Source organism: Microbacterium sp. ABRD28 (genome assembly GCF_003850245.1).
Taxonomy (GTDB): Bacteria; Actinomycetota; Actinomycetes; order Actinomycetales; family Microbacteriaceae; genus Microbacterium.
On the sequence record NZ_CP031015.1, the window covers coordinates 1,239,542 to 1,297,212 of the forward strand.

Genomic DNA, 57,671 nt, shown 5'->3' on the forward strand with positions numbered 1-57,671 from the left:
CAGGAGGGGCGCCTGTACATCTTGCAGGCGCGCCCGGAGACGGTCGTGTCGCGGGAGGATGCCGTGACCCTCGACCGCTTCGTGCTGCGCGAGCACGGCGACCTTCTCATCTCGGGTCGCGCGATCGGTCGCCGCATCGGTGTGGGGCGCGTGCGGGTGATGTCGTCGGCAGAACACATGGAACGGGTGCAGGACGGCGATGTGATCGTGGCCGACATGACCGACCCCGACTGGGAGCCGGTGATGAAGAAGGCCGCCGCGATCATCACCGACCGCGGCGGTCGCACCTGTCACGCCGCGATCGTCGCGCGCGAGCTCGGCATCCCCGCCGTCGTCGGCACGGTCACCGCCACCCGCGAGCTGACCGACGGGACGCTCGTCACGGTCAGCTGCAGCGACGGCGACGAGGGGCACGTGTTCGCCGGACGTGCGGACTTCTCAGAGGAGCACACGCGAATCGATCGGATGCCGCCCATTCCGGTCGAGCTGATGATGAACGTGGGCGCACCCGATCAGGCATTCGCCTTCGCCGCGCTCCCCAACGCCGGGGTGGGGCTCGCCCGACTGGAGTTCATCATCAATGAACTCATCGGCATCCACCCGCAGGCGCTGCTGGACGTCGCGGCGCTGGACGAACCGCTGCGCGCGGAGATCATGCTCCGCACGAGCCCCTACGGCGGGCCGCGGGAGTTCTTCGTCCGGCGCCTCGCCGAGGGCGTCTCGACCATCGCGGCCGCGTTCGCACCCAAACCGGTGATCGTCCGCACGAGCGACTTCAAGACCAACGAGTACGCGCATCTGCTCGGAGGCGAGCGATACGAGCCGCAGGAGGAGAACCCGATGCTCGGGTGGCGGGGAGCGTCGCGCTACGTCACCGACCGGTTCGCCGACTGCTTCGCCATGGAATGCGACGCGCTGCGCCACGTCCGTGACGCCATGGGTCTGACGAACGTGAAGATCATGGTCCCGTTCGTCCGCACGGTCGATGAGGCCGCAGCCGTCGAGCGGGTGCTCGCCGAGAATGGCCTGCGCCGCGGTGAGAACGGCCTCGAGGTCCTGATGATGTGCGAGATCCCGTCGAACGCCCTGCTCGCCGATCGCTTCCTCGACCACTTCGACGGCTTCTCCATCGGGTCCAACGACATGACCCAGCTCGTCCTCGGCGTCGATCGGGATTCCGATCTCGTCGCGGCGGCCTTCGACGAGCGGAACCCCGCCGTGCTCAGCGTGCTCCAGATGGCGATCGAGGCGTGCAGTCGGCGAGGGAAGTACGTCGGCATCTGCGGACAGGGCCCGTCGGATCATCCTGATCTCGCTGACTGGCTCGTCAGCCACGACATCGGATCGATCTCCCTCAACCCCGACAGCATCATCGAGACGTGGTTGTCGTTGGCGAAGCGCGAAGCCCGATGATCAGCGACCCGATGGCACGACGATGATGGGAACCTCGAGACGGCCGATGAGGTCTTGCCCGACCGAACCGAAGAACCCCCCGGCCAGCACTCCCCGCCCGTGGGTGCCCAGCACCATCAGCGAGCTGTCACTCGCGGCGATGCTCAGGGCGGACGCGGCGTTGTCGTGGATGAGCACACGATCGACCGCGAGGTCGGGAGCAACCCCCTGAACTCGCTCGACGGCCCGGTCCATGAGCTGCATATGCTGCGTTCGCACGTCGCGCTGGGAGGATACGGTCGTTGCGGGGATCGGGCCCAACCATGCGTGGACGATACGAAGGCTCTCACCCGCGGCGGCCGACTCGGATGCGGCGAAGGTCAGCGCCGCATCGCTCGACGGGTCCGACGCGAGGCCCACCGTGATCGGTCCGCTCTTCTCGGACCATCCTGAAGGGACGATGCAGGTGGGCACGGTCGCCGTCGCACTCACGCGAAGCGACATCCATCCGTGCAGTGCTTCGCGGATGGAGCTGTCGGTATCGACGCCGATCACCAGGAGGTCCGCGTCTGCCGCGGCGTCGGTCAGGGCGCGCGGCATCAGGCCGTCGATGCGCTCCGTCTCGATCGGGAGTGTGGGGTTCGCCGCGCGGAGACGGTGCTCGGCGCGGGCGAGGTCGTCCTCGGCCCGCGGCTGATCCTGGAGAAACGGGTTGGTCACGATGACGACCTCCACGCGCGCCCGACGGCTCAGTGCGCGATCGGTGACCCAGTCGAGCGCAGCGTCTGCTCCGTCGCTGGCGTCGTAACCCAGAAGAATGCGTTCCATGGTGACCGTCCGTTCCGGTGAGGGTGTCATCGCACGACCACCGTCGCGGTGGCGAGCCGGAGGAGGACCTGCTGGCTGGTGGATCCGAGGAGGAAACGCGCGAGCCGGCTGCGGCCGTGCGAACCGATGACGGTGAGCCGGGCGCCGGAGGCGAGCCGATTGATCACCGTCTCGGGTCTGTCGCTGCTCTCCACGACACGGCGCACCTCCAGGTCGGGATACTGCTGCGAGATCCCGGACATCGATATGCCGAGCGCCTCTTCGGTCAGCGACTGCATGTTCCGCAGATAGCCGTCGGGATACGACCGGACAGACAGGGGAATGGCGATGGGGGACCAGCTCATCACCGCCGTCAGCGCCTCGCCCGATCGGTCCGCTTCGGCGGCGGCGAAGACGATCGCGGCCTCGGATGCTTCTGAGCCGTCGACCCCGACGATGACGCCGGACCGGCCGGTGAGGTCGAGATCGGGAACCACCGCGACCGGGCAGTGCGCGCCGGCCGTGATGCGGATCCCGTGCGGACCCCGCGCCGGTTGCGACTCGGTTCCGCGGTAGTCGCTGCCGATGACCAGCAGGGACGCGTCCTTCGACGCGTCGATCAATCGTTCGATCGGCTTGCCGCGTTCGAGGCGTATCTCCACGGGTACTCCGCGTGCGCGGACGCGCTCGGCTTCGTTCCTGAGCACGTCTTCTTTCCACTCCTGCGCCCAGCCGACCACGTCGCCTTCGTCGCCGACGCCGACGGCCCCGTCGACGATCGACAGCAGCTCGAGCCGATCTCCCCGCGCGGCTGCTCTGTCTACCGCCCAGTCCACGGCACGACGCGACACCGCCGCATCCGTGACCCCGACCACCACCTTCTGCTGCACCTCGCCACCGTCTTCCTCGATCGAATCCCGGTTTCCGTTGATTCGACCATTCCGGCAAGCGGACCGCGCGGGTGGGTCGGAAGTCCCGGCGTGAGGTGGACGCGACGGCGGGAGTCGAACCCGCAACGCTGCCGGATATGAGCCGGAGCCCGGGACCGCCCGGATCGCCGCGATGCCCTCGACGTTACGTGAGGGCGGCGACAGCGGCCAGGAATGTGAAGGAGAGTGTCAGGGTGTGACGGCGTGTGTCGTCGGGCGATCTTCAACGCCCTGCGGAATCCCGCCTGTCAACGCCGACAGCCGCGCGACGCCGATCGGCTCGTCGGGCAGCAGCGGGACGATCGCGATGCGATCGGTCAGTTCCTGAATGCGGTCGATCTGCGCGACTTCGTTGCGGGCTCGCGTCCGCAGGAACGGCGAGCGGGGGTGCGTCGCGGCGATCGAGTTGTTCGCCACCCACGCCCAGGGGTGGATGCCGGCACGTTCCAGGTCGTCCTGCAGCCCCGTCGCTTCCAGCACAGGCGTCGTCTCGGCGAGCGTCACCAGAAGGATCTTCGTCTGTGCGGGGTTTTGAAGTCGCATCAACGGCGTCGAATAGGCCATGTTCACGGCTCCCATCTGGCGGGCGATCTCGCGATGGTACGAGCCGGCGGTGTCGAGGAGCAGCAGGGTGTGTCCGGTCGGTGCGGTGTCCATCACGACGAACTTCCGTCGGGAGTCGTGTATCGCCCGAGAGAACTGGTGGAAGACCGCGACCTCCGCGGTGCACGGCGACATCAGGTCCTCGGCCAACGCCGCGCGTCCCGATTCGTCCAACTCCTTCCCCTTCGTCGCCATGACGTGCGCACGGTACTGCTCGAGTGCGATGTCGGGGTCGATCCGTGTCACGGTGAGGCCGTCGACCGCTGCGCCGAGCGTGTCGTCGAGGTGGGCGGCCGGATCGGTGGTGGTCAGGAGCACCTCGTGACCGCGGTTGGCCAGGGCGAGGGCGACGGCAGCGGCGACGGTCGTCTTGCCGACACCGCCCTTGCCCATGCACATCACCAGACCACGCCCGTCGCGCTCGATCTCATCCACGAGGGCGACCAGGGGCGCGTCCGGCAGAACGGCGGTCTCGGCGGCATCCCCCACCGCCTCATCGGCGAGTTCGGGGTCGAAGAACGTGCGGACCGCTTCGAGGCCGACGACGTCGCGGGCCTTGAGCTCCAGAACATCACGGGGCAGATCGGCGATCGCCGCCGGAACGGCCGACAGCGCGGCGGCCTCCCGACGACGCAGCGCCACCGCGATCGGCTCGTCGCCGGCTCTCTCGGGGAGGACGCCGTTGATCACGACGAACGCGTTCGTCATGCCGATCGCGGTCAGCTCGGCGAACGTGCGGTCGATCTCCTTGAGCGCGGACGGTTGCGGGCGGGTGACCAGGATCAGCCGGGTGCGGTCGGGATCGGTGAGCGCAGACACCGCCGCTGCGTACGTTGCCCGGTGCTTGTCCAGTCCGGCGAGGGGACCAAGGCACGACGCGTTTCCGCCGGTCGAGAGGAACCGCGTCCACGATCCGGGCAACTGCAGGAGTCGGATGGTGTGGCCGGTAGGAGCGGTGTCGAAGAGGATGTGGTCGTATCGCCCGTATGCGGCGTCGTCCGTCAGAAGCTGCGTGAACTCATCAAAGGATGCGACCTCGGTGGTGCACGAACCCGAGAGCCCTTCGATGACCCCGGCGATCTCCGATTCGGGCAGCAGCCCTCGGAGGGGCCCGATGATGCGCTCCCGATAGGCGTCGGCCGCTTGCGCGGGATCGATCTCCAGCGCATCGAGGCCGGGAACCGACGCGATCCCCGTGACGGCGTTGCCGATCGCGATGCCGAACACCTGGCCGAGGTTGGACGCGGGATCAGTGCTCACGAGCAGGACGCGCTGCCCCACGGTCGCGAGGTGGACGGCCGTGGCGCACGCGACCGACGTCTTGCCGACGCCGCCCTTGCCGGTGAAGAACAAGAACCGTGGTGCGTTCGCGAGGAATCTCATGGCACCACTCATCTTCCTCCGCCTACCTCGACGATGCGGGCCGGAGGTCCTTCGAGCCGGAGCCTCGTCTTCGTTTGCGCTCACCGACCGGGAGCGCGAGCGGGCGGGGGAGGAGCGTCGAGGGCGCGCAGCATCCGCTCGAGCACCTCGCGCAGCTCGGAGCGCGACGGCTCGGCGAGGTCGGTCGTGTAGTCCACCCCCGCCGGGATCCACGACAGGCCGTACATGGTCTCGCGGAAGTCGGCGCCACCGACGGGCCACCGCGTGTGCGCAGCATCCTCTTCGGTGGCGCCCTGCCCCCAGATGCCGAAGTGCTCCTTCATCACCTCGAACGGCAGGTCGATGACGGCGTCGGCCTCGACGGGCTGCCGCGTCCACGCCCGGGCGACGAGGATGAAGTCCTCCACCTCGTCGGGGGTCAACGGCCGCGGCTCGAAGAGCACCCGGGTGTGCTCGACCCGCGCGAGCCGATCGACGCGGAAGGTGCGCCAGTCGTCGCGCTCGAGGTCCCAGCAGAGCAGGTACCAGTGCCGGTCGGCGGGGGCGAGGGCATGCGGTTCGACCCGGCGGCGGGTCTCGGCGCCGGTCATCGAGGTGTAGTCGAATCGCACGCGCTCGTGGTCGCGGATCGCCAGCGCCAGTTCGCCGAGCACCTCGCTCGACACCGCCGCGCCCGACTGGATCCCCGCCGGCTGCACCGCGTCGGCCAATGCCGTCACCCGGCGGCGGAGCGGGGCAGGCAGCACCTGCTCGAGCTTCGCCAGAGCCGTGAGGGTCGTCTCGGGGCCGCTGACCAGTCGCTGCGATGCGGCGACGCGCAGCCCGATCGCCATCGCCACGGCCTCCTCGTCGGTGAGGAGGAGCGGCGGCACCGCGCTCCCGGCCTCGAGGCGGTAGCCGCCGGTGATGCCGGGCGTCGACTCGATGCGGTAGCCGAGGTCGCGGAGCCGCTCGACGTCTCTGCGCACGGTCCGCTCGGTCACGCCGAGCCGCGCGGCGAGTTCGGTGCCGGGCCAGTGCCGATGCGTCTGCAGGAGATTCAGCAGTGCGAGCGCGCGGGTGGTCGTGTCGGACATGCATTGATTCTGCCCGTAATTGCGGACAGAATCTGTCCGGGTGCGCTTCTACCTTCGACTCATGGCGAATCAACCGATCATCGAAGCGCAGGGGCTCACCAAGCGCTTCACCGTCAAGAAGAAGACCGTGGCGGCGGTCACCGACCTGACGTTCGAGGTGCAGCGCGGCGAGCTCGTCGCGTTCCTCGGACCCAACGGCGCGGGCAAGTCCACGAGCCTGCGCATGCTCACCACCCTGCTCCCGCCGACGTCCGGCACCGCGCGGGTCGTCGGTCATGACATCCTGCGAGACCCTGCGGGCGTTCGCGCCCGCATCGGGTACGTCGGTCAGCTCACCAGCGGCAGCTTCGCCCAGCGCGCCCGTGACGAGCTGCTGAGTCAAGGTGCCTTCTACGGGATGGGCCGTGCCGCGGCATCCGCTCGGGCAGACGAGCTCATCGAATCGCTCGATCTCTCGGGGTTCGCGACCCGCACCGTGCAGCAGCTCAGCGGCGGACAGAAGCGGCGGCTCGACGTCGCGCTGGGACTCATGCACGCCCCGCCGCTGATCTTCCTCGACGAGCCGTCGACGGGACTCGACCCGCAGAGCCGGGCGAACCTGTGGCAGCACATCCTCGACCTCCGGAGGCGATTCGGCACGACCGTCTTCCTCACCACGCACTACCTCGAGGAGGCCGATCGCTACGCCGAACGCGTCATGGTGATGGACAGGGGCCGCGTCATCGCCGATGACACCGCCGCGCGGCTGAAGGCCGAGCTGGCCGGAGATGTGCTGACGCTCGGGTTCGCTGCACCGGATGCTGCTGACCGCGCACTTCCGCTGCTGTCGGCGTTGAGCGCGCGCGAGGTGCGGCGCGACGGCGCCGTCGACCTGGTGGTGACGGCGCCGGACGGCGATGCGCTTCTTCCGCGCGCGGTGCGCGCGCTCGACGCCGCGGGCATCGAGGTGGTGCGCGCGACCGGCGTCCCGCCGACCCTCGACGATGTCTTCCTCAGCCTCACGGGGCGGACGCTCCGCGACGCCGAGCACCCGATCGACGACGAGACCGACGGGGACGCCGCCGTCCCCGAGACCGAGACCGCGAAAACCCAGACCGAAGGAGCAGTGCGATGAGCGCGCCCGTACGCCAGTCCCCGGCATCCGATCGCCCCGACACCGCGGTGCGACCGAACCCCGCCCGCGACACCTGGAACGTGCTCACCCGGGAGCTGCGTCCGACGATGCGCGACCCGTTCACGCTCATCTTCAGCCTCGTGCAACCGCTGGTCTTCCTGGGGCTCTTCGCTCCCCTGCTCGTCGGGCAGTCGGGAGAACCCGTGGGCGAGACCTTGAGCTGGTTCGTGCCGGGTGTGCTGGTGATGATCGTGCTCTTCGGCACCGGTGCGACCGGGTCGAACCTGCAGTACGAGATGATGACAGGCTCGCACGAGCGAACCCTCGTCGCGCCCATCTCGCGCGGGTCGCTGCTCGTCGGGCGGGCGCTGAAGGAGGTGGCGCCCATCGTCATCCAGGCGATCATCATCGTGTTGATCGCGCTGCCGTTCGGCTTCGCGGTGAATGTGCCGGGGCTCGTGGTCGGCCTCGGGCTGCTGGCGGTGTTCGGTGTCGGTCTGGGGTCGCTGTCGTACGCGCTGGCGCTGAAGACGAAAGACCGGGAATGGCTGTTCTGGGGGGTCCAGCAGACCCTGATCTTCCCGCTGCTGATCCTCTCCGGCGTGCTCCTGCCCCTGGACGACGGGCCCGCATGGATGCGCGCGATCGCAAGCGTCAACCCCGTCAACTGGGTCGTCCAGGCCGAGCGGGCGCTCCTCTCGGGCGACCTCGCGGCTCCGGTCGTGCTGTGGGGCTGGCTCGCGGCGCTGCTGCTGGCTGCGGTGGGGCTCGCGGTCGGGGTGCGGGGGATGCGCAAGAGCGGCTGAGCCGGGGCGTGTCCCCAACTCCTGCAGAATCGGTGGGCGGGCGCCCCGGCGGGGCTGTTCGCGCTCCTCAGCGCCGATTTTGCAGGAGTTAGGGCGGCGCCGCCGGGACGGGTGTTCCCCGCGGTCAGTGGCGCGCGGAGTCCCGCATCAGGGAGGACTGCGCTCGGGTCGCTACCGGCACGGCCGTGCCGCGCGGCCACGCCCAGGCCGTGCGAAGGATGAACGCCAGGATCAGCAGCTCGACCCCGATCGAGATGGCGTAGAACGCCGCCCACTCCCAGGTCGAGCCGGCCGCGTTGAAGATCGAGTAGGGGATGAGGAGCGCGGCGGCGACGAGGTTCAGCGTGCGGTTGACGCGGGCCGGCAGGGTCATCGAGAGGATCACCATCACGGCGGGGATCGACACCGATACCAGGAAGATCGTCAGCAGTGTCGAGCTGATGTCGAAGCGCCAGATGAATCCATCGGTGATCCCGTCGATCACGCCCGGCTTGTAGAAGTTCAAGATGTCGACGTAGACGTACAGGAACACGAAGCTCGTCCAGGCGGCGGTGAGCTTCGCGCGGACGGGCATCGGGGCGCTGTCGAGCAGCGGCCGGGGTGAGGTCGAGGTGGTCATGGTGTCTTCTCTCTCTGCGAGGATCCGGGCCCCACGGCCCGTGGGTGAGCGACGGCGGTGAGTCGTACACCGTACGTCGTACACTGTACTGTGACCCGTACGCTGTACGGTTGTCAAGACGGCGGAGGGAGAGCGGTGTCAGTCGACGAGGAGGGCGGTGCCGCGGCATCCGCGGGTCTGAGCACGGGTCGAGTGGTCCTCGAGGCGATCCGGCTGGCCGACGCCGAGGGTGTCCACGGGCTGAGCATGCGCCGGCTCGCGACCGTTCTGAATGCGGGGGCGATGACGCTCTACCACTACGTCGCGAACAAGGAGGAGCTGCTCGACGCGATGGTCGACGTCGTGTTCGACGAGATCGCGTTGCCGCGCGAAGACGTCGAGTGGCGGCAAGCGATCCGCGAGCGGGCGCTGTCGGCTCGGGGGGTGCTCGCTCGTCATCGCTGGGCGATCGGGTTGCTCGATACGCGGACCGCGCCGGGGCCGGCGAACCTCCGTCATCACGAGGCCGTGACGGCGTGCCTGCGGAAGGCCGGTTTCTCGGTCGCGATGGCCACGCACGCCAACTGGGTGCTCGACAGCTACCTGTACGGTCACGCGCTGCAGGCGGGGGGACTGTCGCTGGACACCCCGGATGACTTCGCCGAGGCGATCGACGACGTCTACCTGCCGCAGCTTCCGGCAGAGCAGTTCCCCTACCTCAGCGAATCCGCCACGACGTTGGCCGCCGCGGGTTACGACCCGTCGGAGGAGTTCCTGTTCGGACTCGACCTCATCCTCGACGGGCTGGAGGCGCGGCGCGGTGGCGGAGAGAGCGGGCGCCCCCTCGGTCACACGGGGCGCGGGCGATAGCGCAGCAGCATCACGCCGTTGCCGAAGCGACGCTCGCCGAGCAGCTCGAGGTCGAGTCGGATGCCGGTGGGCAGGCCCGACTTCCCTCCGCCGACCGAGACCGGCGCGACGTAGAGCTGCACCTCGTCGACGAGGCCTGCGCGCAGCGCCTGCCCCGCGAGGTCGGCGCCGCCGATGAGGAGGTCGCGGTCAGCGGCATCCTTCCTTTCGCGGATCGCCGCCGCATCGAAGTCGCGCTCGATTCGGGTGCGCGCCGTCGGCGTCTCGACCAGGGCCGATGAATACACGACTTTGTCGGTGTCGGTGAACGCCGCCGCGAACGCGGCGAGAGCGGGTGACTGTGCGGCGAAGGACGGATCGATCTCCCAGACCGCCATCTTCTCGTAGAGGCGCCGGCCGTAGACGAGCGTGCCGATCGACTGCATCAGCTCCGTGTGCGCGGCGAAGACATCGTCGCCGGGCGGGAGGAAGTCGAAGCCCCCGCGTGGATCTTCGATGAAGCCGTCGAGGGAGACATTCGTCGTGTAGATGAGCCTGCCCACCAGCGCCTCCTCGCGTCGTCGCTCACGCTACTCCTTGGCGCCCTCCCGCGAATGCGGGGGGGGGGGGGGGCGAGGGCGACGCGTGTCAGCGCGCCGCCAGCCACTTCCGCGCCGCGTCGACGTCGCTCTGGGCGAGGCCGTGGCCGCCGGGGCGGACGTGCCGCTCGACGGCCGCGTCGTGCGCCTGCGCCACCTCGACCAGGCGGTCGACGCTCGCCGACGGCGCCATCGGGTCCGCGGCGCCGTTCAGCAGCACGAGCTCGACCGCCGACGCATCCCCGACGGGGTCGCGGTCGGCGAACGGGTACATCCCGCTGAACGCCACGACCCGGTCGAGGGTCTCGGGATGCAGTAGCGCGGTCGCCAGCCCGATGTTCGCCCCGTTCGAGAATCCGGCCGCGATGACCCGCCTGTCGCCGAGCCCGTACCGCTCCCGCGCGACGGCGAGGAACCCGGCGAGCTCACCCGCCCGCACGATCACATCGTCGACGTCGAAGACCCCCTCGCCCCTGCGACGGAACCACCGCGTCATCCCCTGCTCGCTCACCCGTCCGCGAGGCGAGAGCACGCCCGCGCCCGGCCACAGGTGCGACACCAGCGCGGTGATCTCGCGCTCGTTGCCGCCGGTGCCGTGGAGGGTCAGCAGCACCGGGGCGTCGGCGTCGCCCGGCTCGAACAGGTGCGGCCAGCCGTCGAGGTCGACCGCCGTGCCGGCCCCGCTCACGCGGCGACCTCGGGGTTGTTCTCGGTCGGCAGCGTCACCGGCTGCACGCGCGCCTCGATCGCCTCGCGAGAGGGCTCGAGCCACGGCGGCAGCTTCAGCGAGCGGCCGAGTTCGAGCAGGGGTTCGTCGATGTCGAAGCCGGGGGTGTCGGTCGCGATCTCGAAGAGCACTCCGCCGGGCTCGCGGAAGTAGATGCTCGTGAAGTACTGCCGGTCGAGGATCTCGGTCACCTGGTGTCCGCGTGAGACGAGGTCGTTGCGCCACGCGAGCTGCGTCTCCTGGTCGGGCACTCGGAAGGCGATGTGGTGCACCGTGCCGCCGGCGGTCAGACCCTCGGGCGCGAGACCGGAGGCGTGCACGTCGACGAGGGCGCCGGGCCCACCGGGGCCGGCAGCGAGGCGCGTGCGCCCGCCCTCCTGCTCGACGATGCGCATGCCGAGGTCGTTCACCATGAGCCCGACTGTTCCCTCGGCGTCGCGGACGGTCAGAACGCTGGAGTGCTGCCCGCGGATCGCGTACTCCGCCGGCACGCTCTTGGAGTCCCACGGGTCGCGCGGGTCGTTCTCGTTCGTGGCGACGAGCTCGATCTGCAGCCCGTCGGGGTCGCGGACGAGCAGGCGCTCCTCGCTCGAGCTCGTCGAGGTGATCTTCGCCTCAGACCCGACCGATGCGAAGTGGTCGACCCACCAGCCGAGCGACCCGGCGGGAACCGAGAACGCCGTCGAAGTCGACTGGCCCGCCCCGATGCGGCCGGGCGCGATGCCGCGCCACGGGAAGAAGGTCATGAGGCTGCCGGGGCGGCCCGCCTCGTCTCCGTAGTAGAGGTGGTAGGTGCCGGGGGCGTCGAAGTTGACGGTCTTCTTGACCAGTCGAAGCCCCAGCCCGGTGATGTAGAAGTCGATGTTCTTCTGCGGGTCTCCCGCGAGCGCGGTGACGTGGTGCAGACCCTGTGTGGCGGCGGTCATGATCTCTCCTGAAGTCCGATGCCGGATGATGTCTATGCAAACGCATGAATCATCTGTTTCATTCCAGGATGCCGCAGCGCGGCCGATCGCGACAGGTCGGGGGTGGGCCGCGGCATCCGTTAGCGTTATCGGATGGCGACGGTGACACGGCGGGGCATCCTCGCCGGCGTCGCGGCCGCCGTGGCCGGGGTGCTGGCCGTCGGGTTGGTGACCGCGGTCGTGCTCACCACCCTTCAGGTGCTTCCCGCCGGAGAGAGCCCGGTGGTCGATGACACCACGATCGGGGTGCAGCTGACCGGTGCGGCAGCTGCCGACCCCGGACGCGACGCGTCCATGGCGTGGCTGGCCCGCGGCATCCTTCTTCTCGCCCTCGTCTGGGGCGTGATCGGCATGTTCGCCGCACGTACGCGGCTCGTGCGTCGGCCGGGAGCCGCGGCCGCACGCGCCAGCTGGCTCGGCTCGACCCGGCCCTGGCGGGCCCGGGAGTCGACACTCGGCCTGCTGCAGCTGGACAAGTGGCTGCTCATCCTCGTTCCGGGAGCCTTGCTGCTCGGCACGCGGGCGGTGCAGACCTCGTTCCTCTCGTGGGTGCACCTCCTGATCGTGATGAGCGGATGGTGCGTCGCCGTCCTCGTGCTGAGGGCGCTCGTGGGCGCGCGGTCGCCGTGGCCGGTGCTGGCCGCTGCGGGGGGCGCGGTCGTGCTGCGCTGCGTGTGGACACTCATCCCGGTCGCGATCGGCGGGCCGGCGGCGGCGTGGTCGGCCCTGTGGACCGAGCCGGTGCTGCGCTGGATCTACGCACTCGTCGCGGCGGTGCTGCTCGTCTGGGTGTTCGTGGCGGCGGCATGGGCGCTCGTGATGCAGGTGGGGCCCAGGGCAGCCACCGGGTTCGTGCTCGCGGCGATCGGTGCGGGGCTTGCGCTGCCCGCGCTGGTCATCGGGATCATCGGCGGTCAGACCGTTGCGGAAGCGTGGGCGACGTCGCTCGCTCCGCTCGGAGGTCTCGCCCCTGCTCCGTTCGTGTGGCTGGAGTTCCCGGTCGCAGCGGCGTGGTGGGCGGCGACGGCCGGCGGCGTGCTGTGCGTCGTCGGCGGAGCGCTGGCGGTCCCGGGACGACGCGCGGGCGCCGGTGCGCCTCCTGAGTGAGATTCCCGGAAAACGTACATCCGGGGCTCCTCGGGTTTGTCGGGGCCGCGCCCTAGGCTGAGCCGCGTGACCTGCCTGACCGTGACGATGCCAGCCCGTGACCATGCCTGACGGCGCCGCACCCGACCCTGCTGCCGCGGGGGGCGGCGCCGGGATCGCCGCGGAGGGGATCGCATCCGGCGGAGCCGTCTCGGACGGGATCGTCGCCACGCACGTCCGCCGGTCGTTCGGCGACGTCCACGCCGTGCGCGATGTGAGTCTGCACGCCCTCCCCGGCAAGGTCACCGGGCTCGTCGGGCCCAACGGGTCGGGCAAGACCACGCTGCTGCTGATGCTGTCATCGCTTCTGGCTCCCGATGCGGGTGAGATCCGTGTCGCCGGCATCGACCCGGTCGTCGAGCCGCAGCGTGCCTGCGCCGTCATCGGGTGGATGCCCGATGCGCTCGGCGCATGGGGCTCACTCACGGTGCGCGAGACCCTCGTCACGACCGGGCGCCTGTACGACCTGCCGCGAAACGAGGCCGCTCAACGCGCCGAGGCGCTCATCGACCTGCTCGACCTGCGCGCGCTCGCCGCCGCGCCGGCGCGCGTGCTCTCGCGCGGACAGAAGCAGCGTCTGGGGCTCGCCCGCGCGCTCGTGCACAACCCGCGGGTGCTGCTGCTCGACGAGCCGGCCTCGGGCCTCGACCCCGAATCGCGTGTGCACCTTCGGACGCTCCTGCGCCGACTCGCCGATGACGGTCGGACGGTCCTGATCTCGAGCCACATCCTCTCCGAGCTCGAAGAGCTCGTCGACGACGCGGCGTTCCTCATCGCCGGCGAGTCGGTCTCGGCCGAGCGGGTCGCCGCGTCGGCGCAGCGTCAGCGGTACTGGCGCGTGCGGATCGCGGGCGGCGATGTGCTCGCAGCGCAGGCAGCGATCGCGACCGCGCTGGGGAGGAAGGATGTCACGGGCGACCGTGCCGGTGCGCTCGTCGCCTTCGCGAGCGACGCCGACGCTGCGGCGGGGCTCGCGGCGATCGTCGGCGCGGGGATCGCGGTGGCGGAGTTCGCCCCGTCGACCGGCCGGCTCGAGCAGACCCTGCTCGACCTGCGGGAAGGGGCGGCGCCGGTGGCCGTGGACGATACCCCGACCACGGGGGAGGGTGACCGATGAACGCTCAACGCATCGCCACCATCATCCGTCTGGAACTGACCCAGCGGGTGCGGAGCGTCGCCTGGTACGTGCTGCTCGGCGTCTTCGGGGTGCTGCTGCTCGGGGTGACAGCCCTGACCTTCATTTCGGTGCCGCGCGACGCGTTCCAGCAGGCGGGGAGCACCGCGTACTCGATCATCGTGTTCTTCGTGCTGCTGCTGGTGGTGCTGGTCTCGCCCACCCTCAGCGGCAACGCCATCAACGGCGACCGCGATGCGGCGACGCTGGCGCCGGTGCAGGTGACGCTCGCGACGACGACCGACATCATCATCGGCAAGTTCCTCGCGGCGTGGATCACGGGGCTCGCGTTCCTCGTCGTGTCGGCGCCGTTCCTCATCTTCGCCGCCGTGTTCGGCGAGGTGCGGCCCGACGTGCTGCTGGTGTCGCTGGTGATCCTCATCATCGAGGTGGCGGTCGTCGCGGGCCTGGGGGTCGCGCTCAGCGGCATCCTCGCTCGTCCTCTCTTCTCGGTGGCGGTGACCTATCTGACCGTCGCCGCGCTCGTCGTGGGGACGCCCATCGCGTTCGGGCTCGTGGGCACGGCCTTCCCGACCGAGATCGAGTCGCGGCAACGGTACCTGCAGCCGGTGTTCCAGGAGCCGATGCAGGTGCCCGAGGAGTGCATGACGGCCGAGCCCGGTGCGACCTCGCCGTCGCCGGAGTGCGTCGACCTCGGTTTCGGGCCCGGGGTGGAGGAGCCCGACTATGTGTGCGGTGAGTGGATGACCTCGACCTACACCGTGCCGCGGTTCGACCGCGTGTGGTGGCTGCTGTCGGCGAACCCGTTCGTGATCCTCGCCGATGCGACGCCGACGGTGTGGCGCGACGGCTACCCGGTCGACGCGTTCGGGACGCTCAAGGTCGGGGTGCGCACCGCGCAGATCGCGCCGGAGACGCAGCAGGTCTACGACGAGTGCGAGAACGCCACCTTGGAACCCGGTGAGGCGTACCCGACGGCCGAGGAGCAGGTCGCGGGCACCGTGCCGAGCTGGTTCGTGGGGCTCGGGGTGCAGCTGGCGCTCCTGGCGCTGCTGATGTGGCGCGCCGCGGTGCGGACGCACACGCCGTCGCGGCGGCTCCCCCCGGGCACCCGTATCGCATAGCGCCCGCGCCGCGCCGCGCCCCCCCCGCGCCGCGCCCCGTCGCGTCGCGTCGCGTCGCGTCGCGCGAGGGTGCACTCGTTCCCCGCGGGGGTGCACTCGTTTCCCGCGGGGGTGCACTCGTTCCCCGCGAGGGTGCACTCGTGCCAGAGCGCCCCATCGATGGAACGCACCCTCGCGGTCGAGAGGAGCACCGTCAGACAAGAGGAGTGCACCCTCGCGCTCAGGGAGTGCACCCTCGCGCGGAGGGAGTGCACCCTCGCGAGGGGGCGGGCGGAAAGCGCGGTCAGCGGTCGACGAAGCGGAAGTGCTGCGCGTTGTAGCGCTCGCCCTGAACCCCGATGCGCTGCGCGAGCCGGTCGAGGTCGTCGCGCTCATCCGCGGACAAGGCAACGGTCGTCGCAGCGATGTTCTCCTGGATGCGCTCGATCCGCCGGGTACCGGGGATCGGCACGATCCAGGGATGCTGCGCGAGCAGCCACGCCAGCGCGACCTGCCCCGGCGTCGCCCCCTTCGTCTCCGCGAGCCTCGCGACATGGTCAATGAGCGCGCGGTTGGCCGCGAGGTTCTCCTTCTCGAACCGGGGGAGTGCGCGACGCATGTCGTCGTCGGCCAGCGTCGTCGACGCGTCCATCGTGCCGGTGAGGTACCCGCGGCCGAGCGGACTGAAGGGAACGAACCCGATGCCGAGCTCGGCCACGACCGGCAGCACATCGGTCTCGGGGTCACGCGTCCACAGTGAGTACTCGCTCTGCAGCGCGGTGACGGGGTATACCGCGTGCGCACGTCGAATCGTCCCGACCGATGCCTCCGAGAGGCCGAAGTGCCGCACCTTGCCTTCGGCGACGAGGTCGGCGACGGCGCCGGCGACGTCTTCGATCGGGACGTCGGGGTCGACGCGGTGCTGGTAGAAGAGGTCGATCACGTCGGTGCCGAGGCGCCGCAGCGACGCATCGGCGACCCGCCGGATGTGGTCAGGTCGGCTGTTGACCCCGACGCTCTTGCCGTCCTGGATGTCCCATCCGAACTTCGTGGCGATCACGACCTGCTCGCGCACCGGCGCGAGCGCCTCGCCGACGAGTTCCTCGTTGACGTACGGCCCATACACCTCCGCGGTGTCGAAGAGGGTGACGCCGAGGTCGACCGCCGAGCGGAGGACGCCGATCATGTCGTCGCGGCTGCCGGGGTTCGGGCCGTAGCTCTGCGACATCCCCATGCATCCGAGTCCGATCGCGGAGACCTGAAGTCCGTGACCGAGGGTGCGTGTGTGCATCGTGTCTCTCTTTCCGAGGATCCAGGCCTTCCGGCGATCCGGATGCTCCTCGAATGACGCTACGCCGCGAGGCGCCGGCAGGAAAACGGGGTCGACACATCGCGTCTTGCGGAGAGCGCGGCGGCCCGGCGTCCGTTCGTACACCCTCGCGGGCGTCGGCGACCGGTGGCAGGCTCGGCGCATGAGATTCGCGATCGATGCGGCGACAGCGTTACGACTTCTTGCTGACGGGAGGGATGTCGGGAGCGGGCACTCCCTCGTCGCGCCCGCGATCATGCGGTCCGACGCCCTGCGTCACGTCTATGCCGACGTTCGAGCCGGGCGGCTCGATGACCGTGCGGCAAAGCGGACGCTCGAGGCGCTCGCATCGCAGAAGGTGCGGGTGCTGGCCGACCGGGTGTCGCGGGCGACGGCGTTCGCGCTCGCACGCGAGCGGAACTGGGATGACACGGGACCGGCCGAGTACCTCGCCGTCGCGAAGCTGCAGGCCGACGCGATCGTGACTCAGGACGCGCTCTTGATCGCGGGAGCGGACGGGGTTGTGCCCCTCGCGGAGTACGAAGCGATGTTTCGCTGAGGTCGCGGCGGGGGCGAGCGCACCCCGGACGGGTGGGGGGTGCACCCTCGCGGGTGGGGGGTGCACCCTCGCGGGGTCAGGCGAAGCGGACCCAGTTCGCGCCGCGACCGGTCTCCACCTGCTGGAGGAGGTCGAGCGCGTCGCCGTCGACCGCGTACAGCGACACGGTCGTCGAGCGCTCGCCCGCGGCGACGAGGAAGCGACCGTCGGCGCTCAGCGCGAAGCCGCGCGGCTGCGGCTCGGTCACGAAGAACCGGCTCGGTGCCGTGACCCCTCCGTCGGCGCCCACCGCAACAGCCGCGAGGGTGCTCTCGGTGCGCTCGGTCGCCCAGAGGAACGCTTCGTCGGCTCCAAAGTGCAGGTCGGCGCCCCAGATGAGGTGCCCCGCCATCGGGTCGGCGCCGAACGTGCTGTGCGTGAGGTTCTTCGTCGTGTCGAACGCCGTCGCCGCACCGATGAGACGCAGTGTGCCGTCGACCGTGTCGCGGGCGTAGTGCAGAACCTCGCCCGAGAACTCCGTCAACACGTACACCGCATCCTGCGCGGCGTTCACGACGAGGTGACGGGGGCCGCTGCCGGCGGGCGACGCCACGGTCTCGGGGTCGAGCGGGACGAGCGCCAGGTCGTCGTCGAGCGCGTACTGCGCGACGAGGTCGTCGCCGAGTGAGACGAAGTACGCGAAGCGCCCGTCGGCGCTCGGCAGCACCGCGTGCAGGTTCGCGAACTCGACCCGGCTCACCGGCTCGCCGACGACCCCGTCGTCGATCCGGCACGAGATGCCGTACCCCCCGCTGTACGCGGCGCCGAGGAGACCCGATCCGTCGCGCGTGAGCGCGAGATAGTTCATGCCGCCGTCGGGGAGGTGGAGCCGCGAGCGCGGCTCCAGTCGACCGCTCTCCCTGTCGAGCGCGAGGGTGACGATGCCGGCGGGCTCGCCCTCCTTCGACCCCTTCACCCCCGCGTAGACGAGGTCGTGTGCGGCGTCGACGGCGAAGGTCGAGCACGCGGGGAGCCCCTCCGTGACGGCGAGACGCGTCATCCGCTCTCCGTCGAGACGGAAGACGCTGATCGAGCCGTCTCCGGCGTTGGCAACGAGCACGAGCGCAGAGTCGGTCATGCCTCGATCGTAGGTCGATTCACGGCCGGCGCCGAGTGGCGGTCGCCGACGACCCCGTATCGTGGATTGATCCCCGCCACTGACCCACGGGAGCAATCCGTGCGCCACCACCGAACCTCCACCGACCAGGAGGGTCGATCTTCGTACCCCCTCCATTCGCGAGGGGGTGAATCCGGATGCTGGCGGCGACACTGACCCTGCTGCTGGGCATCATCGTCACACTGGCGATCATCGTCGCCTGCGGCTTCTTCGTCGCCCAGGAGTTCGCCTACATGTCCGTCGATCGTTCGCGGATGGCGGCCAAGGCCGAGAAGGGCGACGTGCAGGCGGGGCGGGTGCTCTCGATCACCAAGCGCACCTCCTTCATGCTCTCGGGTGCGCAGCTGGGCATCACGGTCACCGGCCTGCTCATCGGGTACGTCGCCGAGCCGCTCATCGGACAGTCGATCGGCACGCTGCTCGGCGGCGTCGGACTCGACCCGACGGTCTCGGTGATCATCGGCACCACGGGGGCTCTGCTCCTGGCGACGATCGTGACGATGATCTTCGGCGAGCTGTATCCGAAGAACCTCGCGATCGCGAACCCCGATCCGCTCGCGCGTGCCCTCGCCGTCCCCACGCGCATCTACCTGACGCTGTTCGGCTGGCTGATCGCGGTCTTCGATCTCGCCGCGAACGCCCTGCTGCGGCTTCTGCGCATCGAACCGCTCGAAGACGTCGACGAGAGCGCGACCGCCCGCGACCTGGAAGCGATCATCGAGGACTCCCGCGCGAGCGGCGACCTGCCCGACGACCTCTCGAACATCATCGACCGCATCCTGGACTTCCCGCAGCGCGATGTCGAGCACGCGATGGTGCCGCGTTCCCACATCGATTCGATCGCCCCCGACACCACGATCGCCGAGGTGCTCTCGCTGATGTCGACCGGTCACACCCGCTACCCGGTCATCGGCGACGAGGACACCCCGGTCGGCATCGTCAATCTCATCGACCTGCTCCGCGGGCACTACGACCCCTCCGCGCCGGTGTCCACCGTGATGCGCGAGGCGGTCGTCCTGCCGACATCCATGCGGTTGCCGATCGCGCTCGAGCGGATGCGCCGCACTCGCAACGAGATGGCCTGCGTCGTCGACGAGTACGGCAACTTCGACGGCATCCTCACCCTGGAGGATCTGACGGAAGAGGTCGTGGGGGAGATCTCCGACGAGCACGACCTGGAGGTCGACGAGGTGACCTCCGACGGCGACGCGTCGTGGACGGTGCCGGGCGACGTCCACCTCGACGAGCTGGAGCGGCTCATCGGGCACGATCTGGAGCGTGACGGTGCGGAGACGGTCGCGGGACTGACGATCAGCGAGCACGGCGACCTCCCACCCCTGGGTGCCGTCGTGCGGGTCGACCTGCCCGAGCGGGCGGGCGAGGCCGTGCAGGGGCTGAACATCCAGCGCTGGCTCGAGATCGAGGTGCTCGAGATCGAGCGGCACGTGCCGTCGCGTCTGACCGTCCATCTCCACGAGCGGGATCTCGACGCCGAGCACGATGCGGATGACCGCGCGGAGGCGGAGGCGGACCGATGAACGGATGGACCGTCGCTCTCATCACGACGCTGCTGATCATCGCCAGCGCGTTCTTCGTCATCGTCGAGTTCGCCCTGCTCGCCGCCCGCCGCCACCGGCTGGAGCAGGAGGCCGACCGCAGTGCGTCGGCGCGCGCCGCCCTGCGAGGAATGAACGAGCTGACGGTCATGCTCGCCTTCGCGCAGCTGGGGATCACCGCCTGCACGTTCCTCCTGGGCGCGATCACCAAGCCGGCGATCGACTACGCGCTCGCCCCCGTCTTGGAGGCGTGGGGCCTGCCCGCGGTGCTCTCGGGCGTGATCGCGTTCATGCTCGCCCTGATCCTGGTGACCTTCCTGCACCTCGTGGTCGGTGAGATGGCCCCCAAGTCGTGGGCGATCGCGCATCCTGAGGTTGCGGCCAAAGCCACCGGCATCCTGGCGCGCGCCCTCACCTGGCCGCTGCGACCGTTCCTCCTGTGGATCAACCACATCGCCAACCGCCTCGTCAGGGCGTCCGGCGTCGAGCCCGTCGAGAAGGCGGCGGTGGGCGGCCAGGACGCGGACACCATCCGCGAACTCGTCGCGCACTCGCGCGAGGCGGGCACGCTCGAGCGGCAGTACTCCGAGCCGATCGCGCAGGCGATCGCCATGAGCACGCGCACGGTGGGGGAGATCGTCCGGGTCGACCGGACGCCGACATCCGTCCCCGCCGACGCCGCGGTCGCCGACCTGCAGCGCGTGGCCGCGGAGTCGGGGCACCTTCGCATCCTCGTGGGGTCGACCACCGACTGCGCGGTTGCGCATGTGCGCGACACGCTGAAGCTCACTCCGACGACGCCGGTGGCCGCGATCGCGCGGAAGCCGCTCGTGGTCGAGCCGGCCGCGTCGGCGTACGACACGCTGCTGCGGATGCGCCGTGGGCGCGTGCAACTGGCGATCGTCGTGGACGGTCAGCGCCTGCTCGGCGTGGTCACGATCGACGACCTTCTCGGGCAACTGCTTCCCGGACCGGATGCCGCCGCGCAGCCGATCGCGGGAGGGGCGGGTGTCGGGGGCCCGACCTAGACTTGACGGGCAATGACTGACGTCTCTCCGGCCGCGCGCCCCGCGGCATCCGTCCCTCTCATCGTCGACGGCGATCCCGGGCCCCGACCGGGCTCGGGCGCTCGCGTCGACGAAGACCTGCTCGCCGGGCTCAACCCCGAGCAGCGCGAGGCGGTGACCTACCGCGGGCAGGCGCTCCTCATCGTCGCCGGCGCAGGATCGGGAAAGACCAGCGTGCTCACGCGGCGCATCGCGTCGCTGCTGCGCAACAAAGAGGCGTGGCCGAGCCAGATCCTCGCGATCACGTTCACCAACAAGGCCGCAGGAGAGATGCGCGAGCGCGTGCACCAGCTCGTGGGCGACCGGTCGCAGGGCATGTGGATCTCGACGTTCCACTCGGCCTGCGTGCGCATCCTGCGGCGTGAAGCCGAGCAGTTCGGATTCACCAAGTCGTTCACGATCTACGACTCCGGCGACTCGCGCGCGCTGGTCAAGCGACTGGTGAAAGAGCATGAAGCGGATGCCTACGGACTGACCCCGTCGGCGGTGCAGGGGAAGATCTCCAAGCTCAAGAACGAGCTCGCCGATGCGGAGTCGTACGCCCGGTCGGCGAACATGAACGACCCGGCCGAGCGCGTCTTCTGCGACGTATTCGCGGCGTACCAGCGAGAGCTGCAGCGCGCGAACGCATTCGACTTCGACGACCTCATCGCCCAGACGGTGTACCTGTTCCGGGCGTTCCCGCAGGTGGCGGATGTGTATCGCCGGCGGTTCCGGCACATCCTCGTCGACGAGTACCAGGACACCAACCACTCGCAGTACGCGCTGATCCACGAGCTGACGCGGGCGCCGGGATCCGACGGTGGCCCGATCGCTTCGTCGGGCGGAATGATGATCTTCGACGCGCCGGCGACCGAAGAAGCCGCGTCGCTGACGGTCGTCGGCGACTCCGACCAGTCGATCTACGCGTTCCGCGGAGCGGACATCCGCAACATCAGCGAGTTCGAGCGCGATTTCCCGGGCGCGAAGGTGGTGCTCCTCGAGCAGAACTACCGGTCGACGCAGAACATCCTGTCGGCGGCGAACGCGGTGATCAGCCACAACTTCGACCGGAAAGACAAGCGGCTGTGGACCGACGTCGGCGCGGGGGAGAAGATCGTCGGGTTCACCGGCTATTCGCAGCACGACGAGGCCCAGTTCGTCGCCGACGAGATCGAGGTGCTGCACAAGGGCGGCGTGCCGTACGACCAGATGGCGGTCTTCTATCGCACCAACTCGCAGTCGCGTGCGCTGGAGGAGATCTTCATCCGTGCCGCCGTGCCGTACAAGATCATGGGCGGCACGAAGTTCTACGAGCGCGCCGAGATCAAGGACGCCCTGGCCTACCTCGTCGCCGTGGCCAACCCCGCCGATGAGATGGCGATGCGCCGCATCATCAACCGGCCGCGCCGCGGCATCGGCGACGTGACGATCGAGACGATCAGTCGCTATGCCGCCGACGAGCAGATCACCTTCCGCGACGCGCTCGGCAATGCCTCGGCGCTGGGCGTCGGACCCAAGATCCAGGCGGCGATCGCGCACCTGGATGCGGTTCTCGCCGAAGCGTCCGATCTCATGCTTCCCGCATCGGGCGAGCTGCCCCCGCCGACCGCGGTGGCCGACGGACTGCAGCTGCTGCTGTCGAAGAGCGGCTACCTCGACGCGTTGCGCGCGAGCCGTGACCCGCAGGACGAAGCGCGCGTGGAGAACCTCGACGAGCTCGTCGCTGTCGCCCGCGAGTTCGCGCGCAACAATCCGGAAGGGACGATCGTCGACTTCCTCACCGAGGTGGCGCTCGTCTCCGACGCGGATGACCTGGAAGATGCCTCGGGATCGGTGTCGCTCATGACGATGCATACCGCGAAGGGCCTCGAGTACGACGCCGTGTTCCTCACCGGGGTGGAAGAAGACCTGATCCCGCACCGGATCTCGGCCGGCGAACCGGGCGGTCCCCAGGAGGAGCGGCGGCTGTTCTACGTCGGCGTCACCCGGGCGCGCAAGCGCCTGTACCTGACCCTGGCGATGACCCGTGCGCAGTTCGGCGAGGTGTCGGTGGCGATGCCGAGCCGGTTCCTGCAGGAGATCCCGTCGGATCTGCTCGACTGGCGCCAGTCGCCGGGCGACGTGAACTCACGCGGCGGGACGCAGTCGCGGGCGCTCAATGCGCGGCGCGGCTCCGCGGGGTCGGGCTTCGGCGCGTCGGGGTCGGGCCGACGGTACGGCGACGACCTCGTGCCGAAGTCGACGTCGCTGGAGAAGTTCGCCAACCGCATCCCGGCGAAGGTGCGCGACAACGGCGATATGGAGCTCGCGCCGGGAGACCGCATCCGTCACGACGACTTCGGCGAGGGCCGCATCGACGCCATCACCGGTGAGGGCGCGAAGCGTGTCGCGCATGTGCGCTTCGAGAAGGTCGGCATGAAGAAGCTCCTGGTGAAGATCGCACCGATCGCGAAGCTGTAGCCGCGCGCAGGCCGCGCCCGTGCGTAGTTCGCGACCCGTCAGATTCTGCTGCTCGGTCTCGATGTGGGCCGCGTTTTCTGACGGGTCGCGCTGACGGGTCGTGATGGCGAGTCCGCGACCCGTCAGAATCTGCTGCCCTTCGTAGCTGCGGGCGACGTTTTGTGACGGGTCGCGGAGGCCGAGCCGGGCGCGGCCCGCAGGGCCGCCGCGTAGGCTGGCACGATGGCACTCTTCGGGCGACGTAAGAAGACCGACGACCACCGCGACGACGCGACTCCGCAGACGGGAACGCCCGACCCCGAGGCGCCCGAGACGGATGTCGAGGTCGCCGATGCCCCCGGGCTCGCCCCGCGAAAGGGTGAGGACTCCGCGGGGGGCGGTGACGCCGCATCCGCTGCTCCTGCGGCCGAGGAGCCGGTTCCGCACGTGAACATCTCGGTGTCGACCTATGGCGCGCCGCGCACGGCGCCGGCTGCGCGACCGGTCGCCGCCGACTCCTCCGCGAGCGCACCGGCCACCGCCGCCGGCACACCGGCCTCGGCCGCGCGCACCCCCGGCCCCGCCGAGGCGCCCGCGCCGTCGCAGACCGTTCCGGGCCTTCCCGACAACGGCCTGGTCATCCAGGCGCTGCGCGCGCTTCCCGACAAGCCCGAGTCGCTCGACCTCATCCACGTCGCCCGTCAGCTCCTGCAGGGCCAGCTGTTCCTGCGCATCAAGGGCGACGCCCGGCAGCTGCTGTCGGAGGGCGCCCAGCTTCCGCTCGCCGTCGCGACCGTCGGCGACAAGCAGTACGTGCTGGCCTTCAGTGGCGGGGCAGCCCTGCAGGCGAGCGTCGCGTCGGACGGCGATCAGCAGACATCCGCTGTCGCGCAGCCCGCGGCCACGGTGCTCCGTCACGTGGTCTCGGGAACCTACGCCGGCATCATCATCGACCCGTCGTCGGCGCCCGCGCGCGCGGTGATCCCGCGGGAACTCATCGAGCGGATGCTCGACCAGGCCGACCCCAACGCGCTAGTGAAGCACCTGCTCACGGGCCCGCGCACGCCCGCCACCGGCGCCGAGATCGTCGCGGCGATGCCCGGAGCACGGCTCTGGGTCGCGGTCAACGAAACGCCCGACGGAAAGGTCGGCGTCGCCGAAGCCCGCGCGAACGGCGAGCGGCTGCTGCAGGTGTTCACGCACCCGCTCGAGGTCGCGGCCATCGGCCGCGGCGACAGGGCCGCCCCGATCACGGCCGACCGGCTGGGGGCCGCGCTCGCCGCCGATGCGGCGCTCGCCGGCATCCTCGTCGACGCCGCCGGTCCGTGGATCCGGCTCGGACGCGAAGACCTCGGCCCGATCCTCCCCTGAGGCGAGTCCTCTCCTGACGGGTGCCGTCGCGACGCGGTAGCGTCGCCTGCATGGCGAGCCCGTTCACGATGCTGACCGTTCCCGGGCCCGCGGGCGACCGCGAGGTGCGCCTGTCGAACCCCGACCGGGTGCTGTGGCCGGCGCTCGGGATCACCAAGCGCGAGCTCGCCGAGTACCTCATGGCGGTGTCGGGTCCGTTCCTCGCCGCGAACGGCAACCGGCCGGTGTCGCTCGAACGGTTCCCCGAATCGGTGGAGGGGGAGCGGTTCTACTCCAAGAACCCGCCGAAGGGCACGCCCGACTACGTCGAAGCGGTGACCGTGCGGTACAACAGCGGGCGGCGGCATCCGCAGATCGTGCTGACCGAACCTGCGGCCGTCGTGTGGGCGGCCCAGATGAACACGATCGTGTTCCACCCCTGGGCGTCGCTGACGAGCAATACCGACAACCCTGTCGAGCTGCGGATCGACCTCGATCCGCAGCCGGGCACCGACTTCGCCGATGCCGCCGCGGTCGCGCCCGCCCTGCGTGACGTGCTCGCCGAGGCGGGGCTGACGGCGTTCCTGAAGACGAGCGGCAATCGCGGCATCCATGTGTTCTGCCCCATCGAGCCCGAGTGGGAGTTCCTCGACGTGCGGCACGCCGTCATCGCCGCCGGACGGGAGCTCGAGCGCCGGATGCCCGACCGCGTGACGACGAACTGGTGGAAGGAAGAGCGCGGCGAGCGCATCTTCATCGACTTCAACCAGGCCAACCGCGACCGCACGATGGCGGGGGCCTACAGCCCGCGGGCGCTCGCGGGCGCGACCGTCTCGACGCCGATCACGTGGGATGAACTCGCGCGTGTCGACCCCGCGGCCTTCACGGTGCGTTCGGTGCCGGCGCGGCTGGCCTCGGTCGGAGACCCGTGGCAGGGGATGCTCGAGACGCCGGGGCGCATCGACGTGCTGCTGGAGTGGTGGCAGCGCGACCTCGACGACGGGCTCGGCGAGCTGCCGTTCCCGCCCGACTTCCCGAAGATGCCGGGCGAGCCGCCCCGCGTTCAGCCCAGCCGCAAGAATCCGGAGAACTGGCCGAAGGAGTAGCGCGGTTCGTTCCCCGGCGAAGGGACGGATGCCGCGGCGCGCCTCGTGTCGAGCTTTTCCCGTTCGCCTGTCGCAAACGGCCCGCGTGGCCGCTCTTTGTGACAGGTGGCTCGCGCGCGGGGCTCCCGGCACGGGATGCCGCAGCGCGAGGTCGCGCGGTGTGCTCCTCAAACGGGAGCGGTTACCCTGCTTCCCCCGTCACGTTCGGCCCTGCCAGCGCGCGAAGCGGGGCGGATGTTGCCGGGGGAGCATGGGGCGCCCGGCTTCCTCCGTCACGTTGGCCCTGCCAGCGCGCGAAGCGGGGCGGATGTTGCCGGGGGAGCGGATGTCGGGCGGAACATTGCACGAAGATTGCGCGGCGCAGAGCGCGCCGAAAACCGCGCAACGGTCCTCATAGCGTCGGCGCGTGCCGGATGATCCGGCACCACGGACCGAGGGGGACCACCCATGCACACCACACCCGCACCCGCATCCGCCCACGCGCCGGAAGCGTCGACTCCGCTGCAGCGCCGATTGGCGGCCGCCGCCGCAGCGGGGCTGCTCGCCGCCGTCACGCTCACCGGCTGCACCTTCACACTCGGCGCCTCCGGCGCCGAACCCGGCGCAACCGAGCCGGCCGCCACAACGACGACCGACCCCGACCCCGACGTCACCGACCCCGGCGGCACCCGCCCGGCGGGCGGCGACGCGGGATTCGTCGAGACCGAGGCCGGTGCGATCGCGCTCTTTCAAGACCGCTGGTACGACAACTTCTGCTCCAGCGTCAACATCGCGATGGGCGACGAGAACTGCGTCGGCATCGCGATCGAGGCCCTCGAGATGATCGACGGCGCGGCCGACCGCGCCACCGCTGCCGGTGCCGACGATGAGCTCGTCACCGCGGCGACCGCGGCAGAAGACGCCGCCGCCGCGTTCCGCGCCGCCGAGTGCGACATCTCCACCTCAGACACCTGCGTCGGCCCGACCGACGACTTCACCGACGCGGTGCGCGCGTACGGCGACGAACTCACCGAGAGGCTGGCCGCGCAATGAATGCCGCGCGCTCTGCAAGGTCGGATTGCACGAACATTGCACGCCCGAAACGGCTCGCTCCGGCATCCGATCCCGTCCGTAGCTTCGGCGACATGAACACCACCGCACCTTCTCGTCGCACTCGCTCACGGCTTCTGCCGGCCGGTGCGGCCATGCTCACGACGACCGCTCTGGCCCTCACCGGGTGCATGAGCTTCGTCACTCCCGAAGCCGCCCAGCCTGCGGGCGTCGGCTTCGACGACATCCAGACCGCGACCATCCAGATCGAGGCCGTCGGTACCTTCGTCTCGCCCGAGATGGGCGGCTACGAGGCCGCCGGCCGCGGTTCGGGCTTCCTCATCAGCGAAGACGGCCTCGCCGTGACCAACAACCACGTGGTCGTCGGCGCCGGCACGCTGAAGGTCTGGCGCGGCGGCGACACGAGCGAGACGCTGAACGCCAAGGTGCTCGGGTCGTCGGAGTGTCTCGACCTCGCGGTCATCCAGCTGCAGGAGGACGAATACCCGCACTTCACCTGGCGTGAGGGCGAGATCACCACCGCGACCGACGTCTACGCCGCCGGCTTCCCGCTCGGCGATCCCGAGTTCACCATGACCCGCGGCATCGTGTCGAAGGCCGACACCGCCGTCGACACTCCCTGGGCCTCACTCGACCACGTGATCGAGCACGACGCCCGCATCCGCGGCGGCAACTCCGGCGGGCCCCTCATCGACAGTGAAGGGCGCCTGGTCGGCGTGAACTACGCCGGCAACGACCAGTACGACCAGAACCTCGCCATCCACCGCGACGAGGTGCAGAAGGTCATCGAGCAGCTGAGCGAGGGCGAGAGCGTGCTGAGCCTCGGTATCAACGGCACCGCCCTCATGACCGAGGAGGGCGAGGGGCTCGGCATCTGGGTCAACTCCGTCGCCTCGGGGTCGGCGGCCGATACCGCCGGCGTCGCGCCCGGCGACCTCCTCACAAAGATGGAGGGCGTCTCGGTGGGCGTCGACGGCACCATGGCCGACTACTGCGACGTGCTGCGCACACACGGCCATGACGCCACGCTGTCGGTGGAGCTGTACCGCCCTGCCGAGGGCGTCTACTACACCGGGCAGTTCAACGGCGAGCCCGTTGAAGCGGTCTCGGTGGCCACGCAGGCCGGCGCCGGCTCGGGCGGCGGGGGAACCGGCGGGTCCGGCGGTTCGGGAGCCGTCTCGGCCGAGGAGTACGTCTCGATCGTGGATGACACGGGAAGCGTCACGGTCGATGTGCCGGCCGCCTGGGGCGACCTCGACACCTCGGTCTACACCGACCCGCGCGGCGGGCAGTGGGCGCGCATCGATGCCAGCACGGATGTCGCGGCGTTCGCATCGGGCTGGTCGGTGCCGGGTGTCTCGGTGGTCGCGGCTCCCGCGGATACGGCGACGATCCAGCCCGAGGAGTGGCTGGGCATGACCGCCGACTACCTGGAGCAGTCGGGGTGCTCGCAGGGCGCCATCGACGAGTACACCGACGACCTCCACACCGGGGTCTTCCAGTACTGGACCGGATGCGGCGAATCCGCAGCCGACTATCTGATGCTCGCCGCCTACTCCAACGACGGACAGTACGTCATCGTGCTCGCGGTCACCGCCCTGACGGAGAACGACCTCTACGCGATCGATCACGCCCTGGGTAGCTTCGCCGCTGCCTTCTGAAATCGTGGGGCCCCGACCGCCGGGTCGGGGCCCCACCGCACGACAGGATTGCACCACAATGGCAACGGAATCATCACTGACGGCCCCCGCTCCGGTCACCGGCGCGGGGACGACGCGCTTCGCCGAGGGGGGAGTGAGCGTGACGGTGGACGTGCGCTTACTGGGCCTGGTCGAGGTGCGCGTGGACGACGGGGTCGTCGCGCTGCGGGGCGACATCCCCAAAGCCCTCGTTTCGCGGCTGGCACTCAGCGCGGGTGACATCGTCTCGGCGGAGGAGCTGATCGCGGATGTCTGGCCGCAGCCTCCCGCGAACGTCCTCTCGACCCTGCGGGCCCACCTCTCGCGACTGCGGGCCGCAGGCCTTGGTGCGCACCTCGTCGGGGCACGCGGGGGATACTCCCTCGATGTGCCCGCCGACCGGGTCGACCTTCTGCGGCTGCGGGCCGAGCTCGCCGCAGCCACCCGCCTCCCGGCGTCGGAGGAACGTCTGGCCGCCCTCGGTGAGATCGCCGCGCGCGCGGCGCGCGACCCGCTCCCGGGACTCGACGCCATCCCGTTCGTCGCCGCCGTGCGCGCCCGTCACCTCGCCGATCGGCGCGTGCTCGAAGAAGACCTCGGCGAGCAGGCCCTCGACCTCGGCGACACCGCCCTGGCGACCTCGGTGCTCGCCGGGACGGCGCAGCGACACCCGTTCGACGAGCGGCCCGTACGCCTCCTCGCCACGGCGCTCTCGCGCTCCGCGCGCATCCCCGACGCCCTCACCGCGATCGACGCGTTCACCACGCGCCTGCAGGACGAGAGAGGCGTGGATCCGTCGGCCCGGCTGCAGGCGCTTCGGGCATCGATCGTGCGGGTGGATCCCGAGGTCGTCACGCACCGCACCGGTGCGGCCGTGCGACGGGTGGGCGTCGGCATCCCGCTCACCCGCTTCGTCGGACGCGCCGACGATCTCGCACGCCTCCGGGAGCGCCGCCGCGACCGCCGCCTCATCACGATCGTCGGCCCCGCCGGGGTCGGGAAGACCCGCACCGCCGTCGAACTCGCCCGTGAGGCCACAACCGCCCTCGACGACGAGCAGTACATGGTCGACCTCGCCGACTTCCGTCAGCCTGACGAGGTGGTCGCGGCGATCGCGGCGGTCGTGAGGGCGCGGGAGCTGACGATGGATGCCATCGTCCGACGTCTCCGCTCCGGCCGCATCCTGCTGCTCCTCGACAACGCCGACCACGTGCTCGGCGCGCTCGCCGTCGCGGTCGACCGGCTGCTGCAGGGCACGGAAGGGGTGCGTATCGTCGTGACCAGCCGCGAGCCGCTGCGACTGTCGGGCGAGGAGGTCGTGGTGCTCCGCCCTCTCGTCGGTGACGCCCACGCCGACGCCTGGCGGCTCTTCGCCGAGCGTGCCGCCGACGCGCGCGGCGGTTACGGTTTCGATGACGGCGAGCTCGACGAAGCGCGCGCCCTCTGCGCGGAACTCGAGGGCATCCCCCTCGCGCTCGAACTCGCCGCGGCGCGGCTCGATGTGCTCGACGCCGCGCAGGTGCGTGAGGGGATCGGCGCGCACGCCTCGCCCCGAGGGCGACACGACAGCGTCCGCACCGCGATCGACTGGACGTTCGGGCAGCTGAGCGAGCCGCAGCGCGAACTGCTGCAAGAGACCTCGAGATTCGCCGGTGCCTTCACCGTCGGGGCGGTCTCCGGAGCATCCGGCCGGCCCTGGGCCGACACCGTCACCCTCCTCGATGAGCTTGTCGGCAAGTCCCTCCTCGCCGTCGAGCGCGGCAGCACCGGTCGGCGTCGATTCCGCATGCTGGAGTCGACCCGCGAGTACCTCACCGAGCGTGAGGACCCGGCACGGGCGGCGATGTGGCGGCTGCGGTACCGGTGGTGGTTCGCCGACCTCACGACCACGCTGGGCCCGACGCTGCGCACGTTCGAGGCCCGCGACAGCATGGCGGTGCTCGACGACTTCCGCGCCGACCTCACCGAGGCGTTCGAGACGGCGGTGCTGGCCGGCGATCGCGACGCCGCCGTTCGGCTGGCGGCTGGACAGGCGCAGTACTGGTTCCTCCGCGGCCTGATGGTCGAGGGCCGCAGCCGCCTGGAGCGGGCCCTCGAGCTGCCGGGCGATGCCACCTCGCTCGACGGGATCGCGTGGCTGGAGCTGGCGAATCTCGCCTACCAGACCGGCGACGCCGCGGCGGGCTTCGGCGCCATCGCGCGGGCGCGGGGCGAGGGGGAACGGCTCGCCGATCCGTCGGTGACCGCGGTGGCGCTGGCACGCGAGGCGTACGGCCGGGCGATCTTCGGTCAGGCCGACCTGGGCGAGAATCTCCTCGCGCAGGCGCAGCACCTCACCGGCGAGGCTCAGGCCTGGGCGCGGGCCGAGGTGCACATGTCCGAGGGCCAGATCCGGCGGGCGCAGGGGAGGACGGATGACGCGCTGCAGGCGCTCCGCTCCTCGTACCGGATCGCGGCGTCGATCGGCTACACGTGGATGATCACGACCTCGAAGTACGTCACGGCGAAGACCCTCGTCGACGCGCGCCGGCCGAAGGAGGCCATCGACGTCGCGGTGGGGGCGGTGGAGGAGGCACGCGCGAACGAGGACGCCGCCGGTGCGTTGGCGGTGGTGTTCGTCATCGCGGGGGCGTGCGCCTTCGTCGAGCGCCACGAGATCGGGGTGCGGCTGCTCGGTGCCGTCGAGGAGATCGGGCGGCAGTACGACTACAGCACCGCCGCCGTCGAGGGAGAGGATGCCGCGCGTCTGCGCGCGTCGCTCAGCGTCGGGATGACCCCGACCGAGTTCGCGCATCAGTACGAGCAGGGCCGGCGATGCGGTTGGCCCGACGTGCGCGAGATGCTCGCGCGCCTTCCGCGTCGGGAGTTCTCGATGGCTGCGGACCCGTCACGCGCCGACACGGACGCGTCGCCGTGACCGCCGTGCGGATCCACCTGTTCGGGGGGCTTCGGGTGACCGGCGAGGGGGCACCACCGCCGGTGCGCGGTGCGATCCCCGAGGCTATCCTCTGCCGTCTCGCCCTCGACCCGGAGCGGTTGTTCACGACCGGCGAGCTCGTCGATGCGCTCTGGCCCGCGGCGTCCGACAGCGTCGTGTCGAGCCTGCGCGCCCACCTGTCCCGGTTGCGGACGCGGGGATGGGGCGAGCTGCTGCCCGGCGGGCGCGGAGGATACCGCCTGGCGGTCGCCCCCGAGGCGGTCGACGTGATCCGGTATCGGCGGCTGCTCGGGGCCGACGGCACCCGGTCGGATGACCCCTCGGCGCGCGCGGCGGCGCTCGCCGAGGCCGAGGCGCTCTGGACCGGGACGCCGCTTGCGCGCGTGATCGAGTTTCCGTTCGCGCCGCCGGTGATCGCCGAGCTCGGGATGCTGCGGCGCGCCGCCGCTGCCGAGCGCGCCGATCTGGAGACGGCCGCTTCGCGGCCGGCGGCGGCCCTCGCCGCGCTCGCGCCCTGGGCGGACGACCTCGAGGACGACGAGGTGGGTGTGCGGCTCGCCGGGGCGCTCGCCGAGGCAGGGCGCATCGCCGACGCGCTCGCCGAGGTGGACCGCCGTGTCGCGCATCGGCGCCGTGCCGGGGCGACGGTGCCGGAGGCATGGGCGCGACTGCGCGATCGCATCGCCCGTGGGGAGGACGGGCGCGCGGGCGTCCCTGGTACGGGCGGTGGCGCAGGCGGCGTCGCGACGGGTCAGTCCGCTGCAGGGGCCGCGGCCGGCCCGGGTGCCGACGCATCGGGCGGTCCCTCGCGGCGGCCTCGCGATCTGATCGGGCGCGCGGCCGAACTCGATCGCATCGCCGACGCGCGGGCGCAGTCGCGGCTCGTGACCCTGACCGGGCCGGCCGGAGTCGGCAAGACACGCCTTGCCGCCGAGGTCGCGCGCCGCGGGTCGGGCACCGACGACGACGCGCAGTGGTTCGTCGACCTCACCGTCATCCGCTCTCCCGACCGCCTGATGGGGGCGGTCGCCGAGACCCTCGGCTGCGCGAGCGAGATCGACGGGATCGCGGCGGCGCTCGGCGGTCGGCGGACGCTCGTCGTGTTCGACAACGCCGAGCACGTCCTCGGCGCGACGGCCGCGCTCGCTGCCGCGCTGCTCGAGCGCTGCGCAGGGCTCGGCGTGCTCGTGACGAGCCGTGAAGCGATGCGGATGGCGGGGGAGCGGGTCGTGACCGTCGAACCGCTCCTCGGCGGGGCGCTGGATGACGCGGTCGAACTCTTCCTCCAGCGTGCGGGAGAGAGCAGCGGGATGACGGGATGGACCGCCGATGACCGCGATGCCGTGCGACGCCTGTGCGTCGCGCTCGACGGGCTCCCGCTGGCGATCGAGCTCGCCGCCGCGCGACTGGACGTGCTGAGCCTCGAAGAAGTCGCCGGTTCGTTGGAGGCTCTCGGGCCGCAGGGGAGCGGCGCGGGCCGGCACGATTCGCTCGACGCCGCGATCGACTGGAGCGTCGGCATGATCTCCGATGACGAGCGAAGCACCCTCGGTCAGCTGGCGCGCTTCTCCGGACCGTTCGGGCTCGATGCCGTGGCCGGCATCTGCCGAGTCGAAGGGGCCGATCCCCGCGAGTCCACCATCGCCCTCGTTCGTCGCTCGCTCGTCGTCCCCGCCGGGTCGGGCGGAGGGGAGCGCCGGTTCCGGCTGCTCGACACCGTCCGCCGCTACGCCCGGTCGCACCTGCAGACCGAGAGTGACATCGAGTGGGACGTGCGGCACGGGCGCTGGATGGCCGACTACGCCGGTCGGACGGCGCCGCTCCTGCGCTCGGCGTCGGCGTCGAAGGCGCGAGCGTCGTTGCGTGGCTATGCGGCTGATCTGCAGGATGCCACGGCCCGTGCCATCCGCTCGGGGGATCGCGCCCTGGCGGTCGAGCTCGTCGGGTCGCTGGCGTGGTTCTGGTACGAGCGCGGGCAGGCGGACGAGGCGCTCAACCTCATCGATCAGGCGCTCGCCGTACCCGGACCGCGCCTCTCAGGACCCGAGGCGCGCGCGCTGTATGCCGCGACCTTCATGCAGGCTGTGGGAGGAGACCCGCTCGGGACCGTGCACGCACTCCGGCGCTTCGCCGAGGCCGCCGATGCCGCCGCCGACCCGGCGCACGCGATGATCGCGCACACCCTGCTCGGCTCGCTCGCTGCCGTCGAGGGCAACATCGACACGCGGCAGGCCGAGCTCGCGATCGCCGAGCGATGGCGCGCCGAGGTCGGAGAAGGCGACCGGTGGGCGATCGCGGACCACCTCTATATCCGGGGTGATGCGCTGCGGATCGCCGGACACCCGGCGCAGGCGCTCGACAGCCTCGAGGAGGGCTACCGCCTGGCCGCCGAGATCGGTCACACGTGGACGCTTGCGGCGTCGTGCTACATCACGGGCAAGGTGCTGACCGAGGTCGGACGGCCGCGTGATGCGGTGGGGATCCTCCGCACCGGTGCCGGCCACTCCCTCGCCCGTGAAGACCGGATCAGCGCGCTCGCCGCGGTCAACGCGATCGCGGTGGCGCTGGGGGAGCTCGGGGCGTTCGAAGATGCCGGGGAGCTCTTCGGCCTGGTCGACGCGCTCGGGCCGCGCTTCGGGTTCCACCCCGTGGCGTCGGACGGGTCGTACGCCGAGCCGTTCCGCGCGCGTGCCGCCGCTGCACTCGGCGCGGCGTGGGATGCGGCGCGCGCCCGCGGCGCCGCGCGCGACGTCGCGTGGGCGCTCGAGCGCGCAGCCGCGGTCGCCGCTCGCGTCTGACGCGCTCGTGCGGCGGATCGCCGGGTGGCGCGTTTCGCGGCCCACCACCCGACCCGGCACCGGACGTCGTCTGTGCCGGTATCGAGGGACGTGAGGTCGCGCGATGAGCGCCCGAACGCAAGGGAGTGTGCGGCGGGATGGCGCGACACCGGCGCGCACGCGAGACTGAGGCGATGGACCTTCCCGTCATGCCCCCGGTCGCGCCGATGCTCGCCAAATCGGTCGCGGCGATCCCCGACCTCGGGCATGTCGAGCCGAAATGGGACGGGTTCCGCACGATCGTGTTCCGCGATGGCGACGAGGTCGAACTCGGAAGCCGCAACGAACGGCCGATGACGCGGTACTTCCCCGAGCTCGTCGAGGCCCTGCGCGCTCAGCTCCCCGAGCGCTGCGTCGTCGACGGAGAGATCGTCGTCGCCACCGACGGCGGCCTGGATTTCGAGGCGCTGCAGCAGCGCATCCACCCCGCGGCGAGCCGGGTGAACCTGCTCGCCGCCCAGACGCCGGCGTCGTTCATCGCCTTCGACCTGCTCGCGCTCGGCGACGACGACCTCACCGGCCGTCCGTTCGCCGAGCGTCGCGCCCTTCTGGTCGAGGCGCTCTCGGGCGTCGAGCCGCCGATCTACGTCACGCCCGCGACCGGCGATCCCGCCGTCGCGCAGGAGTGGTTCGAGACCTTCGAAGGCGCGGGCTTGGATGGCGTGATCGCCAAACCCCTCGACGGTCCGTATCAGCCCAACAAGCGCACGATGTTCAAGATCAAGCACGAGCGCACCGCCGACTGCGTGGTCGCGGGATTCCGCTGGCACAAGTCGGGGCCGATCGTCGGCTCACTCCTCCTGGGCCTTTACGGCGACGACGGCACCCTGCACCACGTCGGGGTGACGGCATCCTTCCCGATGGCTCGAAGGAAGACCCTGCTCGACGATCTCGCGCCCTACCGCGACGTCGACCTCTCCGCCCACCCCTGGGGCGGCTGGGCCGAGCACGCCGGTGACGGCGGCCGGCTCGCGGGCGCGGGCAGCCGGTGGAACGCCGGCAAGGACCTCTCCTTCGAGCCGCTGCGCCCCGAGCTCGTGGTCGAGGTCGCGTACGACCACATGGAGGGCGAGCGTTTTCGCCACATCCCGTCGTTCCGACGCTGGCGCCCCGACCGCGACCCGCGCTCGTGCACCTTCGCGCAACTGGAGGTGCCGGCGAGCTTCACGCTGTCCGACATCCTGCCCGGACTTTGAGCCCAGGGGGCGCCTGAACTGCTCGCGCGCTGCGGACTCCCGCGCTATACCGCGGGTTCGACCGCTTTCTTCTGCGCCCAGCGGGCGGGCTCGTTCGGGCCGTTCCACACCTTGACGATCCCCCAGACCACCGCGGTGATCGGCACGGCGAGCACTGCACCGAGGATCCCGCCGAGTACGGTGCCGACGGTCAGGGCGATGAGGATGACGAAGGCGTGGAGCTTCAGCGTCCGCCCCATGAGAACGGGCTGGAGGAAGTTGCCCTCGAGCTGGTTCACCAGCACGACCACACCCACGACGAAGAGGGCGTTGACCCAGTCGTTCGCGACGAGGGCGACGAGTGCTGCGAGGATGCCGGCGACGGTCGCCCCGACGATCGGGATGAACGCCAGAAGGAACACCAGCACCGCCAGCGGCAGCGCGAGCGGCACCTGCAGGATGACCAGACCGATGCCGATGCCGACGGCATCGACGAACGCGACCGCGGCGGTGCCGCGCACGTACGACCCGAGTGTCACGACGGTCTTGTCGCCGATGCGGCGGGCGCGCGCCTCGTCCGCCCCGCGGAAGGGGCGCAGCAGGAACTCCCAGAGCCACGGGCCGTCCTTCAGGAAGAAGAAGAGGACGACGATCATGAGGATCAGGCCGGTGACGAAGTTGGCCAGCACGCTGACGCCGGCGAGGGCCCCGGAGCCGAACTGTGCGCTGGTGACGAAGTCGATGACCTGATCGCGCCACTGCTCGAGCTGGGCCTCGTCGGGAGCGAAAGGGAGGGTGTTGATCCAGCTCAGCAACTCGCGGAACCCCGCCTCGGCCTGAGAGTAGAGGTCGTCCCACTGGTTGCGCACCGCCCAGACGATGAGCCATCCGGCGAGCCCCAGCACGATCACGACGGCGAGCATGGTGATGAGCGTCGCGACGACCGACGGTACGCCTCGGCGGCGCAGCCACGACATCAGCGGCGCGAAAGCGCAGGCGAAGATCAGGGCGATGATGACGGGGATCCACACCACCGTCACCTGCTGAAGGCCGAGGACGGCGAGCGTGGCGATGCCGATGACGATCGCGATCTGGAGCGACCGGGTCGCGAGTTTGCCGAATCCATCGGCCCAGAGCCCGAGGGCGACGGGTGCCTTTGCGGCCTTGGCCGCGGCCGACCCGGCGTCACCGGCGGAGCCGAGTGCACCGGTGTCGAAAGCGTGGCGGCGCGGGGCGCGACGGAAGAGTCCCATGGCTGAACCATACGGCCGTGTCGACGCGCCGGTCAGGTGGTTGCGCGGCACGTCGCAGGGGGATACGAGCTCCCCGAGCCGACGGCGCTTCCGGGTCGTGACATCGAGTGTCACGCCGTGCGAGACTGGATGTCATGACGTCTGTGCCCGCCCCCACCGCGACCGACAGCACCGACAGCGCCGAGACCTCGCACGGCGCCGGTTCCGCCGCCGCCGGCGCCCTCCCGGGCGACCGCGCGGGCGCCTACCGCGTGACCGATCCGCTCGACACCGACTACTACGGCGTCTTCGCCGACATCGGCGGCGCCGAGCGTGACGCCTGGTCGCGCGCCCGGGTACTGATCTCGGAGTACGGCGATCGGTCGGCGGCGCAGTGGGATGCCGGCGAGTACGACATCTCGATCGTGCGTCGGATGGGCGAGCTCGACCTCTTCGTCGACGGCATCGAGCACGAGGGCCTGACCGCCCTGTCGCCTCTGGCTGCGGGGCTTGTCAACATGGAGATCTCGCGCGGCGACGGATCGCTCGGCACCGTCCTCGCGGTGCAGGGCGGCCTGGCGCTGCGCACCCTGGCGCTGTTCGGCAGCGACGCGCAGAAGGCGCAGTACCTGCAGCCGATCGCCCGCGGTGAGATCCTCGGTTCGTTCGCTCTGACCGAGCCCGACCACGGCTCCGACTCGGTCTCGCTCGAGACCCGCGCGACGCGCGCCGATGACGGCGGCTGGATCATCGACGGCGCGAAGAAGTGGATCGGCAACGGCGCCTCGGGCGGGGTCACCTTCGTCTGGGCCCGCGTCGAATCGCCCGGGGCCGACGACCACGGCAAGGTGCGATGCTTCCTCGTGCCGCAGGAGACCGAGGGCTACCACGGCGAGCCCATCACCGGGAAGGCGTCGCTGCGGGGCATCCATCAGGCTCACATCACCCTGCGCGGCGTCCAGCTCCCCGCCGACGCGGTGCTTCCAGGCAGCCACAGCTTCAAGGACGCCTCGACGGTGCTCTACGCCACCCGGTCGGGAGTCGCCTGGTCGGCTCTCGGGCACGCGACCGCCTGCTACGAGGCGGCGCTGCAGTATTCCCAGCAGCGCGAGCAGTTCGGCAAGCGCCTCGCGGGGTTCCAGATGGTGCAGGAGCGTCTCACCCAGATGCTCTCCGAGCTCACCGCGATGCAGCTGTACTGCCGTCACCTCGCCGACCTGGAGGCATCCGGGGGTCTGCGACCCACGCAGGCGTCGCTGGCGAAGTATCACAACACGCGCACCGCCCGCCGGATCGCCGCCACGGCGCGCGACCTCCTCGGCGGCAACGGAATCCTCCTGGAGTACGGCGTGATGCAGCACATGGCCGACATCGAGGCCATCCACACCTATGAGGGCACCGAGTCGATCCAGGCGCTTCTCCTCGGCCGCGACATCACGGGTGTGAGCGCGTTCGCCTGAGCGCTACTCCGACAAAGCGTCGCGCAGGCGCCGCGCCACCTCGGCGCTGGGGGTCCGGCGCGGGAACACCGCGACCACGAGGTCGTCGGGCGCCGGGTCGGATGCCTCGGGCAGCACCCCGAAGCGGCGCCGCGCATCGTCGAGCGCCCGCGTGAGCACCGATACCGGCACGCGCTTCGGCCCGCGGATCAGCCGCCGCAGCACGTGGTTGTGCACCGCGGTGACGAGAGCCGAGAATCCGACCGCGTCGAGCGGGTCGAGGCCCGGCAGGGCCTGGCGGAGGTACTCGTCGAAGAGGCGCTCGTAGCGGAAGACCGTGACGATCTCGCGGTCGCGCAGCGCCGGGATCTGGCGTACCACCGCGTAGCGACGTCGGGCCAGGTCGGGATCGGCGGCGAAGTGCTGATACACCTGCACGGATGCCTCGCACACGGCCGCCCACGGATCATCGTGCGGCTGTGCGAGGAAGGTCCGGAGTTCTTCGAGCAGGCCCTCGTGGTCGGCGAACACCACGTCTTCCTTGCCGCCGTACTGGCGGAAGAACGTCGAGCGCGACATCCCCGCCGCGCGCGCGATCTGATCGACCGACGTCTGCTCGAACCCCTGCGTGTGGAACAACTCGACCGCGGCCGCCACGACACCGGTGCGGCCGACGAACGCAGGATCGGCGTCGCTCACGGTCCGAGCTTAGCGGCGGGGTCGCCGGGGAACACGGCGGGTGTGGTGTGCGCACGTTTGTCAAGGCCATGGTCCGGTTGGGTTCATGGTCCTTCACTGTGTTCATGTCCCTTTTCGCCGCCGCCGTCAACACCACGGGCCAAGCGCTTCCGCGCGGTGAGCACTACGACGTCGTGGTGGTCGGGGCCTCGCTCACCGGGCTCGTCGCGACCCTCATGCTCACGCAGTCCGGTCGCCGGGTCGCGCTCGTCGAAGCGGGGGTGATCAGCCCGGCTCGCCCTGGCGGGAGCCGAGATGCGAATGAGGAGACCGCGCTCGCCGCGGCGCTCGTCGCCGCCGGTGCCGCTCTGCACACCCGCACGCTCGTTCATGCCGTCACGTCGGCGAACCCGTGCCGGCTCGACACCGAACACGGTCCGCTCTTCGCCGATCAGGTGATCCTCGCCACCGGCGCTCGCGACGCCGAGTCGGTCTACCGTCCCGGCCCGACCCCGTCGCGCTGGCGCGCGGCGTCGTACCTGCTGCCGGCGCCGACAGCAGCGATGCCGGGGACGGATGACGCGCCACGCCGCCCGGCCGATGTCATCGGACCCGCGCCGATGGTGGGCAAGCTGCCGCGTGCGCTCGGTCGCATCCGATTCGTCACCTCCTGCCACGGGCGGGGCCGGACGCGCGCGGCACCCGCGGCGCTCGAGGTGGTCGCCGACATCCTCCAGCTCGCCCGTGTCGACCGACCGGGGTGGAAGGTGACACTCCAGAAGGCGCAGGCGGCGCAGCATGCGCAGGTCGTCAAGACCGCCCGGAAACCCGACACCCCGCCCGCGACCTCGTCGGTCGCGTGACGGCGACGACGTTCTCGCGTGGCGGGGCGTCAGGGTCGGAGAGCCCCCACTCAGCCGACGAACGTGATCACACCCGTGATGATGAGCGTGATGAGGGTGGTCCACAAGGCGATCGCGACCGCCTGCCAGAACAGCACCCGGCCCGGGGCGACGCCGGTGGACACCAGCGCCGCGGCGGTGAACTGCGTCGGAACCAGCAGCGGGCCGAGCAGGCTCACCCCGGGAGTGCCGTAGCGCTCGTAGGCGCGCATGACCTTCTGACGGCGCGGCGAGAGTTCCGGTTCCTCCCGTCCTCCGCGCGTGGTCACCGCGGTGCGGACCCGGGCGCCGGCGAAGACGATCACGGCGACGCAGAGCAGGTTTCCGGCGAAGCCGGCGACGCCGGCGACGACGGGATGGATGCCGCCGATGATGCCGATCGCAGAGGCGCCCTCGCCCTCGATGAACGGCACGGCACCCGCGAGGGCGACGATGAGGGGGCGGAGCAGCTCGGGCATCTGGGCGACCAGGTTCTGGAAGCCGAGGATGAGGTCGGCGATGGGGTTCACGATGTCTCCCTGTGGATCGGACGGGCCGTCTGTCGGACGGTGATTCCATCCCACGGGATCGGGGCGTTCTGCGGCAGTGTCGGAGCGTCACCTGCCGCCGGGAGGATGCTGCGGGCGAGGTGTGACAAAAGTCATGGTCGTACTGTGGCAGTGTGACCGACGTCTCCCGAACCGCCTCGGCGTTCGCGCCGCTGCCGGCCGCGCGCGCCTTGGCGCGCGGGGTGACGGCGACCTGGTGGTACACCGCCGGGTCGGTGATGATCTTCCAGGCCGTGACGCTCTTCTTCTGGCTCGTGCCGACGCTCACCGGCGGCGAGGCCCTCGAAGTTGCGGTGTACCTCGCCGCCGCGGCGGTGTCGCTCGCCTCGAGCGTGCCACTGCTCGCGCGGTACGGCCGGCGGCGACGGGAGGATTCCGACGACGAGGAGCGATTCTCTTCCACGGTGCTCTGGTCGCTCGTGGTCGCCGCCGGTGCCGCAGCGGTGGTCGGGGTGATCGCATCGTCGGTGCTCGAAGCCGCGGCGCTCGTCGCGCTGGCGGTGCTGCTGCTGCGCTGGCAGCCCGGTGTGCGTCTGCGTCTGGTGACGGGCGTCACCGTCGTGCTCGTCGCGATCTGGATCATCGAGCCGGTCGCGACGGGTCGGACGCTCACCGGCGAGGTCGTTTTCGTCTACAACCTGTTCTCGGTGCTGCTGCCGCCCACCGCCGTGCTGTGCCTGTGGTGGTGGGACATCGTCCTCGCCCTCGACGAGGCCCGCGCCGCCGAGGGCCGGCTGGCCGCGGCACAGGAACGGCTGCGGCTGGCGGGCGACCTGCACGACCTGCAGGGGCACCACCTGCAGGTGATCGCCCTCCAGCTCGAGCTCGCCGAGCGGATGCTGCCGCGCGACCCTCTCGCCGCCGTGGAGCAGGTGCGGCTCGCCCGCGCGTCGGTCGATGAGGCGCGCAACGGCACGCGAGCCCTCGCCGCGCGGTTCCGCGGCGTTCCGCTGTCGGACGAACTCGCCAACGCCGCCGACCTGCTGCGGGCGGCGGGCCTGAGCGTCACGCTCGACGTCGACCCCCGCGCTGACGCGGCGCCCGCCGACATCCTCGGTCCGGTCGTGCGCGAGAGCACGACGAACATCCTCAAGCACGGCGGCGGCGCGTGGGTGCGGTTGAGCCTCGCGCGCGAGGCGGGAGGGGGCGGCGAGGTGTGGCGGTTCGGCGTCAGCAACGACCTGCCCGCCCCGCCGACACCCGCGCCCGCGACGCCCGCCGGATCGGGGCTCGCGGGTATCGCCGAGCGGGTGGGCTCGGTCGGGGGAGCAGCGCACTGGGAAGCCGCGCACGAACGCTTCGCACTCGAGGTCACGGTGCCCGCGGCATCCGTCGGAGGTGTCGCATGATCCGGATCCTCATCGCCGACGACGAAGACATGATCCGCTCGGCCCTCGCGGCACTGCTGCGACTCGAGGACGATTTCGAGGTCGTCGCCGAGTGCCGCGACGGGGAGGAGGCCGTGGCCGAGGCGGTGCGGCTTCGGCCCACCGTGTGCCTGCTCGACCTGGAGATGCCCGGCCTCGACGGCGTCGACGCCGCCGCGCGCATCCGCCGGCAGGCGGGGTCGCGCTGCGTGGTGGTGACGCGCCACGCGCGGCCCGGGGTGCTGCGCCGGGCCTTGAGCGCCGGGGTCGACGGGTTCCTGCCGAAGTCGCGCCGGGCGCAGGATGTCGCCGCGGTGATCCGCGACGTCGCCGCCGGGCGGCGCTACGTCGACCCCGAGATCGCCGCGGACGCGCTGACCGACGAGCGGAGCCCGTTGACCGATCGTGAACTCGACGTGCTGCGCGCGGGGTCGCGCGGCGAGACGATCGCCGAGATCGCGGCGACGCTGCACCTCTCGCCCGGCACGGTGCGCAACCACGTCTCTGCCGTGCTCGGAAAACTCGGCCTCGCGACCCGGCAGCAGGCGGCGATCCTCGCGCGCGAGCGTGGCTGGATCTGAGGGCGGTCGTGCTCAGTAGCGCTCGAGCGGATCGTGATCGGACATCGCGAAGCAGGCGCTGAAGCCCGAGATCATGAGCTGGGTGTTGTCTTCGAGAGCGGCGATCCCCAGAGTCAGGCCGTCCTCCCGAAACAGGTCGAGGGCGGCAGCACCGCCGCCGAGTGCGCTGGTCCGCTGCGTCCAGCCCGGTCTGTCCGCCCACTCGGCGGCGATGTCGTCGATCAGCGACGCCGTGTCGGTGTCGGGGGAGATGACGACGGCACTCGCTCCCGGCCAGGTGTAGGTCTTCCCGTCGTCGCAGAGGAGCAGCGAGGCGGTCTGGGGTGAGTCGAGGTCGTCGATCACGACGTCGTCGGGAATCGCTGCGCGCAGCTCCGACTGCGCATCCATGTAGTCGGCCTTGGCGTGCTCGAGGGTCAGCGGCCCATCAGCGGGAGACGGGGTGCACGCGGCGAGTGTCACGAGCAGGAGGCCGGCCGCCGTGGCGGCGATCCCTCGCCTCATCCTCACCACCCCCGTTGATGACGATGGTGGATCCGCGCGACGCCCCTCCTCATGCCGACAACGCTACGCCGAGTGCGGGGCGGTCGAGGGAAGGTGCCGCACCTGGGCGAGGGCGAGAGCGGCGCCGCGACGGCGGGCGTACGCCCTCGGGAGGGAGGGCGCGAGGGGCTCGGCGTCGAGACAACCGGGATGAGGCGGTCCGTCGCCGGTAGTAGGGTAGGGGACTGGTCGATATCTCGACATCGAGATTTTCTTGACCCACACATCCCACCGTTCGCCCAGCGAAGGACTCTCTGTGGATCTCTACGAGTACCAGGCCCGCGATCTGTTCGAGAAGTACGAGGTGCCGGTTCTCGCCGGCATCGTCGCCGACACCCCCGAGGAGGCGAAGGCCGCCGCCGAGAAGCTCGGAGGCGTGGTCGTCGTCAAGGCGCAGGTCAAGACCGGAGGCCGCGGCAAGGCCGGCGGCGTCAAGGTCGCCAAGACCCCCGACGAGGCCTACGAGGCCGCGAAGGCCATCCTCGGCCTCGACATCAAGGGCCACGTCGTCAAGCGCGTGATGATCGCCGCCGGCGCCCGCATCGCCCAGGAGTTCTACTTCTCCGTGCTGCTCGACCGCGCCAACCGCTCGTACCTCTCGCTCTGCAGTGTCGAGGGCGGCATGGAGATCGAGCAGCTGGCCGTGGAGAAGCCCGAGGCGCTCGCCCGCGTCGAGGTCGATCCGCTGACCGGCATCGACCACGCCAAGGCCGTCGAGATCGCCCGCGCCGCGAACTTCCCCGACGACCTCGTCGATCAGGTCGCGAACGTCTTCGTCAAGCTCTACGACGTCTACAAGGGCGAGGACGCCACACTCGTCGAGGTCAACCCGCTCGTCCTCACCGAGGAGGGCGACGTCATCGCCCTCGACGGCAAGGTCACGCTCGACGAGAACGCCGAGTTCCGTCACCCCGGCCACGCGCGTCTGGAAGACAAGGACGCCGCCGACCCGCTTGAGGCCAAGGCCAAGGAGAACGACCTCAACTACGTCAAGCTCGACGGCGAGGTCGGTGTCATCGGCAACGGCGCGGGCTTGGTCATGTCGACCCTCGACGTCGTCGCCTACGCCGGTGAGAACCACGGCGGCGTGAAGCCGGCGAACTTCCTCGACATCGGCGGCGGCGCCTCGGCGGAGGTCATGGCCGCGGGCCTGGACGTCATCCTCGGTGACCCCCAGGTCAAGAGCGTGTTCGTGAACGTCTTCGGCGGCATCACCGCCTGCGACGCGGTCGCCAAGGGCATCGTCGGCGCTCTCGCCGAGCTCGGCTCCACCGCCACCAAGCCCCTGGTCGTCCGCATCGACGGCAACCGCGTCGAGGAGGGCCGCCGCATCCTCCAAGAGGCGAACCACCCCCTGGTGACGCTCGCCTCGACCATGGACGAGGGCGCCGACAAGGCCGCCGAACTCGCGAACGCCTGACCCGCAGCATCCGGATAAGGAACAAGAAATGTCGATCTTCCTCACCAAGGACTCCAAGGTCATCGTCCAGGGCATCACCGGCGGCGAAGGCACCAAGCACACCGCACTCATGCTGAAGGCGGGCACCAACGTCGTGGGTGGCGTGAACGCCCGCAAGGCAGGCTCCACTGTTCTGCATAAGGACAAGGACGGCGCCGACGTCGAGCTTCCCGTCTTCGGGTCGGTGGCCGAGGCCATCGAGAAGACCGGTGCCGACGTCTCGATCGCGTTCGTCCCCGCCGCGTTCACCAAGGCCGCCATGATCGAGGCGATCGACGCCGAGATCCCGCTTCTGGTCGTCATCACCGAGGGCGTGCCCGTGGGCGACTCGGCGGAGGCCTGGGCCTACGCCACCTCGAAGGGCAACAAGACCCGCATCATCGGGCCGAACTGCCCCGGGATCATCACCCCCGATGAGGCTCTGGTCGGCATCACCCCGGCCAACATCACCGGCAAAGGCCCGATCGGCCTGGTGTCGAAGTCGGGCACCCTGACCTACCAGATGATGTTCGAACTGCGTGACATCGGCTTCTCCACCGCCATCGGCATCGGCGGCGACCCGATCATCGGCACGACGCACATCGATGCGCTGGCCGCGTTCGAGGCCGACCCCGAGACGAAGGCGATCGTCATGATCGGTGAGATCGGCGGTGACGCCGAGGAGCGCGCGGCCGACTTCATCAAGGCGAACGTCACCAAGCCCGTCGTCGGCTACGTCGCCGGCTTCACCGCGCCCGAGGGCAAGACCATGGGTCATGCCGGCGCGATCGTGTCGGGCTCGGCCGGAACGGCCCAGGCGAAGAAGGAGGCGCTCGAGGCCGCGGGCGTCAAGGTCGGGAAGACCCCGTCTGAGACTGCGGCCCTCATGCGCGAGATCATCGAGGGGCTCTGAGTCCGGTGCCGCTGAAGGGCGAGTACAAGCCCAGCACGTCGCAGTGGGCCCGTGAGCAGGCCGAGCAGTACGAGGCCTCGGGCGGAACCGAAGCCAATCTCCTGCGCGGCGTGCCGATCATCGTGCTGACCACGGTCGGCGCGAAGAGCGGGGGCCTGCGCAAGACGGCGCTCATGCGCGTCGAGCACGAGGGGCGCTACGCGGTCGTCGCGTCGAAGGGCGGCGCCCCCGACGAGCCCGCGTGGGCGGCGAACATGCGCGCGCACGCGCACGTGGAACTGCAGGATGGGGCGGTCAAGCGCGACTACCTGGCGCGCGAGCTGTCGGGCGACGAGTACAGCGAGTGGTGGAACCGCTCGGCCGAGGTGTGGCCGGACTACAACGAGTACCAGAAGAAGACCGACCGCAAGATCGCGCTCTTCGTCCTCGAGCCGTTCGACCCGCCCTCGGAGTAATCCCCGAGAATCCCCGGAGGATGCCGCGCCGCGCCGTGGTCGCGCCGGATCGCCGGTCTACGATCGGGCCGTGAGGTCGGAGATCGCCCTGGTGCTGGCGTGCGTCGGCGCGCTCGGCGCCGCGGCGGGGATCGGTCTCGCAGCCGCGGTCGCCATTCCGCCGAGCCTGGCGAACCTCGGAGCCACGGTGTACGAGACGCCGACCGAGGTCACGATCGCCGACGCCTCGGTGAGTCTCACCGCGCCGGCGGGCTGGGTCGTCCGCCGCCCGCCCTTCGACGACGACGAGCTGAGCCTCACCAGCCCCGACGGGCGACTCGAGATCGCGGTCACCGAGCTGAACGGGGGCTTCGACACCGCGTACGCCGACCTCGTCCGCGGAGGCGACGCGGAGGGCGCCGAGGCCGTGACCGAGACCCTGTCGTCGGGCTCGCGCGCCCGGCACACCGAGGTTCTCGACGAAGACGGCGGCGTCGTCCTGGCGGCCGTCGGAGATGAGCGCGGTCCGGTCAGCGCGGGGATCGTCGCGCGGGTCACCGACGCGAGCATCGGCGACTACCGCTATGCGATCGCCGAGGTGCTCGACACCGTTCGGGTGCCGTCGTGAAAGGGCGCCCGAGGCGGCGTCCGGCGTCGCGGGGCTCGCGGGACCGCCGCATCGTGTTCCCCGTCGTCCTGATCGGCGCACTCGCTCTCGTCGCGTGCGCACCGGCGACGGATGCCGCCTGGCGGCCGACCGCCTTCCCCGCCGCCCGGGTGGCGGTGACGGAATTCCCCGCCGCCATCGATCCCGCAACGGTGCCGGCGCTTCGACCGATCCGCATCCGCAACGACGAGGTGGGGGTCCAGGCCCGGGTGGCGCTCCTGCCCGGCCGCACGCCGCTGAACGACCGTGTCGTCGGCGCGGTGCGCGAGGCGATCGGCGCCCGCGAAGCGGCCACCGGCGTCTCCTACGCACCCCAGGTTCAGGCGCGCGGGGCGGGACTCGGAGAGCGGATGTGCATCACCGGATCGACCCGGCTTCCTGCCGCCGAGCTGCTCGCCGACCCCCGTCTCGGACCGGTCAACGGTTCGGGCACCGCGGTGGCCTGCGACATCGTCGTCGCCGCCGGACCCTACCTCGGGGTGCGGGTGCGGACGGTCTCCGGCGATGCGGCGACGATCGGCGGTGATACCTCGACCACGCTCTACACCGACCTCCGCACCGGCGAGACCCTCTCGGCCGACGCGCTGTGGACCCCCGAGGCGGGGCCCGCGCTGTGGGGAGACATCGTCGAGGCCCTCCGGCGCGACGCGGGCGCGCTGAGCCTCGCTCCGGTCCAACCCCCTGACGAGGCGGGGCTCGCCGTCATCGGCGCGGCGCTCGCCCGTTCCGTCCCCGCCGGGGGCGCCGTCGTCATCGAGGTGCCGGCCGGATTCAGCCCGCCCGAACTGCAGGCACTCGGCATCGCCGCGACGACCGAGCCGATGCCGGTCGCGGTACCGCTGGAGGTCGCGGCGCCGTATCTGACGCCGTTCGGAGCGGGCCTCGTCGGCGCCGTGGCATCCGCTCTTCCCTACGAAGCCCCGGCGAGCATCCCCGCCGGTGCCGACGCGATCGACTGCGAACTCGTTCCCTGCGTGGCGGTGACCTACGACGACGGCCCGTCGGAGTACACCGCCGGCATCCTCGACGAGCTCCGTGCCCGCGGGGCTGCCGCCACGTTCTACGTTCTGGGCGAGAAGGCCCGGGGCTGGGCCGATACGCTGCGCCGCATGCGCGACGAGGGGCACGAGATCGCCAACCACTCGTGGAGTCACCCGAGCCTCCCCTCTCTCACCGATGAGCAGGTCGCCGCACAGCTGCGCGACACGAGCGCTGCCATCCAGAACGTGGTGGGGACGCGTCCGACGAACTTCCGTCCGCCGTACGGCGAGTACAACCAGAACGTCCTGCGGATCGCGGGGCTGCCGGCGATCCTGTGGGATGTCGACACCTTCGACTACCAGCGACCCGAGGTCGACACGCTCATCTCGCGGGCTGTCGACGCCCCCCGTCCGGGCTCCATCGTGCTGATGCACGACATCCACCCCGGCACCGCGGCCGCCGCCGCCGCCACCTACGACGGACTGCTCGACCGCGGCTTCTCGCTGGTGACGGTCACGCAGATCTTCGAAGGCGACGTACCGACGTCCGGGGCATGGACCTCGGGGCGCTGACCCACAGCGCCGGCCTGCTGCCCTTTCGGGAACGTCAGGCGCCCAGGAGGGCCTCGATCGGGCCGCGGGCGAAGTAGACGACGAACCCGGCCGACACGATCCACAGCAGCGGACTGATCTCCCGCGCCTTCCCGGCGAAGACCCGCACGATCACCCACGAGACGAAGCCCGCGCCGATGCCGTTGGCGATCGAGTAGGTCAGGGGCATCACCGTCACGGCGAGGAAGACCGGCAGCAGCACCGAGAAATCGCTGAAGTCGATCGCCCGGATCTGCGACATCATCAGGGCGCCGACGATCACCAGCGCCGCCGCGGCCACCTCGGTGGGCACGATCGACACCAGCGGCGTGAAGAACATGGCGACGAGGAAGAGGCCACCGGTGACGAGGTTGGCCAGGCCCGTGCGGGCTCCCTCGCCGATGCCGGCGCCGGACTCGATGAAGACGGTGTTGGACGACCCGGAGGTGTACCCGCCCGCGACCGCGCCGACACCCTCGACGATCAGCGCGGAGCGCAGGCGCGGGAAGTTCCCCTGCGCGTCGGACAGGCCGGCCTCCTTCGCCAGGCCCGTGAGGGTACCCATGGCGTCGAAGAAGTTCGTGAAGACCAGCGTGAAGACGAGCATGAGGGCGGCGAGGATGCCGATGCGGGCGAACGCGCCGAAGAGATCGACCTGTCCGACCAGCGCGAGGTCGGGCAGGCTCACCCACTGTGCGGGGAGCTCGGGCACCGACAGCCCCCAGCCGCCCGGAGTGTCGACGGCCGAGCCGAGGTTCCACACCGCCTCGACGATCACCGCCAGCACGGTGCCGCTGACCAGTCCGATGAGGATGCCGCCCCGCACCCGTCGTGCCATGAGGATGCCGGTGAGCAGCAGCGTGAAGACGAACACCAGCGTCGGGATCGTCCCGATCGAGCCTTCCACTCCGAGCCCGACCGGGGGTGAGCCGACACCGGTCGCGGTGACGAACCCGGCGTTGACGAACCCGATGAAGGCGATGAAGAGACCGATGCCGACCGTGATGGCGAGCTTCAGCTGCAGGGGCACGGCGTCGAAGATCATGCGGCGCAGGCCCGTCGCGGCCAGGAGCACGATGATGAGACCGTTGATGATCACCAGGCCCATCGCCTCGGGCCAGGTCACCTCACCCACGACCGAGACGGCGAGGAACGAGTTGATGCCGAGGCCCGCGGCGAACCCGAACGGCAGTCGGGCGACGAGGCCGAACAGGATCGTCATCACGCCCGCCGTCAGTCCCGTCACCGCCGAGAGCTGAGCGAAGTCCAGGCTGTTGCCGTCGACGTCGACACCGCTGGAGAGGATGATCGGGTTCAGGATGACGATGTACGCCATCGTCACGAACGTGACCACCCCGCCACGGACCTCGGCGGCGACCGACGAGCCTCGCTTGGTGATCTCGAAGAACCGGTCGAGCCGGTTCTTCGAGGTGCCGTCGTCGTGCCGGTTCGATGTCGCGGCGCCGATCGTCGGCGCGTCAGATGTGTTGCTCACTGAGACCTCCCCCTCGACGTTAGCGGGTTCCGGCGGCACCGATCGGTAGGGTCGTTGAGGCATGCAACGCTTCGTGGTCGCTCTTCTCGCCGCCGTCGACGCCGCAATCGCGGCGGCGATCGGCCTTGCGCTGATCCTCGCGCCGGCGACGCTGCTGTGGGTGTTCGGGTTCGGCACCGCCGCCGACTGGTCGGCGCTGTGGGCGGCGACCGCCTCGGTGTGGCAGCTCGGCCATCTCGTGCCGCTGGACATCACGCTTCCGCCGATCTACCTCACCGCCGCCGGCATCGACGAGGCCGCCGCATCGTTCTCGCTCTCGCTCGCACCGCTCGCACTGACGGCCCTGACCGCGGGCCTCGCCGCGCGGACGGGCGTGCGGGCTTCACGGTCGGAGGCGTGGGAGAGCGGGCTCATCGGCGGGATCGGCGTCTTCACGGCGCTCGCCGCGGGCATCGCGGTCACCGGTGCCAACCCGCTCGCCGCCACACCGCTCGGGGTCGTGATCGCCCTTCCGGCCCTCGTCTTCGCGATTCCGGCGACCCTCGCCGCGCTCATCACCGAGTGGCGGGAGGCCGACGTCGGACTCATCGCCCGCGGCCGCGACGCCCTCGAGATCCGGATCGGCGAGGCGGGTCTCGCGGCGGTGTCGGAGACCACGCGCGGCGTCGGGATCGTCGTCACCGGGTTCGTCGGGGCGGGTGCTGCCCTCCTCACCGTGGCGCTCGTCGCCCGCGGCCCGCAGGTGGTCGCCCTCTCGCAGGCCGGCAACGCCGACGTGCTCGGCGCGAGCGTCATCGCGCTCGGCCAGCTCGCGTATCTGCCGACCCTGATCATCTGGGCGTCGTCCTTCATCGCCGGGCCCGGCTTCGCCGTCGGCGCGGCGACCACGGTCGCCCCCGCCGGCACTCAGGTGGGGGTTCTGCCGCCGGTGCCGCTCCTGGGCGTCATCCCCGAATCGACCACCTCGTGGCTTCTCCTCCTCGCGCTCGTACCGGTCGCGCTCGGAGCGCTCGCGGGATGGATGGTGCGTTCGCGCCTGGTCGCCGACCACCCGCGTGCGATCGCCGACGGGTGGGGCCTGCGGGCGACGATCGCCGGCGCGATCGCCGTGCTGTCGGGGGGCGCCGCGGCGCTCCTCGCGCAGCTCGCCGGTGGCGCGATCGGGCCGGGGGCGCTCGCACAGGTGGGACCGGCGCCCGGCGCAGTCGGTCTGGCCGTCGGCGTCGAGGTGCTCGTCGGGGCCGCGATCCTGCTCGCGCTGCCGTCCGGTCGGGGGAGCGGCGACGATGATGCCGAGGGGTGGCGGGTGGGGGAGCCGGACCCGACGGTTGAATCCGAGACTCCGCCGGCGGACACCGCGTCGGATACGGCTCCCGTGGCCGGCGCAGCGGACGACGAGCCCGCCGGGAACCCCGACCAGACCGACACCCAGCCGCTCTTCCCGCACCCCCGGCGCGGCGGAGGCTCGCCGCTAGACTAGGCCGGTGCTCACCGTCGCGGTCCTCATCTCGGGCGCGGGGTCCAATCTCCGGGCGCTCCTCGAGGCCGCGGCTGAATCCGACTATCCGGCGCGCATCATCGCCGTCGGCGCCGACCGCGAGGCCGACGGATTCGCCCACGCCGAGACCTTCGGCGTGCCGACCCTCCTCGTGCCGTGGCGCGGTGCCGCCGAGCGTGAGGCGTGGGGGGTCGAGCTCGACGCGCAGCTGCGCGTCTGGAACCCCGACCTCATCGTGTTGAGCGGGCTCATGCGCCTCCTCCCCGCCGCCTTCGTCGAGTCGTGGAGCCCGCGCATCATCAACACCCATCCCGCGTATCTCCCCGAGTTCCCGGGAGCGCACGCGGTGCGCGATGCCCTCGCGGCCGGCGCGACCGAGACCGGGGCCAGCGTCATCCTCGTCGACACCGGCGTCGACACCGGTCCGATCCTCGCTCAAGAGCGTGTGCCGATCCTTCCCGATGACGACGAGCACCGCCTGCACGAACGCATCAAGCCCGTCGAGCGACGCCTCATGATCGACGTGGTCCGCCGGATCGCGACCGGGGAGCTCGACCTCGCTCGCGCCGCGGTTCCCGGCACGCCCGCGTCACCGACATCCGCTCCCGCCTGACCCCTCGCCCCGACACCCCGCTCGCCTCGAGAAGGAGACCCATGGCCGGCCCGAGTCACGACCCGTCCCTGTACCGCGACCGCGATGTCGTGCCGATCCGCCGCGCACTGGTGTCGGTCAGCGACAAGACCGATCTGCTGCCGCTCGCCGAGGCCCTCGCCTCGTCCGGTGTCGAGATCGTCTCCACCGGATCGACGGCGGCGACGATCCGCGACGCCGGCTTCCCGGTGACCGACGTCTCGTCCGTGACCGGCTTCCCCGAGTCGCTCGACGGGCGTGTGAAGACCCTGCATCCCGCAGTGCACGCGGGACTCCTCGCCGATCTGCGGCTGGAAGACCACGAGCGTCAGCTCGCCGAACTGGGCATCGGCGCGTTCGAGCTCGTCGTGGTGAACCTCTACCCGTTCGTCCAGACCGTCGCCTCCGGCGCCGAGGGTGACACGGTCGTCGAGCAGATCGACATCGGCGGTCCCGCGATGGTGCGCGCGTCGGCGAAGAACCACGCCAATGTCGCGATCGTCGTGTCACCCGAGTCGTATCCCGCCATCATCGAGGCTGTGCGCGGCGGCGGCACCACCCTGACCCAGCGGCGCGAGCTCGCCGCCCGCGCGTTCGCGCACACCGCCTCGTACGACACCGCCGTGGCCGCCTGGTTCGCCGAGGGGACGCTCGCCGAGGAAGACCTCCCGGCGCACCTGACGATCAAGGCCGAGCGGCTGGCGACCCTCCGCTACGGCGAGAACGCGCACCAGCGCGCGGCGATCTACACCCGTGTCGGCGGACACGGCATCGCCCAGGCCACCCAGCTGCAGGGCAAGGAGATGTCGTACAACAACTACGTCGATGCCGATGCGGCGCTGCGCGCGGCGTTCGACATGGTCAAGCCCGCGGTGGCGATCATCAAGCACGCCAACCCGTGCGGCATCGCCGTCACGGCGCCGAACGCCCTCGATCCGATCGCCTCCGCGCACCTGCGCGCACACGAGTGCGACCCGGTATCGGCCTTCGGCGGCGTCATCGCGGCGAACCGGACCGTCACGCTGAAGATGGCCGAGAACCTGCGCGACATCTTCACCGAGGTCATCGTCGCGCCCGACTTCGAGCCGGCGGCGCTGGAGGTGTTCCGGCTGAAGAAGAACCTGCGCATCCTGCAGCTGCCCGCCGACTGGCGGCAGGAGCGGATGGACGTGCGTCTCGTCTCGGGCGGCCTGCTGCTGCAGGACGCCGACCGGTTCCCCGACGACATCGAGTCGGTCGCGAAGGACTGGCAGCTGGTGTCGGGCGACAGGCCCGCGGAAGAGGAGATGACGAATCTCATCTTCGCCTGGAAGGCCTGCCGCGCGGTGAAGTCGAACGCCATCGTGCTGGCGAAGAACTCCGCCACGGTCGGCATCGGGATGGGACAGGTCAACCGGGTCGACTCCTGCCGTCTCGCCGTCGAGCGGGCGGGGGACCGTGTGAGCGGTTCGGTCGCGGCATCCGATGCCTTCTTCCCCTTCGCCGACGGGCCGCGCGTGCTCATCGACGCCGGCGTCTCGGCGATCGTGCAGCCGGGCGGATCGGTGCGCGACGACGAGGTCATCGCCGCTGCGCGCGACGCCGGAGTGACGATGTTCTTCACCGGGGAGCGCCACTTCTTCCACTGAGCGCGCACGGCGCTCGGCGTTGCATCCTCGCCCCGGGGCGAGTCGCGCGCGGGGAGCGGGTGGGCGAGGGGCGGCGCGGAGTGACGGTGCCGCGAGCTCAGACCGCCGTCGGGCGGCCGTACTCCTCGAGGAAGCGGAGCCACACCTCGCTCACCGTCGGATACGACGGCACCGCATGCCACAGCCGCGAGAGCGGCACCTCGCCGACGACGGCGATGGTGGCGGAGTGGAGCAGCTCGGCGACATCGGGCCCCACGAAGGTGCCGCCCACGAGCACCTCGCGCTCGGTGTCGATGATCGCGCGCGCGCGACCGACGTAGTCGTCCGACACCGTCGATGCCCCCGCGACCCACGACAGGTCGTAGTCGATCACCCGCACCGGCAGGCCCGCCTTCTCGGCAGCGGCGGCGGTGAGTCCGACCGACGCGACCTCGGGGTCGGTGAAGGTCACCTGCGGCACCGCGGCGTGGTCGGCGGTCGCGACGTGCGCGCCCCAGGGGGCGTCGTCGACCGGCGCGCCCGTCGCGCGTGCGGCGATCACGTCGCCGGCGGCACGGGCCTGGTACTTGCCCTGGTGGGTGAGGAGGGCGCGGTGGTTGACGTCGCCGACGGCGTAGAGCCAGTCGGTGCCGCGCACGAGCATCGTGTCGTCGACGTCGAGCCAGGTCCCCGACTCCAGGCCGATGCTCTCCAGACCCAGGTCGGTCGTGCGCGGCACGCGGCCGGTGGCGACGAGCACGCGCTCGGCCGCGACCTCCGAGCCATCGGACAGCTCGAGCACAGCGAGCCCGTCGTCGGCGGCGCGGGCGCGGGTGACGTCGACGTTCGTCCGCACGTCGACCCCGAGCCCGCGAAGCGACTCCTCGACCATCTCTCCCGCGAACGGCTCGGTGCCCCCGAGCAGCCCCGAGCGGGCCACCAGCGTCACCTCGGTGCCGAAGCCGGCGTATGCGGTCGCCATCTCGGCGCCCACGACCCCGCCGCCGAGGACCGTCAGGGATGCGGGAGGATTCTGCACCGCGGTCGCATCGCGACTCGTCCACGGCTCGATGTCGCGCAGCCCCGGGATATCGGGAAGAAGCGCCGCCGAGCCGGTGCAGAAGGCCACCGCGTGTCGGGCGACGAGGATCGTGTCGATGCCCTCGTCATCGGTCACGATGACCCGCTTCTCACCGTCCAGACGCGCGTGGCCGCGGACGAGGTCGATCTTCGCCTTCTGGAGCCACTGCACCTGCGAGTCGTCGTTCCATTCGTGGGTGATGCCGTCGCGGCGACGCAGCACCGCCGAGACGTCGAGGTCTCCCGTCACCGCCTGCTTCGCGCCATCCACCGCCTGCGCCGCGCGCAGTGCCGCGGCGCTTCGCAGCAGCGCCTTCGACGGCATGCACGCCCAGTACGAGCACTCGCCGCCGACGAGCTCGGCTTCGACGATGACGGTCTTCATTCCCCCTTGAACCGCTCGGTCGGCCACGTTCTCGCCGACCGCTCCGGCGCCGACGACGACGACGTCGTACTCACGGATGATGTCCATGGACCCGACCCTAACGCCGCGCACCCGCGCGCGGGCGAGGTTGCGGGTCCTTCCCTCGAGCCACGCACGTCGGAGATTCGCGCGTAGTGCGGAGCTTCCAGCGCGTTCACGCCGAAGATGACCGCATTCTCCGAAGTTCGGGCGAGGAGAGCGGCCATGCGCTGAGGAGGGGCGCTGGGCGGAGGGGAGCCGCGCCGAGGGGTTGCGCACAACGCTAAACCGCTTTAGGGTAGCTCTTAACCGGTTTAGGACACCGGCTGACGACACGAAGAGGTGACGGATGACGCAGCACGGCCGCCCCACCATCGCCGACGTCGCACGCCGTGCGGGGGTCAGCAAGGGCCTCGTCTCGTTCGCCCTCAACGACCGTGCCGGGGTCGCCCCCGACACGCGTGAGCGCATCCTCTCCGCTGCCGCCGAGCTCGGCTGGAGCCCGAACCTCCGCGCCCGCTCCCTCAGCGTCGGCCGCGCTTTCGCGTGCGGCCTGGTGATCGGGCGCAGCCCCGACGTCATCGCCGCAGACCCGTTCTTCCCGTCGTTCATCGCCGGTGTCGAGGACGAGTTCTCGGTGTCGGGCCAGGTGCTGGTGCTCGCCGCGGCGACCCCCGGTCGACAGGAGGCCGAGACGTACCGGGGCCTTGCTGCCGACCGACGCGTGGACGGCGTCATCCTCTCTGACCTCCGCGCCGGTGACGAGCGCATCGCGCTCATCGGCGAGTTGGGTCTTGCCGCCGTGACCCTCGGGGTCCCCGACGTGGCGAGCCCCTTCACCTCGATCTCGGTCGACGACGGCGCGGGCATCCGCCTGGCCGTCGACCACCTCGCCGACCTGGGGCACACCGACATCGCCCATGCGGCCGGTCCCTTCTCGATGCTGCACGGACGGCACCGTGCGGCGGCGTTCGAAGAGGCGGCGGCGGCCCGCGGCATCCGGTCCCGCATCGTCGAGACCGACTTCAGCGCGGCAGACGGCGCTCGCGTCACGGAAGAGCTGCTGGATGCCGCGGCGCCGCCGACCGCGATCGTGTACTCCAACGACAACATGGCCATCGCCGGTCTCGGGGTCGCCCAGCGGCGCGGCCTCGACGTCCCGCGCGACCTGTCGATCACCGGCTTCGACGACACCGAGATCGGTCGTCACGTCCACCCCGCCATCACGAGCGTCTCCACCGACGCCCGCGGCTGGGGCGCGGCGGCGGCGCGGGCGCTGCTCGAAGCCATCGCCGGTGCCGAAGCCGGCGCGATCGACCTCCCCGACCCCCGGCTCGTCGTGCGCGCCTCCACCGGCGCGCCGCGCGGCTGACACCACCCGCGGGCTCCGCCCGCACGCACAAGGAGATGAACATGCGACGACGCATCATTCCCGTGGCGGGAGCCGCCGCGGCCATCCTCGCCCTGAGCGCCTGCAGCGGCGGCAGCGGCGGCGGCGGAGCCGGCGGCATGGACAGCCGCGGCGACATCACGATCTGGTACTCCAACAACGAGGCCGAGATCGCCTGGGCCGAGCAGATGGTCGAGGCATGGAACGCCGAGAACGCCGACGAGCAGATCACCGCTCAGGAGATCCCCGCCGGCTCCTCCAGCGAAGAGGTCATCAGCGCGGCCATCACCGCCGGAAACGCCCCCTGCCTGATCTTCAACACCTCGCCCGCGGCCGTGCCGGAGTTCCAGCGCCAGGGAGGGCTGGTCGATCTCACCGAGTTCGAAGACGGCGAGGAGTACATCACCGAGCGCTCGGGCGACCTCGCCGAGCAGTACCGCTCGGAGGACGGCGGCTTCTACCAGATGCCGTGGAAGAGCAACCCCGTGCTGATCTTCTACAACAAGGCGCTCTTCGCCGAAGCCGGGCTCGACCCTGAGAACCCGTCGCTGTCGACCTACGACGAGTTCCTCGAGACGTCTCGCACCCTCAGCGAGGCGGGCGTGGCCGAGTACGCCATCAACCCCGCACCGACGAGCGAGTTCTTCCAGTCGTGGTTCGACTTCTACCCCCTCTATGCCGCGGAGACCGGCGGCACCCAGCTGGTCGAGGACGGCGCCGCGACCTTCGACAGCCCCGAGGGCGAAGCGGTCGCCGACTTCTGGCGCACCCTCTACGCCGAGGGCCTGGCCGGCCAGGAGCAGTACCAGGGCGACGCGTTCGCAGACGGCTACGCCGCCATGGCCATCGTCGGCCCGTGGGCCATCTCGGTCTACGGCGACACCGTGGAGTGGGGCTCGGTTCCGGTCCCGACCTCCGGCGGCACCGCGCCCGAGGAGACCTGGACCTTCAGCGACGCCAAGAACGTCGGCCTCTTCACCGCATGCGAGAACAAGGGCACGGCGTGGGACGTGCTGAAGTTCGCCACCAGCGAGGAGCAGGACGGACTGTGGCTCGAGGCCACGGGCCAGATGCCGCTGCGTCAGGATCTCACCGGCACCTACCCCGACTACTTCGCCGCGAACCCCGCCTACGAGCAGTTCGGCGATCAGGCCTCGCGCACCGTCGAGGTGCCCAACGTGCCGAACTCGGTCGAGATCTGGCAGACGTTCCGCGACGGATACTCCGAGGCGGTGGTCTTCGGCGAGGGCGAGATCCCCACGTTCCTCTCCGACACCGCGACCGAGGTCGACGACCTGGCGGCGGGAGACTGAGATGACCGTCTCCACCGGCACTCCCGGTCAGGGCGCCGACGCGCGCCCCGACCGGGAGGCGCCCGGACGGGACGGCGCAGAAGGGCCCGATCGACCGAAGGGGATGCTGCGCCGCATCCTGGGTTCGCATCCGCTGGGCCTCGTCTTCGCCGCGCCGTATCTGATCTTCATCGGCGTCGTCTTCGCGTACCCGATCGTGTTCGCGGTGTGGATGTCGTTCCACGATTACTTCTTCGCCGCGCCCGGGGCGGTCGTGGACCGCCCGTTCGTCGGGTTCGACAACTACGTCACGGTGCTGAGCGACCCCGACGTCTGGCGCTCGTTCGGCAACGTGGGGATCTTCCTCGTCATCAACGTGCCGCTGACGGTGGCGCTGTCGATGCTGCTCGCCACGGCGCTGGATCGCGTCGCGCGCGCGAAGACCTTCTTCCGCGTCGCCTACTACGTCCCCTACGTCACCGCGTCGGTGGCCGTGGTCGCGGTGTGGCTGTTCCTCTTCTCGGGCA

General features: G+C 70.8%; 49 protein-coding genes and 1 tRNA gene (2 of these 50 running past the window's edge). 33 read left to right on the plus strand and 17 right to left on the minus strand.

Features of this window, described 5'->3' with window-relative positions; translation table 11 throughout:
• Positions 1–1,413, plus strand: partial view of a phosphoenolpyruvate synthase gene (gene ppsA / locus DT073_RS06095; RefSeq protein WP_240638786.1) — the 3' portion only. The gene continues 981 nt to the left of window position 1, outside the view; 1,413 of the gene's 2,394 nt are visible here — the last part of the coding sequence; its start codon lies off the left edge, out of view; its stop codon occupies positions 1,411–1,413.
• Here the strand turns inward: ppsA and DT073_RS06100 are convergent, their stop codons facing one another.
• From DT073_RS06100 to DT073_RS06115, 5 genes are all read right to left on the minus strand, one after another.
• Positions 1,414–2,220 (minus strand): universal stress protein, encoded by an 807-nt coding sequence (locus tag DT073_RS06100; protein ID WP_164478153.1) that lies wholly within the window; start codon positions 2,218–2,220, stop codon positions 1,414–1,416.
• 26 nt (positions 2,221–2,246) lie between these two features.
• On the minus strand, positions 2,247–3,089 hold the full coding sequence (locus DT073_RS06105; protein WP_124292583.1) for a universal stress protein: 843 nt from the start codon (positions 3,087–3,089) through the stop codon (positions 2,247–2,249).
• Positions 3,090–3,185: 96 nt separating this feature from the next.
• Positions 3,186–3,261 (minus strand) — tRNA-Met (locus DT073_RS15825).
• A gap of 56 nt (positions 3,262–3,317) precedes the next feature.
• A complete protein-coding gene (arsA, locus tag DT073_RS06110; RefSeq protein WP_124292584.1) occupies positions 3,318–5,114 on the minus strand; it encodes an arsenical pump-driving ATPase in 1,797 nt (598 codons plus the stop codon).
• An 80-nt stretch (positions 5,115–5,194) separates the two neighbouring features.
• The gene (locus DT073_RS06115) at positions 5,195–6,190 is read right to left on the minus strand and encodes a helix-turn-helix transcriptional regulator (protein WP_124292585.1); all 996 of its coding nucleotides are present in this window, start codon (positions 6,188–6,190) and stop codon (positions 5,195–5,197) included.
• Positions 6,191–6,251: 61 nt separating this feature from the next.
• On the opposite strand from DT073_RS06115, the gene DT073_RS06120 reads away from it, so the two are divergent.
• Together DT073_RS06120 and DT073_RS06125 are read left to right on the plus strand one after the other, a co-directional pair.
• Positions 6,252–7,304: an ATP-binding cassette domain-containing protein gene (locus DT073_RS06120; protein ID WP_124292586.1), complete on the plus strand. Its 1,053-nt coding sequence runs from the start codon at positions 6,252–6,254 to the stop codon at positions 7,302–7,304.
• Entirely contained in the window at positions 7,301–8,110 is an 810-nt protein-coding gene (locus DT073_RS06125) for an ABC transporter permease (protein WP_124292587.1), read from the plus strand. The genes DT073_RS06120 and DT073_RS06125 overlap by 4 nt, the downstream gene beginning before the upstream one ends.
• A 124-nt stretch (positions 8,111–8,234) precedes the next feature.
• On the opposite strand, the gene DT073_RS06130 is transcribed toward DT073_RS06125, so the two are convergent.
• Complete coding sequence (locus DT073_RS06130) at positions 8,235–8,729, minus strand: DUF6326 family protein (RefSeq protein ID WP_124292588.1); 495 nt, start codon at positions 8,727–8,729, stop codon at positions 8,235–8,237.
• A gap of 135 nt (positions 8,730–8,864) precedes the next feature.
• On the opposite strand from DT073_RS06130, the gene DT073_RS06135 reads away from it, so the two are divergent.
• Complete coding sequence (locus DT073_RS06135; protein WP_240638787.1) at positions 8,865–9,578, plus strand: TetR/AcrR family transcriptional regulator; 714 nt, start codon at positions 8,865–8,867, stop codon at positions 9,576–9,578.
• Here DT073_RS06135 and DT073_RS06140 read toward each other — a convergent pair.
• From DT073_RS06140 to DT073_RS06150, 3 genes are all read right to left on the minus strand, one after another.
• Positions 9,557–10,120 (minus strand): dihydrofolate reductase family protein, encoded by a 564-nt coding sequence (locus DT073_RS06140; RefSeq protein WP_124292589.1) that lies wholly within the window; start codon positions 10,118–10,120, stop codon positions 9,557–9,559. The two genes, DT073_RS06135 and DT073_RS06140, sit on opposite strands and share 22 nt — an antisense overlap.
• Positions 10,121–10,205: 85 nt before the next feature.
• Positions 10,206–10,844, minus strand: a complete 639-nt coding sequence (locus tag DT073_RS06145; RefSeq protein WP_205783044.1) for an alpha/beta hydrolase — start codon at positions 10,842–10,844, stop codon at positions 10,206–10,208.
• Positions 10,841–11,809, minus strand: coding sequence for a ring-cleaving dioxygenase (locus tag DT073_RS06150; RefSeq protein WP_124292590.1), 969 nt, complete (start codon positions 11,807–11,809; stop codon positions 10,841–10,843). The genes DT073_RS06145 and DT073_RS06150 overlap by 4 nt, the downstream gene beginning before the upstream one ends.
• 132 nt (positions 11,810–11,941) lie before the next feature.
• Here DT073_RS06150 and DT073_RS15830 point away from each other — a divergent pair, with 132 nt between their 5' ends.
• The 3 genes from DT073_RS15830 to DT073_RS06175 all read left to right on the plus strand — a co-directional run bounded on the left by DT073_RS15830 (position 11,942) and on the right by DT073_RS06175 (position 15,253).
• Complete coding sequence (locus tag DT073_RS15830; protein WP_164478154.1) at positions 11,942–12,955, plus strand: hypothetical protein; 1,014 nt, start codon at positions 11,942–11,944, stop codon at positions 12,953–12,955.
• A 103-nt stretch (positions 12,956–13,058) separates the two neighbouring features.
• The gene (locus DT073_RS06170) at positions 13,059–14,111 is read left to right on the plus strand and encodes an ABC transporter ATP-binding protein (RefSeq protein WP_124294382.1); all 1,053 of its coding nucleotides are present in this window, start codon (positions 13,059–13,061) and stop codon (positions 14,109–14,111) included.
• Entirely contained in the window at positions 14,108–15,253 is a 1,146-nt protein-coding gene (locus DT073_RS06175; RefSeq protein ID WP_124292594.1) for an ABC transporter permease, read from the plus strand. The genes DT073_RS06170 and DT073_RS06175 overlap by 4 nt, the downstream gene beginning before the upstream one ends.
• Positions 15,254–15,536: 283 nt before the next feature.
• Here the strand turns inward: DT073_RS06175 and DT073_RS06180 are convergent, their stop codons facing one another.
• Positions 15,537–16,523, minus strand: a complete 987-nt coding sequence (locus DT073_RS06180; RefSeq protein WP_124292595.1) for an aldo/keto reductase — start codon at positions 16,521–16,523, stop codon at positions 15,537–15,539.
• A gap of 181 nt (positions 16,524–16,704) precedes the next feature.
• Between DT073_RS06180 and DT073_RS06185 the strand changes: the two genes are divergently transcribed.
• Positions 16,705–17,100 (plus strand): hypothetical protein, encoded by a 396-nt coding sequence (locus DT073_RS06185; RefSeq protein ID WP_124292596.1) that lies wholly within the window; start codon positions 16,705–16,707, stop codon positions 17,098–17,100.
• A gap of 76 nt (positions 17,101–17,176) precedes the next feature.
• Here the strand turns inward: DT073_RS06185 and DT073_RS06190 are convergent, their stop codons facing one another.
• Positions 17,177–18,217, minus strand: coding sequence for a lactonase family protein (locus DT073_RS06190; RefSeq protein WP_124292597.1), 1,041 nt, complete (start codon positions 18,215–18,217; stop codon positions 17,177–17,179).
• Positions 18,218–18,393: 176 nt separating this feature from the next.
• Between DT073_RS06190 and DT073_RS06195 the strand changes: the two genes are divergently transcribed.
• The 10 genes from DT073_RS06195 (at position 18,394) to DT073_RS06240 (ending at position 35,456) form a co-directional block, all read left to right on the plus strand.
• The gene (locus DT073_RS06195; protein ID WP_124292598.1) at positions 18,394–19,794 is read left to right on the plus strand and encodes a hemolysin family protein; all 1,401 of its coding nucleotides are present in this window, start codon (positions 18,394–18,396) and stop codon (positions 19,792–19,794) included.
• Entirely contained in the window at positions 19,791–20,840 is a 1,050-nt protein-coding gene (locus DT073_RS06200) for a CNNM domain-containing protein (protein ID WP_124292599.1), read from the plus strand. The genes DT073_RS06195 and DT073_RS06200 overlap by 4 nt, the downstream gene beginning before the upstream one ends.
• A 12-nt stretch (positions 20,841–20,852) precedes the next feature.
• The gene (locus tag DT073_RS06205; RefSeq protein ID WP_124292600.1) at positions 20,853–23,321 is read left to right on the plus strand and encodes an ATP-dependent helicase; all 2,469 of its coding nucleotides are present in this window, start codon (positions 20,853–20,855) and stop codon (positions 23,319–23,321) included.
• A gap of 222 nt (positions 23,322–23,543) precedes the next feature.
• The gene (locus tag DT073_RS06210; protein WP_124292601.1) at positions 23,544–24,671 is read left to right on the plus strand and encodes an SseB family protein; all 1,128 of its coding nucleotides are present in this window, start codon (positions 23,544–23,546) and stop codon (positions 24,669–24,671) included.
• Between the two features lie 50 nt (positions 24,672–24,721).
• Positions 24,722–25,756, plus strand: a complete 1,035-nt coding sequence (gene ligD / locus DT073_RS06215) for a non-homologous end-joining DNA ligase (protein ID WP_124292602.1) — start codon at positions 24,722–24,724, stop codon at positions 25,754–25,756.
• A 447-nt stretch (positions 25,757–26,203) separates the two neighbouring features.
• Positions 26,204–26,788, plus strand: coding sequence for a hypothetical protein (locus tag DT073_RS06220; RefSeq protein WP_124292603.1), 585 nt, complete (start codon positions 26,204–26,206; stop codon positions 26,786–26,788).
• Between the two features lie 92 nt (positions 26,789–26,880).
• Complete coding sequence (locus DT073_RS06225) at positions 26,881–28,467, plus strand: S1C family serine protease (protein WP_164478155.1); 1,587 nt, start codon at positions 26,881–26,883, stop codon at positions 28,465–28,467.
• Between the two features lie 58 nt (positions 28,468–28,525).
• Positions 28,526–31,402, plus strand: coding sequence for an AfsR/SARP family transcriptional regulator (locus DT073_RS06230; protein ID WP_124292605.1), 2,877 nt, complete (start codon positions 28,526–28,528; stop codon positions 31,400–31,402).
• Positions 31,399–34,221, plus strand: a complete 2,823-nt coding sequence (locus tag DT073_RS06235; protein ID WP_164478156.1) for an AfsR/SARP family transcriptional regulator — start codon at positions 31,399–31,401, stop codon at positions 34,219–34,221. The genes DT073_RS06230 and DT073_RS06235 overlap by 4 nt, the downstream gene beginning before the upstream one ends.
• 173 nt (positions 34,222–34,394) lie before the next feature.
• A complete protein-coding gene (locus DT073_RS06240; protein WP_124292607.1) occupies positions 34,395–35,456 on the plus strand; it encodes an ATP-dependent DNA ligase in 1,062 nt (353 codons plus the stop codon).
• Positions 35,457–35,500: 44 nt separating this feature from the next.
• Here the strand turns inward: DT073_RS06240 and DT073_RS06245 are convergent, their stop codons facing one another.
• On the minus strand, positions 35,501–36,688 hold the full coding sequence (locus tag DT073_RS06245; protein ID WP_124292608.1) for an AI-2E family transporter: 1,188 nt from the start codon (positions 36,686–36,688) through the stop codon (positions 35,501–35,503).
• A 134-nt stretch (positions 36,689–36,822) separates the two neighbouring features.
• Here DT073_RS06245 and DT073_RS06250 point away from each other — a divergent pair, with 134 nt between their 5' ends.
• Positions 36,823–38,127, plus strand: a complete 1,305-nt coding sequence (locus DT073_RS06250; RefSeq protein WP_124292609.1) for an acyl-CoA dehydrogenase family protein — start codon at positions 36,823–36,825, stop codon at positions 38,125–38,127.
• 3 nt (positions 38,128–38,130) lie between these two features.
• On the opposite strand, the gene DT073_RS06255 is transcribed toward DT073_RS06250, so the two are convergent.
• The gene (locus DT073_RS06255; RefSeq protein WP_124292610.1) at positions 38,131–38,805 is read right to left on the minus strand and encodes a TetR/AcrR family transcriptional regulator; all 675 of its coding nucleotides are present in this window, start codon (positions 38,803–38,805) and stop codon (positions 38,131–38,133) included.
• Between the two features lie 104 nt (positions 38,806–38,909).
• On the opposite strand from DT073_RS06255, the gene DT073_RS06260 reads away from it, so the two are divergent.
• Positions 38,910–39,647 (plus strand): NAD(P)/FAD-dependent oxidoreductase, encoded by a 738-nt coding sequence (locus tag DT073_RS06260; RefSeq protein WP_164478157.1) that lies wholly within the window; start codon positions 38,910–38,912, stop codon positions 39,645–39,647.
• Between the two features lie 50 nt (positions 39,648–39,697).
• On the opposite strand, the gene DT073_RS06265 is transcribed toward DT073_RS06260, so the two are convergent.
• Positions 39,698–40,198 (minus strand): small multidrug efflux protein, encoded by a 501-nt coding sequence (locus DT073_RS06265; RefSeq protein WP_124294383.1) that lies wholly within the window; start codon positions 40,196–40,198, stop codon positions 39,698–39,700.
• A gap of 149 nt (positions 40,199–40,347) precedes the next feature.
• Between DT073_RS06265 and DT073_RS06270 the strand changes: the two genes are divergently transcribed.
• Together DT073_RS06270 and DT073_RS06275 are read left to right on the plus strand one after the other, a co-directional pair.
• Entirely contained in the window at positions 40,348–41,583 is a 1,236-nt protein-coding gene (locus DT073_RS06270; protein ID WP_124292612.1) for a sensor histidine kinase, read from the plus strand.
• Positions 41,580–42,182, plus strand: a complete 603-nt coding sequence (locus DT073_RS06275; protein WP_124292613.1) for a response regulator transcription factor — start codon at positions 41,580–41,582, stop codon at positions 42,180–42,182. The genes DT073_RS06270 and DT073_RS06275 overlap by 4 nt, the downstream gene beginning before the upstream one ends.
• A gap of 12 nt (positions 42,183–42,194) precedes the next feature.
• On the opposite strand, the gene DT073_RS06280 is transcribed toward DT073_RS06275, so the two are convergent.
• Entirely contained in the window at positions 42,195–42,686 is a 492-nt protein-coding gene (locus DT073_RS06280; RefSeq protein WP_124292614.1) for a hypothetical protein, read from the minus strand.
• A gap of 295 nt (positions 42,687–42,981) precedes the next feature.
• Here DT073_RS06280 and sucC point away from each other — a divergent pair, with 295 nt between their 5' ends.
• The 5 genes from sucC to DT073_RS06305 all read left to right on the plus strand — a co-directional run bounded on the left by sucC (position 42,982) and on the right by DT073_RS06305 (position 47,730).
• Entirely contained in the window at positions 42,982–44,145 is a 1,164-nt protein-coding gene (sucC, locus tag DT073_RS06285; protein ID WP_124292615.1) for an ADP-forming succinate--CoA ligase subunit beta, read from the plus strand.
• A 28-nt stretch (positions 44,146–44,173) separates the two neighbouring features.
• Positions 44,174–45,076, plus strand: a complete 903-nt coding sequence (sucD, locus tag DT073_RS06290) for a succinate--CoA ligase subunit alpha (RefSeq protein ID WP_124292616.1) — start codon at positions 44,174–44,176, stop codon at positions 45,074–45,076.
• 5 nt (positions 45,077–45,081) lie between these two features.
• The gene (locus tag DT073_RS06295) at positions 45,082–45,531 is read left to right on the plus strand and encodes a nitroreductase family deazaflavin-dependent oxidoreductase (RefSeq protein ID WP_124292617.1); all 450 of its coding nucleotides are present in this window, start codon (positions 45,082–45,084) and stop codon (positions 45,529–45,531) included.
• A 70-nt stretch (positions 45,532–45,601) separates the two neighbouring features.
• Entirely contained in the window at positions 45,602–46,138 is a 537-nt protein-coding gene (locus DT073_RS06300) for a hypothetical protein (RefSeq protein ID WP_124292618.1), read from the plus strand.
• Between the two features lie 53 nt (positions 46,139–46,191).
• Complete coding sequence (locus tag DT073_RS06305) at positions 46,192–47,730, plus strand: polysaccharide deacetylase family protein (RefSeq protein WP_124292619.1); 1,539 nt, start codon at positions 46,192–46,194, stop codon at positions 47,728–47,730.
• A 34-nt stretch (positions 47,731–47,764) separates the two neighbouring features.
• On the opposite strand, the gene DT073_RS06310 is transcribed toward DT073_RS06305, so the two are convergent.
• A complete protein-coding gene (locus DT073_RS06310; RefSeq protein WP_240638830.1) occupies positions 47,765–49,216 on the minus strand; it encodes an NCS2 family permease in 1,452 nt (483 codons plus the stop codon).
• A gap of 88 nt (positions 49,217–49,304) precedes the next feature.
• On the opposite strand from DT073_RS06310, the gene DT073_RS06315 reads away from it, so the two are divergent.
• From DT073_RS06315 to purH, 3 genes are read left to right on the plus strand one after another with little or no spacing between them, the layout of a single operon-like run.
• Positions 49,305–50,723, plus strand: a complete 1,419-nt coding sequence (locus tag DT073_RS06315) for a cell division protein PerM (protein ID WP_205783045.1) — start codon at positions 49,305–49,307, stop codon at positions 50,721–50,723.
• Between the two features lie 4 nt (positions 50,724–50,727).
• Entirely contained in the window at positions 50,728–51,354 is a 627-nt protein-coding gene (gene purN, locus DT073_RS06320; RefSeq protein WP_124292621.1) for a phosphoribosylglycinamide formyltransferase, read from the plus strand.
• Positions 51,355–51,395: 41 nt separating this feature from the next.
• Positions 51,396–53,000 (plus strand): bifunctional phosphoribosylaminoimidazolecarboxamide formyltransferase/IMP cyclohydrolase, encoded by a 1,605-nt coding sequence (gene purH, locus DT073_RS06325; RefSeq protein WP_124292622.1) that lies wholly within the window; start codon positions 51,396–51,398, stop codon positions 52,998–53,000.
• Positions 53,001–53,097: 97 nt separating this feature from the next.
• Here the strand turns inward: purH and DT073_RS06330 are convergent, their stop codons facing one another.
• Positions 53,098–54,531, minus strand: a complete 1,434-nt coding sequence (locus DT073_RS06330; protein ID WP_124292623.1) for a dihydrolipoyl dehydrogenase family protein — start codon at positions 54,529–54,531, stop codon at positions 53,098–53,100.
• Between the two features lie 280 nt (positions 54,532–54,811).
• Here DT073_RS06330 and DT073_RS06335 point away from each other — a divergent pair, with 280 nt between their 5' ends.
• The 3 genes in view from DT073_RS06335 to DT073_RS06345 are tightly spaced (at most 41 nt apart) and all read left to right on the plus strand, a layout consistent with a single transcriptional unit that may run on beyond the window.
• Positions 54,812–55,834 (plus strand): LacI family DNA-binding transcriptional regulator, encoded by a 1,023-nt coding sequence (locus tag DT073_RS06335; RefSeq protein WP_124292624.1) that lies wholly within the window; start codon positions 54,812–54,814, stop codon positions 55,832–55,834.
• A 41-nt stretch (positions 55,835–55,875) separates the two neighbouring features.
• Complete coding sequence (locus DT073_RS06340; RefSeq protein WP_124292625.1) at positions 55,876–57,165, plus strand: extracellular solute-binding protein; 1,290 nt, start codon at positions 55,876–55,878, stop codon at positions 57,163–57,165.
• A 1-nt stretch (position 57,166) separates the two neighbouring features.
• On the plus strand, positions 57,167–57,671 hold the 5' portion of the coding sequence (locus DT073_RS06345) for a carbohydrate ABC transporter permease (RefSeq protein WP_124292626.1). Its footprint extends 482 nt past the window's final position; 505 of the gene's 987 nt are visible here — the first part of the coding sequence; it begins with the start codon at positions 57,167–57,169; the stop codon falls past the right edge of the window.

Coding starts and splice junctions, on each gene's coding strand:
- DT073_RS06100 (WP_164478153.1), bottom strand. CDS start 2,220: ATGGAACGCATTCTTCTGGGTTACGACGCCAGCGACGGAGCAGACGCT.
- arsA (WP_124292584.1), bottom strand. CDS start 5,114: ATGAGATTCCTCGCGAACGCACCACGGTTCTTGTTCTTCACCGGCAAG.
- DT073_RS06115 (WP_124292585.1), bottom strand. CDS start 6,190: ATGTCCGACACGACCACCCGCGCGCTCGCACTGCTGAATCTCCTGCAG.
- DT073_RS06120 (WP_124292586.1), top strand. CDS start 6,252: ATGGCGAATCAACCGATCATCGAAGCGCAGGGGCTCACCAAGCGCTTC.
- DT073_RS06125 (WP_124292587.1), top strand. CDS start 7,301: ATGAGCGCGCCCGTACGCCAGTCCCCGGCATCCGATCGCCCCGACACC.
- DT073_RS06130 (WP_124292588.1), bottom strand. CDS start 8,729: ATGACCACCTCGACCTCACCCCGGCCGCTGCTCGACAGCGCCCCGATG.
- DT073_RS06150 (WP_124292590.1), bottom strand. CDS start 11,809: ATGACCGCCGCCACACAGGGTCTGCACCACGTCACCGCGCTCGCGGGA.
- DT073_RS15830 (WP_164478154.1), top strand. CDS start 11,942: ATGGCGACGGTGACACGGCGGGGCATCCTCGCCGGCGTCGCGGCCGCC.
- DT073_RS06170 (WP_124294382.1), top strand. CDS start 13,059: ATGCCTGACGGCGCCGCACCCGACCCTGCTGCCGCGGGGGGCGGCGCC.
- DT073_RS06175 (WP_124292594.1), top strand. CDS start 14,108: ATGAACGCTCAACGCATCGCCACCATCATCCGTCTGGAACTGACCCAG.
- DT073_RS06180 (WP_124292595.1), bottom strand. CDS start 16,523: ATGCACACACGCACCCTCGGTCACGGACTTCAGGTCTCCGCGATCGGA.
- DT073_RS06185 (WP_124292596.1), top strand. CDS start 16,705: ATGAGATTCGCGATCGATGCGGCGACAGCGTTACGACTTCTTGCTGAC.
- DT073_RS06190 (WP_124292597.1), bottom strand. CDS start 18,217: ATGACCGACTCTGCGCTCGTGCTCGTTGCCAACGCCGGAGACGGCTCG.
- DT073_RS06195 (WP_124292598.1), top strand. CDS start 18,394: ATGCTGGCGGCGACACTGACCCTGCTGCTGGGCATCATCGTCACACTG.
- DT073_RS06200 (WP_124292599.1), top strand. CDS start 19,791: ATGAACGGATGGACCGTCGCTCTCATCACGACGCTGCTGATCATCGCC.
- DT073_RS06205 (WP_124292600.1), top strand. CDS start 20,853: ATGACTGACGTCTCTCCGGCCGCGCGCCCCGCGGCATCCGTCCCTCTC.
- DT073_RS06210 (WP_124292601.1), top strand. CDS start 23,544: ATGGCACTCTTCGGGCGACGTAAGAAGACCGACGACCACCGCGACGAC.
- ligD (WP_124292602.1), top strand. CDS start 24,722: ATGGCGAGCCCGTTCACGATGCTGACCGTTCCCGGGCCCGCGGGCGAC.
- DT073_RS06220 (WP_124292603.1), top strand. CDS start 26,204: ATGCACACCACACCCGCACCCGCATCCGCCCACGCGCCGGAAGCGTCG.
- DT073_RS06225 (WP_164478155.1), top strand. CDS start 26,881: ATGAACACCACCGCACCTTCTCGTCGCACTCGCTCACGGCTTCTGCCG.
- DT073_RS06230 (WP_124292605.1), top strand. CDS start 28,526: ATGGCAACGGAATCATCACTGACGGCCCCCGCTCCGGTCACCGGCGCG.
- DT073_RS06240 (WP_124292607.1), top strand. CDS start 34,395: ATGGACCTTCCCGTCATGCCCCCGGTCGCGCCGATGCTCGCCAAATCG.
- DT073_RS06245 (WP_124292608.1), bottom strand. CDS start 36,688: ATGGGACTCTTCCGTCGCGCCCCGCGCCGCCACGCTTTCGACACCGGT.
- DT073_RS06250 (WP_124292609.1), top strand. CDS start 36,823: ATGACGTCTGTGCCCGCCCCCACCGCGACCGACAGCACCGACAGCGCC.
- DT073_RS06260 (WP_164478157.1), top strand. CDS start 38,910: ATGTCCCTTTTCGCCGCCGCCGTCAACACCACGGGCCAAGCGCTTCCG.
- DT073_RS06275 (WP_124292613.1), top strand. CDS start 41,580: ATGATCCGGATCCTCATCGCCGACGACGAAGACATGATCCGCTCGGCC.
- DT073_RS06280 (WP_124292614.1), bottom strand. CDS start 42,686: ATGAGGCGAGGGATCGCCGCCACGGCGGCCGGCCTCCTGCTCGTGACA.
- sucD (WP_124292616.1), top strand. CDS start 44,174: ATGTCGATCTTCCTCACCAAGGACTCCAAGGTCATCGTCCAGGGCATC.
- DT073_RS06315 (WP_205783045.1), top strand. CDS start 49,305: ATGCAACGCTTCGTGGTCGCTCTTCTCGCCGCCGTCGACGCCGCAATC.
- purH (WP_124292622.1), top strand. CDS start 51,396: ATGGCCGGCCCGAGTCACGACCCGTCCCTGTACCGCGACCGCGATGTC.
- DT073_RS06330 (WP_124292623.1), bottom strand. CDS start 54,531: ATGGACATCATCCGTGAGTACGACGTCGTCGTCGTCGGCGCCGGAGCG.
- DT073_RS06335 (WP_124292624.1), top strand. CDS start 54,812: ATGACGCAGCACGGCCGCCCCACCATCGCCGACGTCGCACGCCGTGCG.
- DT073_RS06340 (WP_124292625.1), top strand. CDS start 55,876: ATGCGACGACGCATCATTCCCGTGGCGGGAGCCGCCGCGGCCATCCTC.